Raw genomic sequence first — 57671 nt, 5'->3', positions numbered from 1 at the left:
TTGTATTTGTACATCGTCGCAATATCTTCAATGCCGCGAGCGAGTTCTGCATAAAAAATGTTTGAAATATCCGGAATAATGACTCCGACGGTCGTTGTTTTTTTACTTGCCAGACCACGGGCAACCGCATTCGGACGGTATCCTAGACGTTCAATGACATCGTTTACTTTCTTTCTAGTTGCAGGTTTAACATTCGGGTTTCCGTTTACTACGCGGGATACCGTTGCCATTGATACGTTTGCTTCTCGCGCTACATCATAAATGGTAATATTCATGTGGCTTTCGCTCCTTTTTGTCTCTTTCTCTCTATATTAACGAAAAAAGACTCCTGTGCAAACACAGGAGTCTAAAAATTATGCTTTTACCGCAACTGATTTGATAATTTCATCATAAAATTCATCAAATTGTTGCAAATTCATTTGTTGCGCTGAGTCTGAAAGCGCTACTGCTGGATCCGGGTGAACTTCTGCCATGATGCCGTCTGCACCAATGGCAAGACCTGCTTTTGCCGCTGGAAGAAGAAGATCCCGGCGTCCCGTTGAGTGAGTTACGTCTACAAAGACTGGAAGGTGCGTTTCCTGCTTCAGTATTGGTACAGCCGTAATGTCAAGTGTGTTACGTGTTGCACGCTCGTATGTGCGGATGCCCCGTTCACAAAGAATCACTTGATCATTGCCTTGTGCAAGAATGTATTCTGCTGCATTGATGAACTCATCAATTGTTGCAGCCAATCCGCGTTTTAAAAGAACAGGCTTTTTCACAGAACCTGCAGCTTTTAACAGCTCGAAATTTTGCATGTTCCGTGCGCCAATTTGGATAACATCAATGTATTCACAGGCTGTTTCAATGTCAGCCGGGTTAACAATTTCACTGACTACTGCCAGATCAAATTCATCAGCGACACGCTTCAATATTTTCAAGCCTTCTACGCCTAGACCCTGGAAGTCATATGGTGATGTGCGTGGCTTATATGCCCCGCCCCGGATCATTTTTAATCCTTTGCCTTTAATGGACTTCGCCACTTCTGCAACCTGCTCGTAAGATTCAACCGCACATGGACCAAATACAAATGTTACATTGCCGTCACCGACTTGATGGCCGCGAACCGTTACAATTGTATCTTCTTTTTTCTTTTTGCGGGAAACTAGAAGTGCTTTGCGGTGATCATCTTCCTGCAATTCAAGACTTGCTTTGAAAATTTCTTTGAAAATGTGTTCAACTGTTGACCGTTCAAAGGGCCCGTCATTCTTATCTAAAAGATTATTAAGCATTGAACGCTCGCGAACTGGATCATAGCGATTCACGCCCTGTTTTTCTTTAACGCGGCCAATTTCCTGGACAAGTTCCGCGCGTTCGTTGATAAGTTTTAAAAGTTGGGCGTTCATCTCATCCACTCTATTTCTGAGCTGTTCCAGTTCCTGGTTACTCACTTTCCTCATCCTTCCACTTGTTTTAATTCTAAATATTCCCGCAATTAATTGCATGAGCTTACATCAAGCCATTTACTGCCATGCGGTATTACAATTATTATAAATCATCCACTTCAAAATGTCACGAAAAAACGCTTTATTTCTTAAACGCTTTTAAGCGTTAAAGCGTGTGCGTGAAAAAGTCCGGACAACTAGTGTCCAGACAACATTCCTTATTGAATTGATGATAAATTGTCTTTAGTAATTTTCCAATGAGATTCGTTCCATTCAGGTTTTCCATCTTTAAAAAAGATCACTTGCGGTGATTCATGACGAATTTTTGACGCTTCCGCAATATAATTTGAGAGTTCACGGGAATCTTGAACAGCAAGATATACGCCTTTTTGACTTGTTCCTGCAGCATTTAAAAATGCTGCATACTCATCAAATGCTGCTGCACTTATTGGACATGTCGTGCTATGTTTTAATAAAAAAAATGGTTCTTTTGCTTCGAGCAGTTGTTCAAACTCAGTAATGTCATTAATTTTTTCCATCATGAATCTCCTTTACTCAAAAAGAAAGCCGGACAATCCCCGGCTCTTTTTTTATTTATTATTTAATTTATTATTATTTTTACTGTTGCTATTATTTTTATTATTGCTGCTTCTGCTTGAAGTCGTATTCGTGTTGTTTAAACCGCCATTCGGCTTCTTTTCATCAATTCCTTTACCAGCAGGATCGCTCCATCCTTCTGACTTTGGCTTTTGAGAAGTATCAGTGTCAGCAGATGATGGACTTGTTGACTTTTCTGCTTCATCAAATGCTTTTTTTGTTTCATCCAGTTTCGTTTTAGCTGCTTCAGCAGTTGAGTCTACTTTATCTTTTAATGTTTTTGCCGCATTATCGACAAATGATCCGTCTTCCGAAGCTGCTGAACTTGCTGTATCTTCGCTTGGCTTCATTGATTTTACTTTGTCAACGAGGGCCGTAGACTGCTCCTGAACTGTTTTTGTCAAAGATGAAGTCCTGTCTTTTGCTGTATCTGTCAATGCGGTTGCCCGCTCTTTCAAAGAACCTGCCTGCACGTTCAAATTATCGCGCAGTTCGCGACCTGATTTAGGTGCCATCATAAGTGCCGCACCAGCTCCGATAAATGCGCCAAACAATGCACCGATCATGAAATCTTTCGTGTTCATTGTGTCATCAGAGTAATTGTAACGGTCAGCATTTAAATCAAAATTATCATATTGAGTTTGTTTTTGAGTATTGATGCCATTTTTTTTATTTGAAAATTGATCGTATGTGTTTTTATTCCTCATAAATAACAATCTCCTTTTATATTATTGATTATGTTGCTGGTTCGTGCTAATCGGCAATGCTTCTTGGCGCATCGGGGAAGTCTTCGTTGTGCTGCTCTGGTCTCTTTCTGCTTTAAATTTATCAACCATTTGCTTCACGACGTTTCCCCATTGAACAGCTTGAGAAATTTTATACTGATTTTTTTCCATTTGAGAAGCAACTGTCGTGGTTACCTTTTTCAGTGAATGATTTAAATTATGCACAGAGGATCCAACATCCTTTACTGCATATACGACTGTGTTTAATTGCTCTGTTTTATGCTGGATATCTTCTGCCAATGCATTGGTTTTATGTAACAGTTCAGCCGTTTCCGCTGTCACATCTTTTAATTGTCCTTCAAGACGATCTACTGTCCTGGACAGTGTATCAAGTGTATTGTCGACTGATTTTAATGTTTTGGACAAATTAATGACCAAAATAAGAAACGCGATTGCCGCTACGGCTGCGCTTAAGTAAAGAATAATTTCCAATCCGGGACACCTCCTGCGTGTTATATTAAATAAAATTACCCAGTGCCGCTAAATCTAAACACTAATTATTTTATTTCTTGTTAAGACCTCTTTTTTCCTTCTTTTTGCACAAATTTCGCAGGCATCGTAAAATAAATAAGACAAAAAGGAGGCAATTTTGATGAAGGATCCAAGAATTCAAAAGCTTGCGGCAAACTTAATTAACTACTCTTGCCAGATTCAACCAGGCGAAAAAGTACTGATTGAAAATTTCGGCCTGCAGCGTGAACTTGTAACGGCATTAGTTGAAGAAACATATCAAGCAGGAGGGTGGCCTTTCGTTTTACTAAAGGAACACCGTGTAGACCGTTCGCTTTTAATGGGGGCAGTTGAAGGGCAATATGAGTTAATGGCTGATTTTGAAGCGCATGTTATGAAGCAAATGGACGCTTATATCGGACTTCGCGCAGGTGACAACATTAATGAACAAGCCGATGTTCCCGCCGAAAAAATGAAGATTCACGGCAATACCATCGGCAAAAAAGTACACCGGGATATCCGGGTTCCGAAAACGAAATGGGTTGTGCTTCGTTATCCTACTCCTTCCATGGCCCAGCTTGCAAAAATGAGCACAGATGCGTTTGAGGATTTTTATTTTGACGTATGCAACTTAGATTACGGCAAAATGGATGCCGCGATGGATCCGCTTGTCGACTTGATGAACAAGACAGATCAAGTACAGATTAAAGGACCCGGAACAGATCTAACTTTTTCGATAAAAGGCATTCCTGCGGTTAAATGTGCCGGCCGCTTAAACATTCCCGATGGTGAAGTGTATACGGCGCCGGTCCGCGATTCAGTAAATGGCGTCATTTCTTTTAATACTCCCTCTCCTTACAACGGATTTACGTTTGAAAATGTCAAATTGCGTTTTGAAAACGGAAAGATTGTTGATGCTCATGCAAATGATGAAAAACGGATTAATGCAATTTTTGATACCGATGAAGGCGCTCGTTTTGTCGGCGAATTTGCGATAGGCGTCAATCCGCACATTTTAAATCCAATGCAGGATATTTTATTTGATGAAAAAATCGCTGGCAGCTTTCACTTTACGCCAGGTGAGTGTTACGAAGAAGCATACAACGGCAATCATTCAAATATCCATTGGGACATGGTTAACATTCAACGCCCTGAATACGGAGGCGGTGAAATTTGGTTTGACGGTGTACGCATTCGAAAAGACGGGCTATTTGTTGTACCTGAACTGGACGGACTAAACCCGGATAATTTGAAATGAGACTGATTCTCTAGAGGATTTATTACAGAAAAGCGCCTTCGCCAAAACTGGCGAAGGCGCTTTTCCATTTACATAATATGTTTTTCATAAGATGCCTGGAATTTTTGTATATCTCCCGCACCCATGAATAGTAGAACGCTGTCTTTATGATCCTTTAAGACTTCCGTGGCGTCTTCTTTTATCAACTGAGCACCAGGGATTTTCTCCTGCAGATCCTCAATCGTTAATTTGCCATGATTTTCACGGGCAGAGCCGAAAATATCGCACAAGTAAACAGCATCTGCTTTGTTTAAGCTGTCTGCGAATTCTTCAAGGAATGTTTGCGTCCGCGAAAATGTATGAGGCTGGAAGACAGCAACAATTTCACGGTTCGGATATTTTTGCCGGGCTGCATTAATCGTAGCACGAATTTCTGTCGGATGATGGGCGTAGTCATCAATCAATACTTGATCCCCAGCTTTCTTTTCAGAAAAACGGCGTTTTACTCCCGAAAAGGTAAGTAACCTTTCTTTTACGGTATCCGTATCAATTTCTTCATAATGACAGAGTCCGATGACAGAGAGCGCATTTAAAATGTTATGATCGCCGTATCCTGGTATACGGAACGTTGCATAAAATTCATTACGTACGAATACGTCAAACATTGTACCATTTTCATCAAATGTTGCATTTCGGGCTTGAAAATCATTTTCTTCACCGAATCCATAAAAGACAACAGGTACGTTCGCTTGAATTCCCTGTAAGTATTCATCATCACCGCAAGCAAAAATCCCTTTTTTCACTTGCTTTGCCATTTCTTGAAAAGCAGAAAACACATCATCAACATCGGCAAAATAGTCTGGATGGTCAAAATCAATATTTGTCATGACTGCATAATCTGGTGAATAGGACAAAAAGTGGCGGCGGTATTCACATGCTTCAAACACAAAATACTTGGCCTCTTTCGCCCCGCTCCCTGTTCCATCTCCGATTAAAAAGGATGTTGGTGCGGCTCCACTCACAACGTGCGCCATTAACCCGGTCGTCGATGTCTTTCCATGAGCACCCGTTATCGCTACACTCGTAAAGTTTTGAATAAAATCACCTAAAAATTTGTGGTAGCGAACAACAGGCACACCTATTTCTTCTGCCTTTTTTATTTCTTCATGGTCATCACTGAACGCATTACCGGCAATAACCGTCATGCCTTCTTGAATATTGTCTGCATTAAAAGGCAATATAACAATGCCTGCTTCTTCAAGCGCTTTTTGTGTAAAAAATGTTTTTTCGATATCAGAACCCTGAACGTTATATCCTTTATCATGAAGAATATGTGCGAGGGCGCTCATTCCCGAGCCTTTTATTCCAACAAAATGATATGTTGTCATCATTAAACCTCCAACATTCTCTAGCCTGCTACATATAGTATATGTATCGTCCAATGTTTTGAAACGAAGACAGGCCAATCACTGCATTTGTTCATTATAGCACTTTTTTCAAAACGTGACTATTCCGCTTGAAAAACCGATGCATTTTGCACCGGTTTGCTAAATCGTTCTTTCATTTGTCTCGTCTAAAAGAGCAAATAACTCTTCCTCGGAAACAAGCACTTCACGAGGACGGCCGGCTCGCTGACCTGAGATGAGCCCTTGTTCTTCCATCATTTCAATTAACCGGGCAGCACGATTATAGCCGACTTTTAATTTCCGCTGCAGCATAGATGTTGAGGCACCACCCTGTCTGACAACAAATTCGCATGCTTCTTGGAACAGTTCATCTTCTTCATCCTGAACCGTTGCTTTTTGCAGCAGTTCTTCCTGTTTAAATAAATAATCCGGTTTTTGCTGTTCACTGACAAAGCGGACAACTTCATCAATTTCTTCGTTCGTGACAAATGTCCCCTGTAGTCTGACTGCTTCGCTTGCTCCATTATCTAAAAACAGCATATCGCCTTTGCCAAGTAATTTCTCCGCACCGACTTTGTCTAATATGGTCCGAGAATCTATTTGAGATGAGACAGAAAAAGCAATTCTTGTCGGAATATTTGCTTTAATAAGTCCCGTGATGACATCAACCGATGGACGCTGCGTAGCAACAATTAAGTGAATGCCGCATGCTCGCGCTTTTTGAGCAATCCGGCAAATGGCTTCTTCTACTTCACCTGGTGCCATCATCATTAAATCGGCTAGTTCATCAATAATAATGACAAGGTACGGTAAATGGGGCTCGTTATATTCTGACTCCTTTACCTTTGCATTGTAGGAAGCAACGTCCCGCACCCCGGCGTGGACAAACAGCTGATACCGCCGTTCCATTTCTTCAACTGCCCATTTTAATGCAGCTGTGGCCGCTTTGACGTCAGTAATAACCGGACTGGCAAGATGTGGAATTCCGTTGTAAGGTGTCAGCTCGACCATTTTCGGATCAATTAACAGCAATTTTAATTCATGTGGTGCCGCTTTATACAGTAAGCTTACTAATATTGAGTTAATGCAAACACTTTTTCCAGATCCTGTTGCACCGGCAATAAGTCCGTGCGGCATTTTTTGCAAGTCAAGCACAACCGGTTCACCTGCAATGTCAAGACCGAGTGCGGAAGTTAAAGGTGATCGGGCCATCTGAAATTCACTGTGGCTGATGATTTCACTAATAAAAACCGGCCGGCTTTTTTCGTTCGGCAATTCAATGCCTACTACTTCTGTGCCTGGAATTGGCGATTCTATCCGAAGTGTTCTGGCTGCCAGACTTCGCTTTATGTCGTCTATTAAACTGGAAATTTTACTTACCTTTACTCCGATAGACGGTGTTACTTCGAAACGAGTAATCGACGGTCCAGTCGTTACCCCAGTTACTTTTGCATCGATGTTGAAGCTCTTAAACGTATCGTTTAACCGTTCCGTTTTTTCACGTATCCATGAATCATCGACAGTTTTTTTAGCAGGCGGCGTTAAAAAGGAGAGCGGCGGGCGGTTCATCGCTTCTTTTATAACCACTGGCGGCTCTTTTTTCACTTCCATTGGTACCGGTGTCTGCGCCTTTAAAGCCGGGGCTGCTGTCAGTTTTTCACGATCTTTTTTTAGCATGACAACATTAAACGGAGAATGGCGTCTCTCTTTTGAACGTGCCCGCCGCTCAGCTGGCGGCAATTTTCCTTCTTCGTTATTATACGGAGCCTTTTTTACATCTCCTTCAACCGGTCTTTCTTCCTTTAAAACTTCACTAGGCTCTGTTTTTTTGATTTTCATCGGCTTATTTATATGTTCATTTGTTAATAAAAGAAGCGGCTCCTTTTGTTTTTCCCGCTCTTCACCCCGGACAGTTTGCAATTCTCCTTTCACTGGACGCTCATGAAAGCCATAAATAGGAGACGGAATTTCTGTCGGCCGGAAGGAGCGCGGTTGAACACGATCCTCCAGTGATCGATTTTCATGCTCGTAATGCTGCACCGGCTTAACCACTTCTGTATCTGCGCGGCTCTTTCTCATACGCGGTTGAACATTATTATTGCTCCGCTTTACTGTTGGGTAACGGTATGCAACACGGGTTGAAATTTGATGTGCAGGCTCCAACGAACTGTTTAACGGAACACGCCGCTCCGGCTTACTTTCCGTATTCTGTTTTATATGAGAACCATGATGTTCAATGGCTTCTTCCTGTTTTTTTTGCTCAGTTTTCGATGGTTCAATTTCTTCTTCATCAATGATGTAAATTTCTTCTCTAAAATAGGAGAGAATTTTTTTAAATATGCTCATCCTTATCCACTCTTTCTAGTTGATGTCTTTTTATTGTAACAGCAAAGTGAGATTTGTTAACAGAAAAACGGAATTTTGGGAAAATAGATAGGGGGAACAAAAGACCGCCCGCAAAGGAAGTCAGCCTTTTTGCGGACGGTTTTTCGCCATAATGAAGACCGGCTCCAGGTGACCGTCCTCATATATAAATGAAAGTGCGGTAATGGGGACGCGGCCTGCGGCAAAAAAGCTCATCGCCATTTGGGCAAGTATATCATAGCCTGTTTCGTTCCGAATATCGCCGATAATAAGCACGTCGCCATGCGGTACAGAAACCGTCATATCACCCTCGACTCTCTCGCTCATTTCTTTTAAAAACCGATCATTTAAAATACGGCTTGAATCATATCCATCATTAGAATTTAAAAAATAAAAAATATTTCCAGCCACCGTATCCTGCTTCATTTCAAGCGGAAGAGAACGAAGATTAAAGCGGGCAATTTCACGGATTTGCTCCGCAGTCCAATTTTCCTTCTGCATGAACTTTTTATCGATTAGCCGGTATGTTGAACCTAGATCCACCGCATAATAAATACGTGTTTCTGCAGTATGATCATCATAAAACAAAGGAACGCCTTCTTCTGCTTCTACAGGGAAAGATGCCGCACGAATTACAGGAAAAAATCGCTTTTCTTCTTCCTTTCCTCCACTTCCATCAAACGCATTTAACGCTTCATTTATATAATAAATCGTTTCTTCTGCTGCTTTATCAACATTTCCTTCGAATTTTGCTAGTATACCGCCAAGTGCGACAGTTACTCCTTTTTTCGTATTGCTATTTTCAACGCGCATTTCTTCTTTTTCGCGGTCAAAAGCAATCGTCCGGTTCTCTTTTTTTAAAGCTTCCTCAAGTTTTTTTTTGAGTTTCATTATAGACATAAAACGTTATACCTTCTTTCAACTATTTTTAATTGTATTTACGGTTGTCTCATCAAGGGATGTCACAAGTTTGACAAGCAATGCTTTTGCCGCATCGTAATCATCTGTATGAATAATCGACGAATGGGTATGAATGTAACGAGAACAAATACCGATGACCGCGCTCGGCACGCCGTTTCCAGTTGTATGAACACGTCCTGCATCCGTCCCGCCCGGCGAAACGAAATACTGATATGGGATGTTGTTTGATTCTGCGGTATCAAGAATAAATTCTCTCATCCCTCTATGTGTGACCATCGTGCGGTCAAAAATACGCAGCAACACGCCTTTGCCGAGTTGTCCAAATTCTTTTTTGTCTCCAGAGGCATCATTCGCTGGACTAGCATCAAGAGCAAAAAATAAGTCTGGATTAATTAAATTTGCAGCTGTTTGTGCACCGCGCAGTCCAACTTCTTCCTGGACAGTTGCACCGGAGTATAACATGTTCGGCAATGTTTTTCCATGAAGCTCTTTTAACAGTTCAATTGCCAGACCGCATCCGTACCGGTTGTCCCAAGCTTTCGCCATGATTTTTTTTGGATTGGCAAGCGGTGTAAACGTTGATACCGGCAAAATGGACTGCCCTGGTTTAATTCCGATCTCTTCAGCATCTGCCTTGTCATCTGCGCCTATATCAATTTGCATGTTTTTAATTTGCATTGGTTTGTTTCGCTGATCTTCCGTCAATAAATGAGGAGGTGTCGATGAAATAACACCTTCTACCGGGCCTTTTTTCGTCAGAATTTGCACACGTTGGGCAAGCATCGTTTGATTCCACCAGCCCCCAAGTGTCTGAAAGCGAATCATTCCATTTTCAGTAATGGCCGTCACCATAAACGCTACTTCATCCATATGTCCAGCAACCATTATGCGCGGTCCGCTGTCAACTCCTCTTTTCACACCAAACAAACTGCCTAGGCCATCTTGAATGATTGAGTCTACAAACGGCTCCATTTCTCTTTTCATAAATGCACGGACCGCATGTTCATTTCCAGGTGCGCCTGGCAGCTCTGTTAATGTTTTAAACATGGCTTTTGTTTCTTGATTCATGATAAGTCCCCTCTCGTTCTTTCATTTTCCTCATTATAACGGAAATAGACCGGAGTTTGGAATGAAGCGCATTATTGTTTTCTGAACGGATGATTTCCTGTATACTTGAATGAAAATAACTTGAGAAACAGGGGGATGAAATTATGAAAAAGTGCGATCGTACAGCTTTTTTGATCGGTGCAGCCGCTGGAGCAGCAGCAGCCTTTCTTATTCAAAAGCAAACTTCCGAATCGATGAACGTGCCGCCTGAAAAAGTATTAAAGCAAATAAAAGAAACCTTTAAACAAAATGGACCTGTGGACGGCTCCTGGATTCAAATGAAACCCGAAGAGTATGAAAATAACGGATTTCGTGTATTAGTATATAAAGGCGGAATTTCCCGTCCTGGCGATACAGGAAATGAACAATTTGAATTTGCGGCGGACGCCAAAACAGGTACGCTTTTAAACGTACAGTCTGTCAATTTATAAAAAAAGCTCAAACGGTTAACCGTTTGAGCTTTTTATGTGTGCAGGTTTGAATCTCGCTTCCGACCGGTAAATGCGCTGTCCTTTTAAAGAAAATTTTTCTTCGTATTCTGTCATTACGTTGCCTTCAAAAGCGCTCTTATGAAGATCAAGGCTGACAAACGTAAGCAGCATGCCGTATTCCGAAAAGCTTTTTAATGAGTATTCAAAAAGCCCCTGGTTGTCTGTTTTAAAATGAACTTCGCCGCCTTCCGGCATAATCGTTTCATACAAATTCAAAAATGACTTATACGTTAAACGGCGCTTTGCGTGCCGCGTTTTCGGCCACGGGTCTGAAAAGTTCAAGTAAACTCGTCCTACTTCACCTTTTTCAAAATAATCGAGAAGATCGGATCCATCTACATTTAAAAGCTTAACATTTGGCAAATCTGCTTCAATTAAACGATCAAGCGCGGTGATGATAACACTCTCATACAGCTCAATACCGATATAGTTAACATCAGGATTTTGTTTCGCCATACCTGCAACAAATTGCCCTTTTCCGCTTCCCACTTCAATATGAATTGGGTTGTCGTTGCCAAACACTTCTTGCCAGCGTCCTTTTACTTTGGACGGTTCAGGGATAATAAATTGTGGATGAGCATTAATTTTTTCACGTGCCCACGGTTTATTTCTTAAACGCATCGTGCTTTGTCTCTCCATTTCCAAATAAATTCTTATCATCAATCATCAACCGGTGCAGTGCAGCAATGATTCTATTCATGTCATGAAAGCGGCTTTTTTCCCGGTTCCATTCAATCCATAAAAGCATCTGCGCAGCTGCGTACCATTTCATCCGTCTATAAAAAGACGGTGTCAATTCAATACCATATTCATAAAGCCAGTCAGACCATTTCTCCCGTTCAACGTAGCCAAACAGAAGTGTGCCAATATCCATCGCCGGGTCGGCAATCATTGCACCGTCCCAGTCAATTAAAAAAAGCTCGTCTTCGTCAGATAAAAGCCAGTTATGGTGATTAACATCCCCATGGCAAACGACAAACTGTGTTTCCGGCACAGATGGCAGCTGCGTTTCGAGAAACCTTACTGCCGCTGCTATATCCGGATGCGTATATAAAACATCGACACGTGAATGAATTTCATGAAGCATCATCGATGGCAAAAAGGGCTTTTTTCCAAGCCGCTTTAGCATGGATAACAGGGGATTCGATGAATGGATTTTCCCCATTAATCTTGCGACCCTTCCAGACTCCATTTCATCCGGAGCCAGTTCACGCCCATTCATCCAATGCTGTGCGGAAATGACATCACCATTTTCAAGGCGCTTCGTCCAGACAAGTTTCGGAACGATTCCTTCTGCTGAAAGCATAGCAAGAAAAGGCGAAGAGTTCCGTTTTAAAAACAGCTCTTTTCCCCCATGTCTAGCAAAAAATGCTTTGCCGGTTACGCCTCCTGCCGGCGTGATCTCCCAGTCTCTGCCAAGAAAATGTTCCACAATGTCTCACCTTTTCATAAAAAAAAGACAGCAGCCGCTTCGAAAAACAATCGCTGTCTTTTTACGTTCCTGTTATCGTATGAAGTATTGTACCATGAAAAAGAGGTTTCTGCCAGCTCAATTCGACAAGAAACTACCGGACAAAAACAGCACAGCTAAATCCATCCACATGTCCGGTTGACAGTTCTGTTTCAAATGGCGTAACTTCTGCTTTTGAACCGGACACAATTTGACTCCATAGTTCACCATCAGGAAGCGAAAAACTTGATACCGATGCGCCAGCATTAAATGAAAGAAGAAGGTCATGCCACTCACCGTACGCGCCAACATCCTTTAACCATATGGAAAGCGTATCCGCATTAGATGGCCATTTAACAATGTGATAGCAGATTGCTTCTTCTGAACGAAGCCGGAATGCGCCATGTTTTTTTCGTAAAGCGATTAATCGTTTCACGTAGTCAACATTGTCGATAAACTCACCCCGGCGCCGCCAGTCAATCTGGTTAATGATATCCGAACTCGTAAAGCTGTTTTCAACACCATGTTTCGTGCGGCAAAATTCCTGCCCCGCATGCAAAAACGGAATGCCCTGTGACAATAAAACAAATGCTGTAGCGAGACGGTGCTTTCGTTTATTTTGTAGCAAATCACCAGGGAAACACGCTTCAAGTTTATCCCAGAGCGTATAATTATCGTGACACTCTACATAGTTTACAGATTGCACCGGTGAATGAAATAGACGGTCGCCCCCGGCACAGCCTGCATTTGCAGTAAAAGCGGCAAATGCTCGATCCATCAATTGGTTATTGCCAAACGCAAACCCCGTTTCAAATAACTGAAATGTGCTTCCTTTAATGGAGTCACGAAAACGATCGTTAAAAAACGCTGCTTCCGGTAGCTGCTGCTCATTCTGAATTGTTGCTTTTTTCTCTGATGGAAGAGCTGTGTTTAAATCCCAGCCTTCTCCTAATATAATGGCTCCCTGTTTATGTTCACGAACTTGTTTCACTACTTCCTGCATCGTTTCCACATCCAACAGTCCCATTAAGTCAAAGCGAAAGCCGTCCAGATTATACGCTGTAAGCCAATACTGAAGAGACTCCAATATGAATTTCCGAGCCATTTTCCGCTCAGAAGCAAAATCATTGCCGCAGCCTGAACCATTCGATGGCATCCCGTCTGATCCATGACGAAAAAAGTAACCCGGTACAAGACGTTCAAATGAAGAAGTTTCCCGGACAAAAACATGATTATACACTACATCCATAATGACGCGAATCCCTTTTTTATGAAACGCTTCAATCATTTTTTTTAATTCAAGGGACCGAGCGTATAAATCGGACGGATCCGTACTAAAACTGCCTTCAGGTACATTAAAAAAAAGCGGGTTGTAGCCCCAGTTATAGTTCGCAGATGAATCAATATCCGATACTCCGAAAAAATCAAAAAATGGCAAAAATTGAATGTGTGTGATCCCGAGTGATGCCACATAATCCAATCCTGTTGGCTGTCCATCTGGGCTTTGGGTTCCTTCTTCCGCCAACCCTGCATACATTCCCCGTCTTTTAATACCGCTTTCGGGCTGAACGGACAAGTCCCGGATTGACGCTTCATAAATCACCGCATCCAGCGGTGAAGAAAACGGCGGCAATGAATGCTTTGGAACATCCATATTTTCTAGATTGACAACTCTCGCCCACTCACTGTGTACAGACACCATTTTTGCGTATGGATCGACAGCTTCATGCCACACGTTATTAATACGGACCTGGTAGTGATAAAAATACCCTTCCGTATCTTCGTTAAGCACAGCCTCAAATGTGCCTGACGCACCTCGTTCCATCGGAATATAGCGAAGCGGGCTGTCCGCTTTTTCTTTAAATTTCACAAATGCTTCCGTTGCAGTTGGCGCCCAAACACGAAAGGTTGTTTGTTCATTCGAGTATATCGCACCGAGTTCTCCGTCGTAGTAAAATAATTGATCAAACTCTTCCGTACGAATGACCGCACCCATCTGAAGGTCTGTCCGCATCAATCGTTCATCAAGAATGACATGCTCTCTACCGAAATCCGGTATTTCTTGGGATCGGCAGACGTATTTTACCGTTGTATCAAGTTCCTGCTTTTCAACAATTGTCATTCTCGTTACAACATGCCCGCTCTCAAGATAAAAAGAAGCAGATTGTCCATTATAATAATGCTTTGGCAAAAGAATGGTCACTTCATTTAATTTGTCCAAATATGCATGAAATGGACGGGTGTTAATCATTGGGATTCCTCCTCTTCCCATTCTGGGCGGCGGATGCTGATTGTGTCTGCGTGGTCTAGTAATGCTTTTGCTGCTTTCAGCTGATTCGTTTTAAGCGGTGATGACATGGTCCGCATGTGTTGAAACCAGCTGTCGAATGTACGTTTATCAATATATTCAATATCGGCCGGCGCACCGGGATAATCAATATAGCCATTTCGCGATAATATTGCTTTTCGAACAGGGATCTCAATTTTTTCATGGTGCAAAAGTTTCTTAACTAGCGTTTCCGTTCGGGAAAGCGGTACGATTGGGCTTAGGATCCTCGTTTCCTTATTGCTGAATCGTTTCGTCCAAAATCGTTCCGGCGCACCTGCAAAGACAGCGTTATTTTGATCTTCTAAAAAGGTAATACACCATACTTCTACCGGAGTAATGATGACAACATCCAGTTCAACAACCGCCTTTTGCAAACGAAAAACCGGCTCGTACAAAACAAGAAATGTATCAGGCAGCCTTTTCAGCAAAAATTTCAACCGTTCATCGACAAAATATTTATGATCAAGCGGCGACTTATGGAGAAGTGTAGAACTCGCCCATTTCACTTGGAAGTGATACATTTTTTCTACAAACAGCTTCTTTGCATCATCTTCTGTGTACAACATTTTTGATTCTGTTTCGTTAATCGAAAACATGGTTTCTTCTTCTGTCTCCTGGACTGTCATCTCCTCTTCTGGAATCGAACGTTCTTTTTTAGAAAACAACGATCGAAACAAACCGACTTTTTCTTTTTCCGGTTCAATCATCCAGTTGTCTTCCAATTGTGCAGGTTCGGAAAAAGGTTCTCTTTTTTGACGTTCCCAGTTCGCGTAAAACTTTTCCCATTCCTGTTTTTTCAAACGGACGTAGCGCGCTGGATAATGGAAGAGATCGTTTTCATATCGTGATATGTAATTTTGTAGTTTAATTAATTGCGCCATGCATTATTCCTCTTTCCTCAAGTTTAAGAAATGCGACCATTTTTTTGTATATCGCGGTTCATTCATACTGTTCGTTTCATACAAGGCAACTTCATTTATCTGAAAAGACGGCCACTCCGGTTCGGAACCAGGTTTATACGGACCCTCTCCAATCCACTTTCTTGCTGTAGTCACATGAGGACGGAATGGTTTTTTATCAAGTATGAAGCCTGCTTTACGACACGCGTCCGCCACGTGTGACTGAAGACGGTAAAGTGCTTCAGATTCATCCATTCCCACCCAGAAAATGCGGGGAGATAACGGGGTGCCAAACGTATGAAATGATGACAGCGTTACTTGAAAAGGCCGTTCATTTAGTAACTTTTGTTTAATAAGTGTGCAAGCTTCCAGAAGAGCATTTTCTTCTGCTGCCCCGATAAATGACAGTGTAATATGATAATCATCGGGGTGAGTAAAACGCTTAAATGGAAATTGACGCCGTTTCATCTCGTGATAAATGGTTTTTTTCACATCATCAGGTATGACAACAGCAAAAAAATAATGAGGTTTCGACTTCATTTTCTCCACTCCTTATTTCGTCCAAATTCTTTCTTTTGTTTAACAAAAATAATGTAGAACAGAATGATCATGATATTTTTAATCTGTGTATATTCATTGGATTTATAAGAGTGATATGGTTTAATATAAAGAAATAGAAAGGGTGACATAAGTGAAAGTAGTAAATAATATAGCCAATTTGATCGGCGATACACCTGTCGTCAAATTACAGCGTCTGTCACCTGAAGATGGAGCAGACGTCTATGTGAAATTGGAATTTTATAATCCAAGCAAAAGCGTAAAAGACCGCGCTGCTTATAATATGATCGTTGAAGCAGAAAAATCAGGGAAACTGAAACCGGGTGCAACAATTATTGAACCAACGAGCGGAAATACCGGCATCGGCATCGCCATGAATGCTGCCGCGCGCGGATACAAATCGATTCTTGTCATGCCCGATACAATGACAAAAGAACGGATCAACATTTTAAGAGCATACGGTGCTGAAGTCGTGTTAACTCCAGGGGATGAAAAAATGCCCGGCTCTATCAAAAAAGCGATTGAACTCGCCGAAGAAATACCTGGAAGTTTTATCCCGATGCAATTTGACAACCCGGCAAATCCGGATGCCCACCGTGAAACAACTGCGGCTGAAATTATTGACGCAGTTAATCAAATTGGCAAAAATTTCGCCTCATTTATCGCGAGTGCGGGTACAGGCGGAACAATTACCGGTACAGGCGAAGAATTAAAAAAACAGTATCCAGATTTAACTGTTCACGTCGTTGAGCCAGCTGGATCACCTGTTTTATCTGGCGGCAAGCCCGGTAAGCATAAGCTTGTCGGCACAAGTCCCGGCTTTGTACCAAAAACGCTCAACACAGAGGTATACAACTCGATCTTTAAAATTGAAGATGACGATGCATATAATATTACACGCAGGTTAGCTGCTGAAGAAGGCATTTTAATCGGTCCTTCAGGCGGTGCTACTTGTTTTGCGGCCATTGAAGTGGCAAAAACATTGACGAAAGACGATATCGTGATCTGTATTGCGCCAGATACCGGTGAACGATACTTGTCAACTGACGTCTTTCAATATGAATAAGCTATACTGTAATCCCGCCTATAAAACGAAGAGGCGGGAATTTTTTTTATAAAGTCTATTCACGTTTATTTCCCTGCTAGTTCCACAATCGTACGGGCATAAATGGAGGCGGCTTGTAACAGATCTCCTAAAAAGGCGTATTCGTCTTTTTGATGAGCCACGTCCGGTCTGCCAGGGAACAGTGCACCAAATGCGACACCTCTTTTAAGAGCCCTTGCATACGTTCCTCCCCCGATCGACAGCAGTTCAGATTTTTTCCCTGTTTCCTCCTCATACACACGTTTCAGTGTTTCGATAAACGGATCATTCGGGTTCACGTAATGAGGTTCACTATTTGAAACAATTTGTATGGAGGCCCATTCTTTTTCGATTCGTTCCTTTAGCGATATCATTTCATTATCAAATGGGAATGAAACTGGATATCGGATATTAACACCGATTTGAGCCAATTTCTCTTTTTCATAGCGAAAAATGGCTGCGTTCACTGTTACATCGCCCATTTCCTCGTCTGTTGCAGCTATACCTAGCGCCCGGCCGCGTGTATCACCTTCAAAATAACGCAGTATAAATTGTATATATGCGGCCGAAGCCCTATCAAGATGCTGCCTGCTTAAAAATGCCGCTAAAGACAACGCAGCATTTTGGCCGAGATCGGGCTCCATTGCATGGGCAGATCGGCCGTTTATTTCAAGCACAACAACACCGCTGTCAATGTGATAACTGCCATTCAAATTGTTCTCTTCTATATATTCTGTGTAACTTTGCAAGAATAGTGTATGATTTTGATCAATTACTAAAGAGGCACGGGCAAAATCGGGCACCATATTATACCTGCGTCCTGAATCAAATAACGTCATGACTACATCCGCTAAACCCGGCGGCGGCACCTGCATATCAATTTGTACATCAGCAATCCCTTTTTCCGCAAAAATAATTGGAAAATCAGCATCTGGAGCAAAGCCGACATCCGGCATTTCTTCCGTTTTAAAATAGCGATCAACGCAAAGCCAGTCGCTTTCTTCATCAGTACCGACAATCATCCGAACCCGCTTTTCAAGTGGAATGCCGAGTTCCTTCACCATTTTCATTGCATAATAAGCAGCCATCGTCGGTCCTTTATCATCAATCGCCCCACGGCCGAATATTTTCCCTGATTCTAGTTCACCACCGAACGGTTCACGCGTCCAGCCGTCTCCTTCGGGGACAACATCGACATGGCATAAGATACCGATTAATTCATCCCCTTCTCCCATTTCTATATGGCCTGCGACATTATCTATATTTTTTACTTGAAACCCATCTTTTTCCGCGAGTGTTATCATATAATCGAGCGCTTCTTTTACCTGCTTCCCGAATGGTGCTTCTTTCTCATTTTTTTCCTCTTCACTTTTAACACTCGGAATTTGAATGAGTTTTTGAAGATCCGCTGTAAAATCATCACGTCGTTTAAGTATTTCGTCCATCCAGTTCATTTTGTTCATGTGACTCCCCCCATATTTATAGTTTACAATGGATCTGTTTTACAAACCAATTTTGACGCTGAAAGAATGATTGTGAATTTTCTGTATATATTTTATAAATGATGTTTTTTTCCGGTTTAAGGGATAAGATCATGAAAAAAAGGTAAATATATTGTAAATTCAGCTTTTTTTCTAGCAAAATATGAATAAATACAGTACACTTTAATTGTCAGACACTTTACACTATATTGCAAAGGAGATGTCTGAGACACTTCATTCATTTGATAAGTTTTTGTTGCTGCCGACTGCTGTTGTTATGCCTCAGGGAAAAAAGATGAGGGAGTGGTTTTTTGAAACCGACTACAAATCGGATGCTAAATCGAATCAAATCCGTCTACATGTTTATTAAAGAAAATGGCACTGTGACCACACAGGATCTTGTAGATGAGTTTGGCATCACCCCACGCACCATTCAACGCGACTTAAATGTACTAGCTTATAATGAGCTCGTCGTTAGTCCCACACGCGGAAAATGGACGACAACAGAAAAAAAAGTACGAATGACTTCCTAAAATTCTTATATAAAAACGGCTGTCCCATTAGTGGACAGCCGTTTTTTCAGTTTCCTTTTAATAACTCTATTTCTTCAACCGTTAATTCCCGATATTCTCCAAGTTCTAATGATTCATCCAGCCCGAGCGGTCCCATCGATAAGCGTTTTAAATATTGTACCTCTTTTCCAACTGCTAAAAACATCCGCTTTACTTGATGAAACTTTCCTTCTGTAATCGTCAGTTCAATTTCAGATTCCTCGCCGCTCGATAGAATAACGAGGTCAGCCGGCTTTGTTGCATATCCATCTTCCAGTGTCACGCCATTCGCGAATGCTTCAATATCTTCTTCTGTCACCCGGCCTTTAACACGGGCAAAATACGTTTTTGGCACATGGCGTTTTGGAGACAGCAGGCTATGGGATAATTGCCCGTCATTTGTTAACAGCAGCATGCCTTCAGTATCTTTATCGAGCCTGCCTACCGGATGAGGGTCAAAATGGCGATGAATCTCATCAAGCAAATCAATCACTGTTTCATCACGGCTATCCTCCGTTGCCGAAATAACCCCATCTGGTTTATTCATCATTAAATAGACGAATTCGCGATACTCAACAGGTTCGTCAAAAAGGTGCACCTGATCCATTTCCGGATCAACATGTGTTTTCGCATCTTTCACCATTTTTCCATTAACCGTGACGCCTCCGCTTTTCAAAAGCTTTTTCACTTCTTTCCGGGACCCCATCCCGGAATTTGCCAGCATTTTATCAAGACGCATATTGTTCCTCTTTTCCTTTATGCTTTTTTCAAGCGAAGTTTTCGTTTTATCCCATCAAGCCGTGAGCCGAAAAGCGCCTCAAGCAGACCAGCTTTGCTGCTGAGCGCGAAATATACGATAGCACCTGCAACAGCACAGATCATCACATTCAGCAATGCTGTCCATAAGTATTCAGGGGAAAGCAATAGTGAAAGAACACCATTTAACCCGAGCACAACAACCGCCATCGCACCATTAAACAAGACAATCAAAGCAATTTTTTTTGCAATGGGACGAAGTGAGTAGCCCGCGTAATGACGGATCACGAACAAATTCATTGCAATGGACGTGAGATATCCAAGCGCTGTTGCGTAAACCGCTCCTTCTGTTTCGAATAATTTAATGAGCGGCATATTTAACGTTAATTTCACTAAAATCCCTGTCAGCAAACTGAGCACCGTAAAGCGCTGTTCATTAATTCCCTGTAAAATGGCCGCTGTGACCGAGAACATGGCGAATAAAATAGCTACTGGCGCATACACGCGCAGTACATCTGTACCGAGTTCACTATGTTCATAAAAAACCGTATAAAGCGGTTCAGCCAACAGGGCAATGCCGACTGCTGCCGGGATCGTTAAATAAAGGAGAACTTCAAATGTTTGATTAAGCTGCCGTTTCACAACTCCGTGGTCTCCTGAGACGAAAGACTTTGTCACAAGAGGTACGAGCGTCATCGCAAAAGCCGTCGCCAGTGAAACGGGAATAATGACAAGTTTCTGTGTGCTGAAATTTAAAATTCCAAATGCAGCATCCGCCTGACTTGCAAGACCAATTTCAGCCATCGCCCGGTTAAACGTCACTGTATCAATAAGCTGATAAAGCGGAATCGCTATGCCGACAAAGATAAAAGGAATCGCATAAAGGACAATTTCCGAGTACATGCCGGTAAGTGAAACGTCCGCCTGTCCCTTATTTTTTTTCAGCAACTCATCCAAATGTTTTTTTCGTTTGAAAAAATACCAGAATAAGACAAGCAGACCGAATATCGCACCAATAAAAGCGGCAAATGTCGCTACGCTGATTGCCATGACAACCGAACCGCCCATTATGTGAATGACTACATAAGCGCCTGTCAGCAAAAAGGCGATGCGGGCAATTTGCTCAACAACCGTAGAGACAGCTGATGGAGCCATTGACTGATGCCCCTGAAAAAAGCCGCGCATTAAACTCATAAACGGCACAATAATTAGCGCAAAACTTACTGCCCGAATAACGGTCGTCACTTGTTCAACCGTATAAACCTGCTCGCTGTCTGGAATAGACAGTTCCGCAAAAAACGGTGCAAACATGTACATAATAAGAAAAGCGGAAAATCCGGTAAGCGTCATTAGCAAGAGTCCGGACTTAAACAATTTTCGCCCGACAGCATATTCTTCGAGCGCATTATATTTTGCGATGTACTTTGATACCGCAAGCGGGACACCGGCCGTCGCAATGCTGATAAAAATAGTATATGGCACATAACCATAACTATACAATGCCGCCGCTTCTTCCCCGCCGATAATTTTATAAAACGGTATAACGTAAAAAAGGCCTAAAAACTTGGAGATAAACGTTCCGAGCGTTAAAATGAACGTTCCTCGTATTAAATTGGATGACATGTTTAATCCCTCATTTTTAAAATAGAACACCACTAAATAGTGTAACTCTTCCAATCGTTTCTGACAATTTATTTCCCGTCTGCTATAATGAACAAAGTTTAAATATGAGGTGACATGTATGTATGACGTAATCGTTGTAGGCGGAGGTCCTGCGGGGCTGATGGCCGCTATTGCATCAGGGCGGGCAGGAGCACGAACATTGTTAATTGATAAAGGGAAAAAACCTGGGAATAAACTGCAAATTTCCGGCGGCGGACGGTGCAATGTAACAAACCGGCTCCCGGTGGAAGAAATCATCCGTCACATCCCAGGAAATGGCCGGTTTTTATACAGCGCCTTCTCTGTTTTTAGCAATGAGGACATTATCCGATTTTTTGAAAGCCTCGGTGTTAAATTAAAAGAAGAAGACCATGGCCGGATGTTTCCTGTATCAAACCGGGCCCAGGACGTTGTTGAAGCCCTGCTCGGTGAACTGAAGCGGCTGCGCGTTGACATGCGTCTCGAGTCCCCCGTTCAAAAACTACTGATAAATGAGGAACGTGTAGTAGGAATCCGGTTTAAATCTGGCGAAGAAATTCGCGCCGGCGCTGTGGTGCTCGCAACAGGAGGCAAAGCCGTACCGCAAACCGGGTCAACAGGTGACGGATATCCGTGGGCAGAGCGCGCCGGCCATACGGTGACTGAGCTGTTCCCAACAGAAGTACCGATCACCTCGAAAGAACCGTTTATTGTGAATCGTTCCATGCAAGGACTTGCACTTCGTGACGTCGGATTATCCGTGCTGAATAAAAAAGGCAAACCGCTTGTAACACACCGGATGGATATGCTGTTTACCCATTTCGGTCTGTCTGGACCTGCTGCATTGCGATGCAGCCAGTATGTAGTCAAAGAATTGAAGAAAAATGGATCACCTGTTACGATGGTGATTGATGCATGGCCGGATGGCAACGAACATGATGCAGGTATGACCATACGCAAATGCTTGAAAGAAGAGCCAAAAAAAGCGGTAAAAAACAGTTTAAAAGGACTTTTGCCGGAGCGTTATTTACACTTTTTACTTGAAAGGGCAGGAATTGATTTAGATACACCAGGCAATCAAATTTCAGAAACTGCGATACGAGAACTTGCTTCATTGATGAAATCATTTAAAATTGCCGTAAACGGTACATTGCCGCTCGAAAAAGCATTCGTTACGGGAGGCGGCGTGTCAGTAAAAGAAATAGAGCCAAAAACGATGGCATCCAAAAAGAAACCGGGTCTTTTTTTCTGTGGTGAAATTATCGACATTCACGGCTACACCGGAGGGTACAATATTACTGCAGCTCTCATTACCGGACATATTGCCGGTACAAATGCAGCTATAAAATCCGATAACAAAACAACCTAGTCCTGAGAACAACGAAAAAGACTGTGCGATTTTCTCGCACAGTCTTTTTCTCATTTCGGCGCTGTTTCGCCAGTATAATCAAGCATGCCGCCTGTCATGTTTATTGCTTTGTAGCCATTTCCGATCAAGTAGCGTGCTACATTTTCTGAGCGCACACCTGAACGGCAAATAATAATGTAGTCTGTTTCTTTATCCAGACGATCTAAATTTTCTGGAATAGTACCCATTACAATATGTTCAGCCTGCGGAATCATCCCTTGAGCGACTTCGTCATCTTCACGCACATCGATCAACGAGATATTTTCGCCGTTTTCAATTTTTTGTCTTACTTCTTCTGCTGTAATTGTTGGAATCATCTTCATCATCCCTTCAAATTTAGTTAGCTACTACGTTCACAAGTTTCCCTGGAACAGCAATCACTTTGCGAACCGTTTTGCCGGCAAGCTCTTCTTTGAATATTTCATTTGCAAGGGCAATCTCTTCCATTTGTTCCCGAGTTGCGTCTTTTGAAACCATTAACTTTGCTTTCACTTTGCCGTTCAACTGAAGAACAATTTCCACTTCGTCATCGATAAGCTTTGATTCATCAAACGCAGGCCAAGCTTCGTATGTTACAGTTTCTTTATGGCCAAGCTTTTCCCACAATTCTTCTGCAAGATGCGGTGCAAGCGGCGACAATAGCTTGACAAAACCCTCGGCAAATTCAGCTGGAATTGTTTCTGCTTTGTTTGCTTCATTAACAAAGACCATCATCTGAGAAATAGCCGTATTAAACCGGAGTCCTTCATAGTCTTCCGTTACTTTTTTCACCGTTTGATGATACACTTTTTCAAGTTCTGAACCGTTTTCTGTTATTTTCGATGTTAAAGATCCATCGTCCGAAACAAGCAGGCGCCAGATGCGGTCAAGGAATCGGCGTGCACCGTCGAGACCGGTTGTGCTCCACGCAACAGAAGCTTCTAATGGCCCCATGAACATTTCATAAAGACGAAGAGTATCGGCACCATGACTTTCCACGATTTCATCAGGATTGACAACATTGCCTTTTGATTTACTCATTTTTTCATTGTTTTCACCAAGAATCATGCCCTGGTTAAATAATTTTTGGAACGGCTCTTTCGTGTGAACAACACCGATATCATATAATACCTTATGCCAGAAACGCGCATAAAGAAGATGCAGGACGGCATGTTCGGCGCCTCCAATGTAAATATCAACCGGCAGCCAGCGTTTCAGTTTTTCGGGATCTGCAAGTGCTTCAGAATTATCCGGATCAATAAAACGCAAGTAATACCAGCAGCTTCCTGCCCATTGCGGCATTGTATTAGTTTCGCGGCGGCCTTTCTTGCCTGTTTCAGGATCTACCACGTTTACCCAGTCTTCAATGATCGCAAGCGGTGATTCCCCTGTACCGGATGGACGAATTTCAGTCGTTTTAGGCAAGACAAGTGGAAGTTCAGATTCAGGTACTGCAGTTGTTGTCCCATCTTCCCAGTGAATAATTGGAATCGGCTCACCCCAATAACGCTGGCGGCTAAACAGCCAATCGCGGAGACGGTATGTTACTTTTTTCGTACCGACTCCTTCTTTCTCCAGCCACTCGATCATCTTTTTAATGCCTTCTTCTTTATTTAATCCGTCAACAAAGCCGGAATTTACATGAGGTCCGTCACCTGTGTATGCTTCTTTCTCTACATTTCCACCGGCAACGACTTCTTTAATCGTAATGTCGAATTTTTTTGCGAATTCATAGTCACGTTCATCATGTGCAGGAACTGCCATAATCGCACCTGTTCCGTATGTGATCAATACGTAGTCAGCAATCCAGATCGGCATTTTTTCGCCGTTAACCGGATTGATCGCGTATGCGCCTGTAAACACACCAGTTTTATCTTTTGCCAGATCGGTCCGTTCAAGGTCGCTTTTTGATTTCACTTGATTAATATATGCTTCAACAGCTGATTTTTGCCCCGCTGTCGTAATTTTATCAACAAAAGGATGTTCCGGAGCGAGCACTGCATATGTCGCGCCAAATAATGTGTCCGGACGTGTTGTGAATACGGTGAATGTTTCATCATAACCGTCAATCGCAAACGTAACTTCAGCTCCTTCTGAACGGCCGATCCAGTTGCGCTGCATTTCCTTAATGCTTTCAGGCCAGTCCAAGTCTTCTAAGTCCTCGATTAAGCGGTCTGCATATTTCGTAATTTTCAGCATCCACTGTCTCATTGGACGTCGTTCAACAGGATGGCCGCCGCGTTCTGATTTTCCGTCGATGACTTCTTCGTTCGCCAAAACGGTTCCGAGCGCCGGGCACCAGTTCACAGGTACTTCATCGACATAAGCAAGCCCTTTTTTATATAACTGAAGGAAAATCCACTGTGTCCATTTATAATAGTTCGGATCCGTCGTATTAATTTCACGGTCCCAGTCGTATGAGAAGCCAAGCGACTTAATTTGACGGCGGAAATTGTTAATATTCTGCTCGGTAAATTCAGCCGGATCGTTTCCTGTATCGAGCGCATATTGCTCCGCTGGAAGCCCAAATGCATCCCATCCCATTGGATGAAGCACATTGTATCCATTCATCCGTTTAAAGCGGCTTAAAATATCCGTCGCTGTATAGCCTTCCGGATGACCGACGTGAAGCCCGGCACCGGATGGATACGGGAACATATCCAGCGCATAAAATTTCGGTTTATCCGTCTCATCATTCATTTTAAACGTTTTATTTTCTTCCCAGTACTGCTGCCATTTTTGTTCAATTTGCTTATGATTGAAATTCATACGTTGAACCTGCCTTCCATCTTATGTAATCGACAAATGAAAAAACTCCCGCCCCAAATATGGGACAGGAGAGAACTGTCTCTTCCCGTGGTACCACCCAATTGTGAATGTACGCGGCGAGTCAACCGGCCTGCACCATCCACCGGCTCTCTTCATTATAAACCTTTAACACTCATTGTAAAAAAACTTCGCTTAATATGCAAGCGCATTTTACCCATGACCCTGTTCATGTTAAAATTTTAGTCGAGTATTAAAGGAGGAATTACGATGACTAATCCGTTTCCGTACGCAAGTGACGACAAACGGTATCATACGTGGAATTATCATCTGCGCAATCATTTTGGACATAAAGTTTTTAAAGTGGCACTTGATGCCGGTTTTGACTGTCCAAACCGAGACGGTACTGTTGCTTTTGGCGGCTGCACTTTTTGCAGTGCAGCCGGTTCCGGTGATTTTGCAGGTGATCGAGTCGATCCGTTAGAGAAACAGTTTCACGATATAAAAATGAAAATGCATAAAAAATGGAAAGATGGCAAATATATGGCCTACTTTCAAGCATATACAAATACGCACGCGCCGGTCGATGTACTTCGGGAAAAGTATGAGTCTGTCTTAAATCAGGATGACGTCGTGGCTTTATCGATTGCAACCCGCCCGGACTGCTTGCCAGATGACGTTGTCGAGTATCTGGCCGAGCTGAATGAACGAACCTATTTATGGGTTGAGCTTGGTTTGCAGACGGTGCATGAAAAAACAGCGCGCATTATTAACCGCGCCCATGATTTTCAGACATATGCAGAAGGTGTTAAAAAACTGCGCAATCACAACATTCGTATCTGCTCCCATCTCATTAACGGCCTGCCGCTCGAAACACCAGAAATGATGATGGAAACGGCACAGGCTATTGCGGACCTTGATGTACAGGGCATTAAAATTCATCTCCTTCATTTATTAAAAGGCACGCCCCTTGTAAAACAATATGAAAAAGGATTGCTGGAATTTTTATCATTCGATGATTATGTCAATCTTGTCTGCGACCAGCTTGAAATTTTGCCTCCTGAATTGATTGTCCAGCGCATTACCGGCGACGGTCCGATCGAATTAATGGTCGGCCCAATGTGGAGTGTCAACAAATGGGCAGTATTAAACGCTATTGATGCGGAACTCATCCGCCGCGTAAGCTGGCAGGGGAAGTTTTATAAAGGAGCGGTTGTAGAGTCATGACACTGGACGGTATTTTACCATTTGCCCGTTTGCTGCTGGAAAAGGCTGTTTCTCCAGGTTGTTTTGCAGTTGATGCTACAGCAGGAAATGGGCACGATACCCTATTTTTAGCAAATCTCATTGGTGAATCAGGACATGTTTTTGCTTTTGACGTACAAGAGCAGGCTTTGAAAAAAACGGGTGAACGTTTAAAGCAGGAAAATGTCGCAAACCGAGTCACCCTTTTTCAATCAGGACATGAAAAAGCGAAGAATTTAATACCAGCTGAGCATCACGGACAACTGACCGCTGCCGTTTTCAATCTCGGCTATTTACCAAAAAGCGATAAAACGATTGTTACGAAACCGGAAACAACCATTCAGGCTGTTCGTGATTTGTTTGACATGCTGCGGCCAGGCGGCTTGATTGTTCTTGTTATATACCACGGCCACGAAGAAGGAGCCTTAGAACGTGATGCCGTTGTTTCGTTTGCAGAATCACTGGATCAACAGCTGGCACATGTAATGAGGTATGAATTTATCAACCAGGCGAACAATCCGCCGTTTATTATTGCAATAGAAAAAAGATGATGGTTTTTAGACCGGAATATGCGGCATAGCAGCCGAAAACATTTTTTATGGGCCGGATTCTTTTTGCTAAAGACCGAAAAATTTGAAATTCGGCACGCAGCAAACAAAATACGGCCCAGCTTTAAATGTTCCGGCCGTAGAAATCAAACGCCCGCAGACTACAATGTCTGCGGGCGTCGTTTTATATCGTTTTTGCCACTTCGGCCAATAGTTCAAATGATCGTTTCTTTTTCTCAAAGTCATACATAATCGTCACAGCCATTATTTCGTCTGTTTTATATTCTCCCTTTAGTCGAATAAGTTCAGATTGAACGGTCTCCGGACCGCCGGCAATCATTCGCTTCCTATTTTCTTCGACATGTACTTGTTCATATTTATTGTACGAATAAGCAGCGGCCTTTTCAGGAGATGGCGTTCCGTTTGATTTCATGCCTTGTGCGGCCATCATAAGCGACAAATCAAGGCTGCCAGCCAAATAGTCAGCTTCTTCATCTGTTTCTGAACAAATAATAAATACAGCGACCATGCTTTTTGGCTTGTCTAAATGAACAGAAGGCTGGAACCGCTGACGGTATGCCTTTAGAAGATCCGGACCGCCTTCTCCGTTTATAAACCTTGCAAACGTATAGGGAAGCCCTTTTTCAGCTGCCAGCACTGCACTCGACAAATTCGACCCGAGCAGCCACAATTCAGGGGGTATTTGAACAATAGGAGTGGCCCGCACCCCGTTATATATATGGGGCACAGGGCGATCGTGCAGAAATGAAAGCAAATCATCAATTTGTTCAGGAAAGCGTTCCACTTCCCTCTTCCGTCCTTCCGAAAGTGCAAATGATGCCCGCGGCATACCGCCTGGCGCTCGGCCAATACCAAGGTCAATCCGGCCCGGTGCAAGTCCTGAAAGCAAACGGAAATTTTCAGCGACTTTATAGGCACTGTAATGCGTCAGCATTACACCTCCGGAACCGATCCGCATCGTATTTGTTTTTGCCGCTAAATAAGAAATCAATACTTCCGGGGATGAACCGGAAAGCGTCGTCGAATCATGATGCTCTGAAACCCAAAAACGGCCGTAACCGAGTTTTTCTGCGAACTGTGCAAGTTCGACGGTCTCCATTAATGATTCTTCCGCCGTTTTCCCTTCCGAAATCGGCGACTGGTCTAATATATTTATTTTCATGCCTTTCACCTCGTGTGTCCATTCTATTTCGGACCACGCGAAAAATCCATTAATGTGCCCGCCTGCGCAGCTTTCTGTACGTTTTATACGTGCGGCCGTTCCAATAAAAGAACATACTAGCCGGACCAGCTGTATGAACAAGCTTTCGGCAATAATGACGTACACTCTTATTTCCTGCTGCTTTTTCCTCGGACAAGTATACTGCGACAATCCCTTCGATTAAAAACGAATGAAATTTCGCATGCGGGAGCCGTTTTGTACCTTCTTTCGCATTCTTTAAAAAGTATAAAAATCGGTCCATCATAATCGATTCATCTTCATAGTACGTACAAAAATTCAGCTCGCCATCTTCAAGATCTTCTTCCTGATCAATATAATAATCCAGCAGTATATGAATGCCCTGGCCAAATGGGAAATAGCAGTCACGCACCATCTTCGCATATGTCGGGGTAAAGGCCGGCTGCATTGCACACGATAGTAAGCAATATACGCCAACGGTGGAACCAGTGCAAGCAGAAAATTCATACCATGACATTTCCGGCAAATCCGCCTTATAGCTTTCAAACCAGCGGATCAACCGCTCTTCACGTTCTTCTTCGCGGACGTGTTTATGAATTTGCAATTCACTGTAGTACCGGCTTAATTCCAAGACATATGGCTTTGCAGACGCAAACGAAGCGGTCTTTGCCACAATGCCCCTGCATCCATCAACCAGGGCGTTTAAGTAACCTCCATCGTCTTTCGTATCACGAAAACGGTAGTAATCGCTTTTTGGCTGATCTGGAAAAAAACAATCACGAAGCGCTTCATGCAAGGCTGCAAAATCATCCGGGTTAAACGACTTCGTCTGGTCGCATAAATTATCGAGATAATCACAAATAAGCTGATAAGGTACAATAAATGAGATTGCATCCGCTGATTTATCACCCGCAAGCATTGAAATCACTCCACCCGCTTCACAGTGAAAATACTTTTTATCATATACATCAATTGCCTGGCGGCGAAGTTCCGGGTCTGGAATTCTTTCCGTTAGCAATTTCCATTTACTCCATTCCGCTTTTACTGCCGGAAAAATGTCTTTATAAATTTTTCGCATTAATAAAAGCGAATTATTAGGGACAGTCATCAAGTTACCTCACTTTTCAATAATAAAACCGAGTCCACGTAATCGGTTGTGAACAAAATCAAGCGTATACCGAAACACAATTTCACGCTCTGGTTCGTTGAAAATTTCATGATACAACCCCGGCCATTCTTTATACTGCAGCTCGGACACATCAATTTTCTTCGCAAATGCCCGCACGGCACTGCCATCCGTTACTTTGTCATCACCGGCTTGCATAATAAGCAGCGGAATATCTGGTAATTCCCCGGGACCCGCTGCCGCAATTTTAATCGCCTGCACGATTTCACGATACCAGCGGACAGACACTTTTCGGACAAACAGCGGATCGTCCTGGTCGAGCGTCCGTACTTCTTCGTTGCGAGTTGACATCTCAACTGTGATGCCGGCATCAAATTTTAATGATGGTGTAACGGAATTGAGCCCGTGCGACACCATATGTAAATGTTTTGAGGGAGCATGTTTCATTTTAAAAAGTGGCGACGATAAGATAACACCTGCCAGCTCCGGTTTTTGCTCCTGTAAATAACGGGTGATAATTAAGCCGCCCATGCTGTGACCGAGCAAAAAGACCGGTAGATCAAATTGATAGGCTGCCCTCACCCACTCAGAAACTTCTTTTGTATATTCAGTAAAGGACGAAATATGCCCGCGCCTTGATCGCGATGTCATTCCCTGTCCTGGCAAATCCCCCATAACGACATGGAAACCACTTTGGCGCCACATTTCAATGAGCCAGCCATACCGTCCGTGATGCTCAAGCGCGCCGTGCACCATAACGATCACACCTTTGGGGTTTCCCTCACATTCCCATTTCCACATATGTATTCTCTCCTTCAAAAACGATCACCGTTTTTTCTATTATACAAATCTTTTCCCATCCGATAAAATAAAACGATAGATTCATAAAAAGAAAGGGGTTCCAAAATGATTTATCCGTATCAAGGCAAAGAACCGTGCATTGCAGAATCAGCATTCATAGCAGACTACGTAACAATTACAGGTGATGTGACAATTGGCGAGGAATCGACGATCTGGTACAACACTGTCATTCGTGGTGATGTGGCACCAACCTCCATTGGCAATCGTGTCAATGTGCAGGACAATTCCGTCTTACACCAAAGCCCAAACAATCCGCTTACACTGGAAGATAATGTTACCGTTGGCCATCAAGTCATTTTACATAGCTGCACAGTGAGAAAAGGAGCGCTGATCGGGATGGGATCGATTGTATTAGACAATGCCGAAATTGGTGAAGGCGCATTCATTGGTGCAGGCAGCCTTGTTCCACCCGGCAAAATTATCCCGCCGAACACAATGGCATTCGGCCGACCGGCAAAAGTAATTCGAGACATAACCGAAGAGGACCGGAAAGACATGGAGCGAATCGTACGGGAATATGCGGAAAAGGGACAGTTTTATAAATCAATTCAAAATAAAAGCTGATTCTTCCTTTCCATATCATTTATTCCGCCGCCGTGCATTCCATTCCTTTTTCACCATTGAGTTTTTCCACTAACGAAATAAAGACTGCCTGAACAAAGTTCAGGCAGTCTTTTTATCGATTACTTAGAAGCTGCTGCTTTCAAAAGTTCAGCTTTGTCAGTACGTTCCCATGGAAGATCTACATCTGTGCGTCCGAAGTGGCCATACGCTGCTGTCTGGCGGTAAATCGGGCGGCGAAGGTTGAGCATGTTAATAATGCCCGCTGGACGAAGGTCGAAGTTTTCGCGGATCACATCAACGAGCACTTCTTCAGACACTGTACCTGTTCCAAATGTATCAACAGAAATGGATACAGGCTGTGCTACACCGATCGCATATGCCAGCTGTACTTCACATTTGTCAGCAAGTCCTGCTGCGACGATGTTTTTCGCTACGTAACGTGCTGCATATGCGGCAGAACGGTCCACTTTTGTCGGATCTTTACCAGAGAATGCGCCACCGCCATGACGTGCATATCCACCGTACGTATCAACGATGATTTTACGGCCTGTTAAGCCGGCATCCCCTTGAGGTCCACCGATTACAAAGCGTCCAGTTGGATTAATAAAGAATTTCGTTTCGCTGTCGATTAACTCAGCTGGTACAACTTCATTAATAACTTGTTGACGAATTTCTTTTTGAATTTGCTCAAGTGTTATTTCAGGATGATGCTGTGTGGAAATAACAATTGTATCGACGCGAACCGGTTTGTTGTTTTCGTCATATTCAACTGTTACTTGCGTTTTACCGTCCGGACGCAGGTAATCAAGTACTTCTGTCTTACGCACTTCCGTTAAACGACGTGCAAGCTTATGAGCCAGTGAGATAGGAAGAGGCATTAACTCTTCTGTCTCGTTGCACGCAAATCCAAACATTAATCCCTGGTCACCTGCACCAATCTCATCGATTTCTTTATCTGTCATCTGCCCTTCACGTGCTTCAAGAGCTACGTTTACGCCGGCAGCGATATCAGGTGACTGCTCGTCAATCGAAGTCAATACACCTGCTGTTTCAGAGTCAAATCCGTATTTTGCACGAACATAACCAATTTCCTTTACCGTCTCACGAACGATTTTAGGAATATCCACATATGAAGAAGTGGTAATTTCCCCGGCAACGAGTACAAGCCCTGTTGTTACAGATGTTTCTGCTGCTACACGGGCATTCGGGTCTTTGTCAAGAATAGCATCAAGAATTGCATCGGAAATCTGATCACAGATTTTATCCGGATGTCCTTCCGTTACGGATTCTGATGTAAACAGGCGGCGCTGTTTTGTCATGAAAAAATTCCTCCTTTAAATCAGTATGTGTACGGTACTCATTTTCCCCCGATGATCCGAAAATAAAAAAACTCTCCCGGCATTGAGAGAGGAAAGGTTGTTTTTACTTGGTCCTTTCACTCTTATCGTCCAAGGCTGATCCTTGCTCAGGTTTAGCACCTTTTCGCGTTTCCGCGGCAGGTTGCTGGGTTTCACAGGGCCTGTCCCTCCACCGGCTCAGGATAAGAGTATCCGTTCAAGTGTCAATGTTACGAAAAATCACTGATCATGTCAACCGATAAATTCATCGAATGAGAAATCTGTAAAAATGCGGCATCTTTTATGCGATTCAATGTCACTATTTACTATTAATATAGTATACTTATTAAACATCATGTAAAATGGTAAGCGAATTCAAACAAAAAAAGTTTTTTAAATAGTATAGACTATTTGTTTTAATGTGTTATACTAATTTCAAGTTAATCACAAACATATAAAATTTTGATAAAGGATGGTCGTACAACTATGAACTCTTTAACTGTTTCCAGCGAAATCGTCGAGCTGCTGAAAGGCTCAAATATTATTCTTCAGCCTTCTGTGCCTGTGCTTGTAGAAAAGGTACTTAAACGCGGCGAAGGCATATTAACCGCGTCCGGTGCGGTTCGCGCCGAAACAGGCAAATATACGGGCCGCTCCCCGAAAGACAAATTTACCGTTGAAGAAGCGTCCGTAAAAGATAAAATCGACTGGGGAAGTGTAAACCAGCCGATCTCTGAAGAAAAGTTCAACAATTTGTACGAAAAGGTCGTCCGTCATTTAAAAGAAAAAGACGAATTATTCGTTTTCAAAGGGTTTGCCGGTGCTGATCAAAAACACCGTCTACCGATTCAAGTTATAAATGAATACGCGTGGCACAACTTGTTTGCCCACCAATTATTCATCCGCCCAACAGAAGAAGAATTAGCTTCTCATGAAGCCGGTTTCACTATTTTGTCAGCGCCAACATTCCAGGCCGATCCACTTGTTGACGGCACAAACTCTGAAACCTTCATTATTGTCTCATTTGAACAGCGGGTTATCTTAATTGGCGGCACAGAATATGCCGGAGAAATGAAAAAATCCATTTTCTCTGTCATGAACTACCTATTGCCAGAAAACGATATTTTATCAATGCACTGCTCGGCAAATGTCGGCTACGAAGGCGATGTCGCTTTATTCTTTGGCCTTTCCGGCACTGGAAAAACGACGCTCTCTGCTGATCCAAACCGCCGCTTAATCGGTGATGATGAGCATGGATGGTCAGCAAACGGCGTGTTTAATATTGAAGGCGGCTGCTACGCAAAAACAATCGGCTTAACACGTGAAAAAGAACCACAAATCTTCGATGCGATCCGCTTTGGTTCCGTCCTTGAAAATGTAGTTCTTGATCATGACACACGCATTCCAGACTACGATGACAATATCTTAACGGAAAATACACGTGCTGCGTACCCGCTTCAAGCGATCGATAACATTGTCGATCCTAGCATCGCCGGCCATCCAAATACAATTATTTTCTTAACAGCTGATGCATTCGGCGTCCTGCCTCCTATCAGCAAATTGTCTAAAGAACAGGCAATGTATCATTTCTTGAGCGGTTACACATCAAAACTTGCCGGTACTGAGCGCGGTATTACGAGTCCTCAAGCCACGTTCTCAACGTGCTTCGGTTCACCGTTCCTTCCGCTTCCGGCAACAGTATACGCTGAAATGCTCGGCAAAAAAATTGATGAACATAACGCGCAAGTCTTCCTTGTGAATACAGGCTGGACAGGCGGTGAATATGGAACCGGAGAGCGAATGAAGCTGTCTTACACACGCGCGATGGTCCAGGCTGCACTCGAGGGTGAATTAAACAATGTTGAAACATACAGAACGAAAGTGTTCGGCCTTGATATCCCAATTCACGTTCCTGGTGTGCCTGATGACGTGTTAATTCCACGCAAATCATGGGCAGATGAGGATGCATTTATGGAAAAAGCAAAAGAACTTTCTGCTAAATTCCATGAAAACTTCAAAAAGTTCAACGACGTCCCTTCCGAGATTGAAGAGCTCGGTGGACCGAAAATGTAATAACAAAAGGGCAGCTATGTGGCTGCCCTTTTATATTTTTAGATAGATTATATTCCGGTGATTCAAGAAAGCCGGTTAGTTTGTTGAATTCAATGACGCAAGTGTATACATAATCGTTGTCGAGTCATTTTGCCATTCTACTTTTGTAATGAACGCTGTGCCGCTGGGCTCGCTGTCTCTCGTTTTATGAACAGCTATTGGAATATCAATTGGATAGAGACGATAGCCGCTTTTCTGCAAAATAAATTGATTTTCTCCCACTCTTTTCTCATTCCCTTTTGTCACGATCATTGTGTTTAATTCCATTGGCATACCCATTATTCATGTCCCCTTCCGTTTTCTTTCATCCACGCTGCGACCTTCTGAACGATTTTTCGATTCACAGCTGGAGGTATGTAATGATCATAATCATCTAAATATAATGTGTCCGCATGATTGAGTTTCTTTTTAAGACGATATGCGTGTTCAACTGAAACATTATCATCCAGGCGGCCGTGAATAATGAACACAGGAGCCTGAATGTTTGATGCCTCTTTCAACGGCGTACGCCATTCGTACAGTTCTGGAACTTTCGAAGGACTTCCGCCAATTACACGCTTCATCATCCGCCGCATATCTTTCCGTTCTTCATACGTTAAAACCATATCAGATACACCACCCCATGTTACAAGGGAAGAAACCGGCTTATGAATTGCCGTCAAAAGCGCCATTACACCTCCGCGGGAAAAGCCGAATACGTGCACACGTCCATTTTTTACACGTTTATGCTGTTTTAATAAATCGAATGCAGAAAAGGCGTCTTCCCGGTCATTCCCCGCAAAATCTTCATTCCCTTCTCCGCCTCTGTTGCCCCTGTAAAATGGCGCAAAGACGATAAATCCTTCTGCGGCAAACTCAGCAATACGTGCAGGCCTGACCATGCCGACATTTTTTATGCCTCCGCGCAAATATAAAAAACCGTCGTACTGCATAGTGTCCGCCGGTTCCGCAAGAAATCCCTTTACACGCAAGCCGTCCGACTCGTACACGACTGAAAATAGGCGTACACGCGGGTTCGGAGATGGATATGGTGTACATTCAATCATAAAAATCCGCTCCTTTTCAACTTTTCAAATGAGCAGGCAATCACATCATCCTTCATTAAAAAAGAATATGAATCTTGAAAACGAACATGTAAAATATTATTTTTTTCAATGTACGGTCCATCCGTTTCAAAATAATCGACTTTCTTTTCTATATCCGTTACACGTGCGAAAAAAACCGTTTTCAGAAACGGTTGGTCCGGATCGTGTACACAATACTCGCCAATAAAATGTAAATCAGATACAGCAGCGCCTGTTTCTTCCCATATTTCTCTTCTTGCTGCTTCCTCTAGGGTTTCATCCTCTTCCATTTTACCGCCAGGAAATTCAAGACCTCTCTTTCTATGTTTCGTCAATAGCCAGCCCTCTTCGCAGCGGCAAATAATGAACACATGTGACGGTGTTTCCTGAAAAGCACCCTTTTCAAGGGAAATTTGTACCGTATATCCATTTTGGTCCGTAAACGTATGCATCCATACCCCTCATCTCAACATCATGTCTCTCTATTATACTTCAAAGCGCATTCTTTTTATATGTGAGCGTGCCTCGTCATCGCCAAGTTCATATATTTTATCATACACTGCCATCATCCGCCGGTCGTACTGGTCGTTATCTGCATCAAGATGATACGGGATGAATGGAAGGTGTGATCGCCAAAATGAACCGGAATCCGCTCCGTTCATCGCATTGAACATTTCACGCAAGTCATGTATTTCTTTGTCATTGGCAAAAATGCGAAAATTCCATGGGGCCACATCCGGTTTTGACTGAATTTCTCCATTTGCGATTTGTATATAATATGGATGTTTTTCCAATTCCATCACTCCTTTCAATTAGATTGCCCGGAAAAAATCTTTTCCATTCAGATAAAAACATTGGAATATGATACCGTTTTCATGTATAACTATATATATATTCTTAGAAGAAGGAGGGGCAGGTATGAAATTCGTGGATGAACTTTTTGAATTGTACCGAGGCAGGCTGCAGGGGACGGAAGACGATCTTGACATGATAACACTGACAGTGCTCGGAGAAATGTCTGAAGCGGATATATTGACAGTCATTCAGGATATGCCGGAAGAAGAACTAGCTTGGCTGTTTCGAGTTTATTTGTATGAAGGCCTGAAAGAAAAGTTCAATCAACATCAAATACCAGTACGAAAAAGCAGCCAGCTTCATTAATACATAATAAAAAGACGGGGATTATCCCGTCTTTTTTTCGTTATACAAAAACGTCCAAAGCCGCTCCTTTATAAGGGTGCGGTGCGCCTTGATCAGCCGTTGCAGGCATTTGCTGGATCATTGCTGTAACAAAAGCAGTCTGTGTGGCCACCTGGCTTTTTAGTAAATTTACATTTAACGTCCGACGCAAGTCAGCCAGCTGTCCTGACATGATAGAAGATAGTTCCATTTGCCTTCCCTCCCTTTTCCCGTTTATCTTGTCAGACGGAAATAAAAAAATCGAGCCTGATTCACGGCTCGATTGCATATTATTTTCCAAGGAATGATTTCAGCATCCAAACGTGTTTTTCAAGGCTTTGATGAATGGCAAGTAACATGTCTCCTGTTGTTTCATCACCCACTTCAGCTGCTAAGTCCATCGCTTCTTTCAATTCACCTGTTAACGTTGTGAAATCTTCAACAACTGATTTTACCATTTCTTCAGCAGATTCTTTTCCCTCCGCTTCATTGACACTTGCTTTTTCAAGTGATTCTTGAAGTGTAGCAATTGGTTTGCCGTCAAGAGCAAGAAGGCGTTCTGCCAGTTCATCAATGTGAAGACTTGCTTCTGTATAAAGCTCTTCAAATTTTGCATGAAGTGTAAAGAACTGCGGGCCTTTCACATACCAGTGATAATTATGCAGCTTTGTGTATAAAACCGTCCAGTTTGCGATTTGTTTGTTTACACTGTTAACTAATTTCTTTGACATAAAAAAAGTCCCTCCAATATGTAATTTATCTCATTACTATATTAATACCCGAAATGTGTAAAAGTAAACAAAATCATGGTAAACTAATCAAAAAAGGAGGTAGTTTTTTGACGACCATCATTATGATTTCCATCATGATTGTTCTTGTCGTACTCGTTCTATCCGTTCTGACAATTAACAAAGGATACGACTATAAACATACGATCGATCCGCCTGCTGAAAACGTGGCGGAAGAAAAAAGTGGTGAAAAGTGAAAAAATTATTTCTTAGTCTGATTCGCTTTTATCAAAAAGGCATCTCACCACTTACACCTCCAACATGCCGCTTTTACCCGACATGTTCTCATTATGGATATGAAGCCATCCAGAAACATGGAGCGTTTAAAGGTTCTATCATGACAATGATCCGCATTTTAAAATGCCATCCATTTCATCCAGGAGGTATAGACTACGTCCCTGAAAAATGGCCGAATAAAAAATCAAAAGAAATCTGATTTATTTTTCGGCAGACTGAGCTGTTCTTTTTTTTCAAACCCAAATAAGACAGCTGTCATATTTGTTGGAAAACGACTAATCACTTCATTCATCTGTCCGGCAAACTCATTATAATGCCTGCATGCATCTGGCATTTCTTTCATCATTTCGTCGGCTCTTTTATGAAGCTGGATATACATTTGAGATGTCCGGAGGCGCGGGCATCTGGCTGCTGACGCAGTCATTTGTTTATAAAAGGTATCAAGCACCCTGCAGAGCCGCAGTTTTTCTTCGGACGTCATCTCTTCAAAATGTTCACGAATAATCATCATTTCCGCTAGCATTCCCTGTTGATTTAAATCATATGCCGCTACAGTTTCCGACCACTTTGCATATAGATTCACGCGGTCTTCTATGAAACGTTCAACATCCTGAAAAGACCGCTCTGTTTTCCTATGCAGACTAACAAGTCTACTATACGTTCGAACAAACAGAAGAAGAGTGAGACAGGCTCCGGTACATATCATCCATAATCCACTTCCCAACGCCCCACCCTCCTTCACATTTTCTTTCTCTTATTTACTTCTTTTCCCCACAAAAGGTTTCAAAAAAACCAAAATTCAGACAAAATATGTATCGATTGTTACTTTGTCGAGACGATTCCGTTTAACTTCATAGCCGATCCCTGGTTTCTCAGACAATTGAATCCGTCCTTTTACTACGTTGATCCCCTCATCAATTATGTCTTCTTCCCAGTAATGATCGGACGATACGATATCTCCTGGAACCGTAAAACCCGGAAGTGCAGCCAGTGCCACATTATGAGCACGAGAAATACCAAACTCAATCATGCCGCCAGCCCATAGCCCAACACTATTCCTTAAACATTCATTATGAATCTTTACCGCTTCTGTCAGTCCGCCAACTCTGCTGAATTTCACATTAATGAATCGGCAAGCATCCATTTGCAGCGCGCATTTTGCATCATGTACAGACCGGATGCTTTCGTCCAGGCATACAGCCGTTTTGATTTCTTTTTGCAATTTTGAATGCTCCCATAAGTCTTCAACATGAAATGGCTGCTCGATCATTAGTAAATTAAATTCATCAAGGCTTTTTAACTGGTCTATATCATTCATGGAGTACGCTGAATTCGCATCAGCTAGGAGCTGTATAGTTGGAAATGCACGGCGTACTTCATCAAGCAATTTCCTATCTGTTTTTGGTTCAATTTTCACTTTAATCCGTTCGTATCCCGCTTCATAAAGCGTTTCAATGCGTGAAATCATATCCACTGCCGAGTTTCCTGCTGCAACCGCTCCGGCAGAAATGGATGTTCGCTTACTGCCGAGAAGGAGATGCAGGGGTTTATTTTTTTGTTTGGCATATAAATCCCAGATCGCGGATTCCACTCCTGCTTTTGCCATCCGATTTCCTCGAACAGGGGAAAACAACGAGTGGACATTATCTGGATGATTAATTTTTTTATCACGTAAAAGGGGAAACAATACTTCTTTTATGATATGCCATTCCGTCTTTACTGTTTCTTCTGTATACCATGGCGTTGAAAATGCGGAAGCTTCTCCCCACCCGACTGTACCATGTTCATCTTCTGCTTCAATAATAATTGACTGACGGACCGATACCGTTTCTAGATGCGTATAAAAATGCTGTTTTAGCGGCATTTCAATTAGACGCATCGTCAATTTTTTTATGTGCATGATCGTCTCTCCATTTTGCACCGAGTTCACGGCGCAGTAATTTATTTGACGCATTACGCGGGAGCTCCTCCACTTGAATAAAATAAGCCGGCACCTTATATCTCGCAAGTTTGCCCCTACAGAAAGCGGCAAGCTCATCTGAAGACAACGGCCGTTCTGTCACGTAAAACGCAGCAGGTACACTTCCCCATTTTTTATCCGGCACTCCGATCACGCCTGCTTCCTTCACTGCTTCATGTTCGGTAAGGACGGATTCAATTTCTGCCGGATAGATGTTTTCCCCACCTGAAATGATTAAATCAGAACGTCGGTCAAGAACGTATAAAAAGCCGGCTTCATCAATCCGTCCGATGTCACCTGTATGGAACCAGCCGTTTTGAAAGGCTTGTTCATTTGCTTCGGGGCGATGCAAATAGCCCGGTGTCACGTTCGGACCACTCACTAATATTTCTCCTTCGTTTTCACCATCAATCTTTATTGTACATGGAAAAAGCGGCTTCCCTGCAGAACCAAGCTTCGTTAGTGCATACTCAGGCGATAGAGTGACGATTTGCGAGGATGTTTCCGTCATACCGTACGTCTGAAAAACAGGGATATCATTCTTTCTGCATTCTTCAAGAAGAGGTGCTGGTGCGGGTCCTCCCCCGAGAAGCATGCATCGAAAGCGCGGGCTATACTTTCCAGTGAGTTCGTTTACCATAACGGAAAGCATTGCAGTCACAACAGACATAATCGTGACATCTCCTGATTTAAGTGCTTTATTAACCCCTGCAACATCAAATTTTTCAAAGAGATGAATTTCCATTCCATAAATCACGCTTTTCATCAGGATCGAGTAACCGGAAATATGAAATAGTGGTACTGCGCACAACCACGAATCGTCCGAATGAATCCCTAAATTAAATGCTGATCCCGTTGCACTTGCATAATGGTTTCCATACGTTTGAATAACCCCTTTTGGCCGACCCGTTGTACCAGATGTGTACATGATTGAACATGTCTCATCAAGTGAGTAGATATCGCGTGGGTTAAATAAACGATCAACGGTATTTTCCACGATTGATAACGAGGGAACACTTGAAATAGCTGCTGCTTTTTGTTCATGATGTGCGTCGAATAATAAATGAGATGCACCAGCATCATGAAGCTGCCATTCGATTTCATCTGCGGTAAGACGGCTGTTTAACAGGATGGCAACAGCACCGATTTGCTGAAGTGCATAAATGGTGAAGATCGTCTCTGGACGATTGCCTGCTAGAATACCACAAAAACCACCCTTTTGAATCCCAGACCCCCTTAAGGCTGAAGCAGTTTTCAGGGTTTCGTTATATAGTTCTGCAAATGTCCATGATGTTTGTTCAAAAACAAGCGCCGTTCGTTCTGGTGTTAAAAACGCTCGCTGTTTTAACCAGTTTGGTATATTCATCTTTCATTCATCCTTTCAACGGAAAAAGGGTGCCCCATTAAAAATGGACACCCTTTTATATTTATTTACGGAAATCTTGGGAACTGGCCAAAATCCGGCTTGCGTTTTTCTTTAAATGAATCGCGTCCTTCTTTTGCTTCGTCCGTTGTGTAATAAAGAAGTGTCGCATCACCTGCAAATTGTTGCAGGCCTGCAAGACCGTCTGTATCCGCATTCATCGCCGCTTTAATGAATCGAAGGGCTGTAGGGCTCTTCTCAAGCATTTCTTCTGCCCACTTTACTGTTTCTTCTTCCAATTTTTCAAGTGGCACGACAGTATTTACGAGACCCATGTCAAGTGCCTCTTGTGCGTTGTATTGACGGCAAAGGAACCAGATTTCCCGTGCTTTTTTATGGCCGACGATCCGGGCAAGGTAACCTGAACCATATCCAGCATCAAATGAACCGACTTTTGGACCTGTTTGTCCAAAAATGGCATTGTCTGCAGCAATTGTTAAGTCACACACGACATGAAGTACGTGTCCGCCTCCAATTGCATATCCTGATACCATTGCGATAACCGGTTTTGGAATCACACGGATTAAACGCTGCAAGTCTAAAACATTCAAGCGTGGAATTTGGTCGTCACCTACATATCCCCCGTGGCCGCGTACGGATTGATCGCCGCCCGAGCAGAACGCTTTACCGCCAGCACCTGCAAGGATTATAACACCAATTTTTGAATCATCACGTGCATATGCAAACGCGTCAATCATTTCCATTACCGTTTTCGGACGAAAAGCGTTATGTACTTCCGGACGGTTGATCGTTACTTTCGCGATACCGTTATACGTTTCATATACGATGTCTTCATATTCACGTTCTTTTACCCAATTAAAAGCCATCTAAATTGCCTCCTTTAATTTCTAACAAAAATGTCTTTACTATTGTACCAAATTTTTCGTGCTGCTCCACATGAATTGCATGACCTGCTCCATCAATTTTCATCCATTGGCAGTTTGGAATTCTTTTTTTCATGAGGCGGGCAATGTTTGTGAATTTATGATCCAGCGACCCTGTAATTAAAAGAACAGGCATTGTCAGCTCATGTATACGATTCCAGTATGATTTTTGCGCTCCAGTTCCCATTCCTCGAAGCGAGGAAGCAAGCCCCGTTTCCGTTTGATTTTGCCGTTCCCGCCGTACCGATTCACGAATCGATTCAGGCAGCCATTTTTGTGTTTCGAACATCGGGATGTTTTCCCAGAAATCCACGAACCATTCGATACCTTTGTTTTCGATTTTAGAAGCAAGTTCTTCATCTGCCTTGCGTCGTTCCTCCCGCTCTGCTTCTGTTTCAAGCCCAGGCGAAGCGCTTTCAAGCACTAGTGAGCGGACAGCTTCCGGGTACATTAAACCCATTGCAAGTGCCAGGCGCCCCCCCATTGAATAGCCGACAACATGGAATGAGAAGAAACCCCTATCGTTCATCGCCCTTTTTATCGATTCTGCTTCTGTTTCAAGATCGGTGCATACCGCCTTTGTCCTTCCGTGTCCGGCAAGATCCGGCATGAATGTTTCACAAGGAATGAGAGGCGCAATAGTGCGCCATGTACTCCCTGATCCGGTAAAACCATGTAAAAAAACTACAGGCGCTCCTTTGCCAACCCTGTTGATATGATAAAAAGAGTGATCGCCTATTTGAATTACATTTTTCATATCGGGTTCCTCAAAACTTTTTTTGCCTGTTCTACTGCCTGTTTCCAAAGCGATCGATGGATAGATGTATTTGCAGCTCTATTTGTGAACGCTTCTAGAATCGTTACACCTTCACGTGATTCATTCAATTCCTTTGCCAGCTGCTCTCTGCTGCTGATCCGAACATAATGACAGCCATACAAAGCAGCGGCATGTTCAAATTGCAGCCCGGCAGGTGTTCCAAACAGCCGCTCATAATGCTTTTCTTCTCCCGACTGAGGCAAATAAGAAAAAATCCCGCCGCCGTTATTGTTCATTACAAGAACAGTCATTGACAACCCGTTCATTTTCGCTCCAAGTAATCCATTAACATCGTGGAAAAATGATAAATCTCCCATAACAGCATAAACCTTTTCACCACTTGCTGCAATTCCGAGCGCTGTTGAAACAAGCCCGTCAATACCGTTTGCCCCCCGGTTTCCATGAAGTTTGAATCGCTGCTCTCCTGCAAATAAAAAAGAGTCAAGGTCGCGGATCGGCATACTGTTGCCAGTAAATATCGAGGCTCCTTCGGGGACACTTTGTAAAAAACGCCCAAATAAGGCTCCTTCGTCCATTCCATCCGCCGTTTTCATGATAGATCTGGAAGCTTCATTAACTTCTCTCCAAAGTGAAGCCCATTCGGATGATTGTTCCGGAAGAGCGGCGGTCATTTCATTACAAAACACCGCTTCATTTACACACACCATATGCGTGGCGATATGAGACGGGTCACGCCAAGCACCATCCTCATCAACAATGATATGTGGAACATCGTTGTGACGCTTCATATAGAGCATTAATGATTTTGAGACAGGCAGTGCCCCAAACCGAATAATCGCTTCTGGTTTTAATGAATCTTTTATGTCATCATCACGCAAAAACGCATCATAGCTGTCAATTACATCAGTGCTTGATCGGAGCTGAGACAGCGGATCGGCAATAATTGGCCAGCCTATTTTTTCCGAAAGGGCGAGAATAGACGGCAGCACCGCTATATTGACAATTTCACCGGCGACAATAACTCCTTTTTTTCCATGAATCACTTTTGCGACATCATCTATTAGACCGCTGTCTGGTATTTTTTTTCCGGAATTAAATTGAACTGGGGACGGTATCTGTATACGTTCATAAATACCGTCATAATCCGGTAATAAAGGTTCCCGGTATGGGAAATTGAGATGAACTGGTCCTTTAGGAGCTGCCATTGATTCAAAAACAGCACGAGCGCCCTGTGTTCTTACGTATCTTAGTGCTGTATCGTTTGATTCCGGGAGAGCCATTTCCGCAAACCATTTTGCTGTATGTCCATATAAATGAATTTGGTCTATCGTCTGAGGTGCGCCGACATCTCGCAATTCAGGCGGACGATCTGATGTTAAAACAACGAGCGGCACACGAGATATGTCAGCTTCAGCAACAGCAGGCATGTAATTTGCTGCGGCCGTACCGGACGTACAAAGAAGGGCTACCGGTTGCTGCTGTGATTTCGCCAGTCCCAATGCAAAAAAACCGGCAGACCGCTCGTCCACTTGAATGTATGTCGTTAAATCCGGATGTTCTTCCATTAATAGAGCCATCGGTGTTGACCGAGACCCTGGGCTTATTACGGCATTCTTCAAGCCGGAACGAACAAGGCTATCAATGAAATGAGCATTATACAGCGTCATATTTTCCTGATGATTATTCATTGTATCCCCCAATCGCCCGCAGCATCGGCCGGAGTTTCATCTTTGTTTCTTCCAGTTCTGTTTCTGGATTTGATTCTGGAACAACACCGCATCCTGCGTATAAAAAAGCTTCGTTTTGCACTAGTAAACCAGAACGGATCGCAACGGCAAACTCACCGTTTTTCCGATAATCCATCCAGCCAACCGGAGCTGCATAAAAACCACGGTCCATCGGTTCAAGTTCACGAATGACGCGCATAGCAGTTTTCGCCGGCAATCCCCCGAGTGCTGGTGTTGGATGAAATCGTTCAGCAAAGCGTAAAATTGAATCGTGCTGGTCAACAATTCCCGTCACGGGTGTGTACAAATGTTGAATATCACGCACTTTCATAATGATTGGTCTTTCAGGGACCGTAACATCTGCACACATTGATTGCATTTCACTGCGAATCATTTGGACGACATAATCGTGTTCTAACCGATTTTTCTCATCGTGTAACAACGATTCTGCCAATTTACTGTCTTCTTCTTCACTCGCACCACGAGCTGTTGATCCGGCAAGGCATGTCGTCAGCAATGTACGATCTCGTTTTTTCACGAGACGTTCCGGAGAGGCCCCGAGAAAGCAACTGTCCATTGCTTCAATTGAAAAAATAAAGCTGTCCGGCTGCCCTTCATCAAGACAGCGCAGTACATAATCCGGGGTAATTGTTTTGTCGAATACAGCCGTCACTTTTCTCGCCAGTACTACTTTCTTCAATTCATCATCCAATTTGATGGATTGAATCGCTGATTGGATCGATTTCTTCCATTCATCTGTGTCCCCGCCACGAAGATCCAAAAGTACCGCTTCTTCCTTCATTGGCTGGTCATTCTGTTCTAACAGCCTTTTTTTCCTTTTCTCTATACGGTCAAACAAAGGCGCAGAATCTACCCCATCACATAATACGTTAACCGTAATATACGTTTCCCCGCCATAAACGGTCAACATCAATTCCGGCACATAAAAAAAAGACGGCGCGAAGCGGGACCATTCTTCTCCTTTTTCCTGCTCAGGATCAAATGAAAAACCGCCGAATGCAACTGGACCCGTACCGTATACATCATATGGGTTATGAATTTGTGCTCGTTTTATCAACGCATCCCAGTCCGATTCTACTTGAACGAAACGATTTTGTGCACTTTGTATCGTATGTACGCTGCCAAGACCCGCTAACGTCATTTCGTCATCACGGTCTTTAAAATAAAATCGCTCGCCTTTGTACAATTCACTTCCGTTTTCATAGAAACGAATCGGATCAATTGATTCAATTTTTTCGACGTAACTGAACAGTGTCGATCCATTTATTTCTTGTATAAAATCAATAAAGGCTCCTTTCAGTGGATGCCCTTTTATCATAGCCAATGAAATCCCTCCATTGTGCCGACCTTAAGAGGTCAAACTTCTTATAAGATACACCTCTTTTCAAGAAGGTGTCAACGATTGGTATTCTTCTTTCCTTATTATATACCACATATCTATGATTTTCATTTCTGAAACATAATGTTCGATTTTTCGAAAAACGATGGGGAATCGTTTAAATTATGAAAAAAGATTGACACTTTTCAATCCGTTTTCTACACTTGTTAAAGAACTTTTGTTTAATTGTTCACAATGATCGATTGGGAGAGACTTAATAATGAACCAAACCCCTTCAGCAGATACCGGCTTTCAAATCTGGTGGCAGCTTATGCGTCCCCACACGTTGACAGCTGCGTTCGTTCCTGTTTTTCTGGGAACAGCGCTTGCACTTGAGCATACAAAATTACATGTATTATTATTCTTAGCCATGATGATCGCATCACTGTTAATTCAAGCAGCAACCAATATGTTCAACGAATATTTTGATTACAAACGAGGGCTTGATACAGAAGAATCGATTGGAATCGGCGGCGCCATTGTACGAAACGGTGTAAAACCAAAAACAGTATTAAATATGGCTTTTGCATTTTTCGGCATCGCCTTGCTTCTCGGACTATATATTTGCTCGATTACAACGTGGTGGATCGCGTTGATCGGTCTCATCTGTATGGCAGTCGGGTATTTTTATACAGGAGGCCCGCTTCCGATCGCTTACACACCATTTGGAGAACTAGCCTCTGGCTTTTTCATGGGTGGCATCATCATTTATATTTCGTTTTATATTCAAACTGGATTCGTTACAAATGGTGCTATTTTATTTTCAATACCCGTTATTATTTTAATTGGTGCGATTATGCTGTCCAATAACATACGTGATCGTGTCGGCGATCAGGAAGCCGGAAGAAAGACGATTGCCATTTTAATCGGACATGATCCAGCGGTGACGCTTCTTGCAACGATGTTTATTGTATCTTATTTATGGGTGATTATTCTTGTTTTAGGCGTTTACGGTTCATTGTGGCTGTTTTTAACGTATTTAAGCATTCCGAAAGCGATCCAAGCGGTGAATGGCTTTAAAGGAAAAAACAATCCTCTTGAGATGATGCCCGCGATGAAATCAACAGCGCAGACGAATACGCTATATGGCTTTTTATTATCAATTGGCTTATGTCTCACCTATATTTTTTAACCTGCTCATGCCCGAGCAGGTTTTTTTGTGTTCAAAAACGGTTAAAGAAAAACAAACGAAAGGATGGGAACAGATGCTGACTATTGAACAGAAGGCTGAGTTAAAGAAAGAACTGCTGCGCCAAAAAGAACAATTGACGAAACATATTGATCATAATGAAGAAATTGGGGACAATGGGGAGCTCTCGTTATACGACAATCATCCCGCGGATATAGGAACAGAGTTGTACGAGCGCGAACGAGATTTGGCACTCGATGAACATTGCAGAGAACAATTGGAGAAGATCGATGCCGCACTTCAGGCGATGAAAAATGGTACATACGGTATTTGCAAAAAAAGTGGAGAGGAGATTCCATTTGAGCGGCTTCAGGCGGTCCCAACAGCGTTATACAACGTCGAACATTCACCGAATCAAAAGCCGCAAGACGGTAGTAGAGTAGTGGATGAACGCCTTACACATCCTGATGATGGTATTGACAGCTTCCGTGATGCCGCCGTCTACGGAACATCTGAAACACCATCGGATTTTGTGAAGGATCACAATTATAACGAGTTGTACAGCGATGAAGATGATAACTAAAAAAACCGGCGGAACGGCCCGCCGGCATGCTTTTTAAATTTTCCAAATTTCGCTGGCGTACTCTTTAATCGTACGATCACTTGAAAAAATACCGGAACCGCTAATGTTTTTTACCATCATTTTGCGCCATTGCTGAGGATTCTTTTCATAAATACGACCCGCTGCTTCTTGTGCAGAGCGATATGCTTCAAAGTCTTTCAATACAAAGTATTGATCATTTTCTGACAAAAGGGATTCATAAATAACACCAAACAATCCTTTATCGTCAAGAGTGCCATCGACCAACTGATCAAGCGTGCGGCGGATAAGCGGATCGTGGTGATAGTAATCCATTGAACGATAGCCTCCGTCTCTATCAAACGCCATTACTTCCTCTGCTTTCAACCCGAATATAAAGATATTATCAGGTCCTGTCTGTTCTAAAATTTCTACGTTCGCTCCATCCAGTGTGCCAACTGTCACAGCACCATTCATCATAAATTTCATATTCCCTGTTCCGGATGCTTCTTTACTTGCTGTGGAAATTTGCTCGCTAATATCCGCAGCTGGAATAATATATTCCGCAAGGGACACACGGTAATTTTCCATAAAGACGACCGTGATTAATCCTTTCGTTTCCGGGTCATTATTCACAAGCTCTGCAACTGAATCAATCAATTTAATAATACGTTTTGCATAAAAATAACCAGGGGATGCTTTTGCGCCAAAAATAAATGTGCGCGGCGGCATATGGAAAGATGGTTCGTGTTTCACTTTATTGTACAACGCCAAAATATGAAGTACATTCAACAATTGGCGCTTGTATGCATGAAGCCGTTTTACTTGCACATCAAATATGGAGGTCGGATCGACTTTAATGCCGTTTCTCTCATAAATAAGTTTAGTTAAAATATCTTTTCGTTTCCGTTTCACTCTCGACAGTTTTTCTAAGAAGGCTGGATCTTCTACGTACAATGCCAGTTTTGAAAGCTCGGTGGCATCTGTTTTAAATCCTTCACCAATCGTCTCACTCAAAAGAGATGTCAATTCAGGATTTGCTTTTAGTAGCCAGCGTCGATGCGTAATACCATTTGTTTTATTGTTAAATTTAGCCGGTTGAAACTGATAAAATTCATTCATTTCACGATTTTTCAAAATTTCCGTATGGAGGCGGGCCACTCCATTTACACTATGACTGCCGGCAATAGCAAGATGCGCCATCCGAACTTCATCCTTCGCAATGATCGCCATTCTTTCAATACGATCCCAATCTCCTGGATATTGATCCCAAAGACTTTTACAGAAGCGCTCGTTTATTTCTTGAATAATCATATAGATTCTTGGCAGTAATGGCCTGAAAATACGTATTGGCCAGCGTTCAAGTGCTTCTGACAAAGTGGTATGATTTGTATAGGCAAATGTGTTTTCTGTCACATGCCAGGCGTCATCCCAGGATAATTGATAATCATCCATCAACACACGCATCAGCTCAGGAATTGCCAGCACCGGATGTGTGTCATTAATATGAATGGCTATTCGCTCATGCAAACTACGCAGTTCCCCTCCGTTGCTTAAATGTCGTTGTATAATGGAGCGTATGCTGGCAGAGACAAGAAAATACTGCTGTTTCAAGCGTAGTATTTTTCCTTCGTCATTAGAATCATCAGGATATAAAAATTCCGAAATAGCCTCTGTGTCTTTTTTATATTTCAGCACGTCTTGGTTTAAAGAGAAGCTTGATGTTTCAGCACTCCATAGACGAAGCGTGTTGACCGTTTTGCCTCCGTAACCGACAACCGGCATATCATACGGGACTGCTTTTACATATTCAGCATCAACATGCCGAAACTTCACTCCATCTTCTCGTTCAACAACATCCACACTACCCCAAAAAGGCACTTCTACAGTTAGATCAGACTTCCGTACCTCCCAAACATACCCATAGCGCAGCCAATTTTCCGGCAGCTCCATCTGGAAGCCGTTCACCATTTTCTGCTCAAACAAACCGTGTTTATAACGAATCCCGCAACCGTGTCCAGGCAGCCCCATCGACGCGAGTGAATCAAGAAAACAGGCTGCCAGACGACCAAGTCCACCGTTGCCGAGACCGGCATCCGGCTCTATATCTTCCAGCTCCTCAAGAGGAATGTCAATATCATCCAGCCATGATTGGATCGTTTCGTATAAGCCTAAATTAATTAAATTTTGCCCAAGCAAACGACCGAGTAAAAATTCGATGGATAAATAATATGTTTGCTTTTTTTCCTGACGCTGCCTTTCATTCGTTTCAATCCATTCACTGCTTATATGCTCACGTACCATTTGACTCAACGTCACAAATTGCTGGGCACGAGTTGAATCATCAAAGCTGATACTATATGATTGCTCAAGCCGCTTTTTAAACGTCTCCTGAAACGACTTTTGGTCAGAAAACATGACTTTCCCTCCTTATGGATACATCTTCATATAAACGAATATAATCCTTTGCAGACTGGGACCAGCTGTAATCTTCTTTCATCGCTTCTTCGACAATTTTCGCCCACACGTCTGGTTGATCCTTGTAAAAAGATACGGCGCGGCGGATTGTATGTAACAGATCATGTGCATTAAAGTTTTTGAATGAAAAGCCATTGCCGATTCCAGTTTCTTCGTTATATGAGCGTACGGTGTCATTTAAACCACCCGTTTCCCGAACGATCGGCAAAGCCCCATACTTCATCGCAATCAATTGGCCAAGACCGCATGGTTCAAATTGAGATGGCATTAAAAACAAGTCTGATCCAGCGTAGACCTGATGGGCAAGATTTTCATTAAATCCAATGTAAGAGCGCACCTTTTCTGGATAAGACCATTCCATTTCTTTGAAAAAGTTTTCAAACTCAACATCGCCGCTTCCAAGTAATACAAACTGAACATCATCCGAGATCATTTCATGAAATATGTGCGTTAAAAGATCAAGCCCTTTTTGTTTTGTCAAACGAGAAACCAAACCGAACACCGGCACATTTTCCCGTACCGGCAAATGGAAAAATTCCTGCAATCGGCGCTTATTTATCGCCTTCCCTGCCATATCACCTGCTTGATAAGGTATTACCACATCGTTCGTTTCAGGACTGTAAATAGAGTAATCAACCCCATTTAAAATGCCCGTTAAATCCCCCTGGCGCTCCCTCAAAACACCTTCAAGCTGCTTTCCGAAATATGGATGTAAAATTTCATTTCGGTACGTCGGGCTCACAGTCGTTATCACATCAGATGAAATAAGCGCCCCTTTCATGAAATTCGTGTTCCCGTTAAATTCAAGCTGGCCTGTTTGAAAGTGCTGGCTATGTAAATTCAGCAAATCCGTCACAGCCTCTGGCGGAAAAATCCCCTGAAACATTAAATTATGAATCGTAAACACCGTCTTTATTTTTTCATATCCTGGACGATGCTGATGCTCAACTTTGAGCATAAAAGGGACCATTCCCGTATGCCAATCATGACAGTGCAATATATCCGGATAAAAATCGAGGTGATAAAGCGCGTCAAGAATCGCTCGCGTAAAGTAAGAAAAACGCTCACCATCATCATAATGACCATACAGACCATCCCGGTTAAAATAGTACAAATTATCAATAAAATAATAAGTTACTCCTTCATGCAAAAGCTCAAAAATAGCACAATATTGATTGCGCCATCCGACAGGAACAATAAACTCAGCCACTTTTTTCATATCATCCCGATACTTCTCCGGGATCATGCTATAATTCGGCATGATGACCCGGACGTCTGCACCAAGTTTTACAAGTTCTTTCGGCAGGGCCCCCGCTACATCAGCAAGTCCTCCTGATTTCACAAATGGTGCACATTCTGACACAGCAAACATCACGTTCACGAGCTTGCCACCACACTCTCAACCGACCCTTTTTTTACAACTAGCGGCTGTTCTGGAGTCCCACGTAATACCGCTCCGTCTTCTACTATGACATCTTTATCAAAAATAACATGCTCAAGAACACAATTACTGCCGATTTTCGTTTTCTGCATCACAATGCAATTTTGCACAGTTGATCCTTTTCCAATGTGTACCGCCCGGAAAACGATGCTATGATTAACTTCGCCTTCAATATTGCATCCGTTTGCAATCATCGAATTGGTCACGCTAGAATTACTAGTATATTTAGTCGGCGGTTCATCTTTTACTTTTGTGAAAATTGGCTGGAATTCATTAAAAAGCTGACTCCATTTATCTTTTTCAAGCAGCTCCATGCTCGTTTTATAATAGTCTTTGATCGATCGAATCCTTTGTAAAAATCCGTTGTATTCATACTGGCAAATGGTAAATGAGGAGTGTTGATCATTAACAGCATCTTGCACAGAGGTATAACCAGTTTCATTGCGATTTTTTATAAGATCCATTAACAAATGCAGCGATAAAATGTACGTGCATGTTGATTCGCCTTTATGAGTGATTTCAAGTAAATCACATTTCTGATTGATAAAACGTTCAAGAGCGGGCACAAAATCGATGTTTGCAACAGTCGTACAGCTTGAAATAAGCACAAATTTTTGTTCACTTCGTTCAAAATAATCAATATTTTCTGCCATGCGGCTTAATTGATCTTCCTTTATCTGTGCAGGAAAGAAGAACAATCCGTCACGCTTCCTGTTTAAATCCCAGTCTTTCCCTGAACCGAGGTGATCGATTAAAGATCGATAGGGTGAACAAGGGAAAATGGCAACGCTTTGAATGCCGGAATTCACCATATTCGATAACACAAAATCTACAAGTCGGTACCGTCCTGCAAAAGGGATAGCTGCCGGAGAACGATGAATAGCAAGCTCTCCCATTTCACCAGGCAGCATCGTCGCGTCAATTACACCGAGCATTGATTTCTTCATTATGCCTCCTCCATTTTTGTCCGTTCTTGTGTGTATTCCGCTAAGAAAGCTTCTGTAATAAGTAATATTTCATCTGAATCATTGTGAATGACTGTATGGTCTGGTACTTCGAGATCCCCCATAATGATTACCCGTTCAAGGGAAGAACCCCGTCCAATACGTGCATTTGGCATAACGACACAATCTTTTACGACAGCATTTGGGCCCACTTCTACACCCTGGAACATAACAGAGTGATTAATTTCACCGTCAATAACACAGCCTTCGTTCACTAGTGAATGTTTCACAATTGCTTCGGTGCCAAGAATTTGGGGCGGTTGATTCGGGTTAACAGAATAAATCCGCCAAGAGTGTTCAAACATATTTAAATCCTGTTCCTGATCAAGCAAATCCATATTTGCTTCCCATAAACTTTTTACTGTCCCTACATCTTTCCAGTATCCTTGAAACGGATATGCAACCAGCTTCAGCTCATCCGCCAGCATCGCCGGGATAACATCTTTTCCAAAATCGTTTGATGAATCAGGATTGTTTTCATCCATCTCTAAATAATCACGCAGTACAGACCATTTGAAAATATAAATTCCCATAGAAGCGAGGTTGCTTTCGGGTTTTTCAGGTTTTTCATCAAATCGCGTCACGTTATAATGTTCATCTGTATTCATAATGCCAAAACGGCTGGCCTCATCCCAAGGGACTTCAATAACAGAAATCGTGACATCTGCCTGCTTTTCAATATGAAAGTCAAGCATCGTATCATAATTCATTTTATAAATGTGATCCCCTGACAAGATGAGTACATACTCAGGATCGTACTGCGAAATGTAGTTCAAGTTTTGGTAGATCGCACTAGCCGTTCCGGAATACCATTTAACTTCAGAGGATTCACTGTATGGCGGCAGCACAGTTACGCCACCAGTTCTCCGATCCAGATCCCAAGCACTGCCTATGCCAATATATGAGTTCAAGACGAGCGGCTGATACTGTGTCAATACACCTACCGTGTGAATACCTGAATTTGCACAATTAGAAAGTGGAAAATCAATGATACGGTATTTTCCGCCAAATGGTACAGCAGGTTTTGCCAGCTTTTCCGTCAATTCTTTTAGGCGGCTCCCTTTCCCTCCAGCAAGAAGCATTGCCACACATTTTTGTTTCGCCATGTTAGTTCCTCCCTTTATCTTTCACACACCGTAAGTAAATTGCTCCAAATGGTGGTACATTTATGTCGACATAAGCAGGCTGTCCGTGAAACACCTTCGCAACTGATTTAATCTTCTTTTTGTTCACCATATTTGATCCGCCATAAACCGCCTCGTCACTATTCAAAAATTCTTCATACATCCCTGATTGTGGAACACCAACTTTATAATTACTGTAACCGCAGTTTCCAAAATTACATACGATAATGACAGCATTTCCTTCAATATCGTTTCGAATAAATGAAAAGATACTTTGTTCGTGATTGTGAACATCTATCCATTGGAATCCGTCTGGACTATGGTCAAGTTCATAAAGGGACGGCACTGTTTTATACAGATGCATTAACTGTTTAAAGTACTCATTAAAGCTTCTGTGCATATCGTAATCCAACAAGTGCCAGTCCACTTCCTCGAGGTCTTTCCATTCAGAAAAAGGGGCCAATTCTGTACCCATAAATAAAAGTTTTTTTCCAGGGTGCGCCATCATAAACATGAGTAATAGTCGCAGCTGTGCAAACTTTTGCCAGTAATCTCCCGGCATTTTGTCAAGAAGTGATTTTTTCCCGTGAACAACTTCATCATGTGAAAAGGGTAAAATATAATTTTCAGCATAAGCATACATAAGTGAAAATGTCATTTGATGATGCTTCTGTGAACGATAATCCCAATGTGTCTCCATATAATCGAGAACATCATTCATCCACCCCATATTCCACTTATAGTTAAATCCAATACCGCCCTGGTCCACGGGTGCGGTCACCTGAGGCCAATCACTTGAATCTTCTGCAATCATCAATGCATCAGGTTTAAACGCAAAAACCGCTTTGTTTAATTTCTGTAAAAAGGACACGCCGTGCGGGTTTGCTTCCAAGCCATCACGATTAGGCCAGTAAAAAATGTTTGACACCGCATCAACCCTGAAACCGTCTATATGGTAATAATCTATCCAAAAAAGTGCGTTTGAAATTAAAAAGCTTTGCACTTCCTTCTTGCTTAAATCAAAGTTTGCTGTACCCCATACATAATTTTCCCGATCCCAACTGTTTTCATATTCATAGCTGAATCCCCCATCGAAATTATGGAGTCCATGTGCATCTTTACAAAAATGACCTGGAACCCAGTCGAGAATTACCCCCAATCCGTGTTGATGACACTCATCGACGAAATACATAAAGTCTTCAGGAGTACCATACCGTCTCGTGGCAGCAAAATAGCCAGTACTTTGATAGCCCCAAGAACGGTCAAACGGGTGCTCCGTCACTGGCATCACTTCAATATGCGTAAACCCCTGTTCTTTCACATAAGGAATTAACATATCAGCAAGTTCACGGTATGTATAAAGATCGTTTTCACCTTTCCCCTTTTTCTTCCACGTACCCAGGTGCATTTCATAAATAGCGATCGGATCTTTATATAGAAGAGAAGACCGCCGATTTTTACTGCGCCAATTTTCATCACGCCACTTATAGCCATCAAGCGTATAAATAACCCCGGCCGTTTGTGGACGCAGTTCTGTCATAAATGCAAACGGGTCAGTTTTATGAATAACTCTTCCGCTTTTCGATACAATTTCAAACTTATAAAGAGAGCCTTCCAGGTTTTGCGGCAGCTCTAGAAACCAAACTCCTTCGTTCGTTACCTGTTCCATTTCTGCACCGCGACCCGTCCAATTATTAAAATCACCCATTACACTTACCTTTTCAGCATTTGGCGCCCATAAAGCAAAAAATGTTTTTTCATTTCGAACATGTGACCCAAAGAGGTTGTAAGCTTTGAACAAGTTTCCTTCATGAAACAAATGAAGATCAAAATCGCTTGGATAAAATGAATTTGAAGACACAGGCAACACCCTTTATATATGTATTCTGGTGAAGTGAAAAGAAGAAAATACGGAAATTTCCGTATTTGTCTAATAATCCTAATATTCTTTGTGGAAGGATATTTTCCTGCTTTGCCTTTATTAAATATTTATTAATATATTCCCTAACTCGTATAAAAATAACTACTTTAAGTGTATATTTTTTATAAAAAAAAAACGTTTCAAGGAAATTAAAAATAATTCCTTGAAACGTTTTTTAAGTGATGACCCCTACGGGATTCGAACCCGTGTTACCGCCGTGAAAGGGCGGTGTCTTAACCGCTTGACCAAGGGGCCGACTGGCGGAGAAGGAGGGATTTGAACCCTCGCGCCGGTTACCCGACCTACACCCTTAGCAGGGGCGCCTCTTCAGCCTCTTGAGTACTTCCCCAATTAAATGGCTCCGCAGGCAAGATTCGAACTTGCGACCGATCGGTTAACAGCCGATAGCTCTACCACTGAGCTACTGCGGAACGAAATGGGCCTGAATGGACTCGAACCATCGACCTCACGCTTATCAGGCGTGCGCTCTAACCAGCTGAGCTACAGGCCCATTGTTAAAAATGGAGCGGGTGATGGGAATCGAACCCACGACATCAGCTTGGAAGGCTGAGGTTTTACCATTAAACTACACCCGCGAAAATGATAAAAAATCAGATGGGGCGACTAATGGGAATCGAACCCACGAATGTCGGAGCCACAATCCGATGCGTTAACCACTTCGCCATAGCCGCCATAATTCAAATGGTGGCTCAGGACGGAATCGAACCGCCGACACAAGGATTTTCAGTCCTTTGCTCTACCAACTGAGCTACTGAGCCTAAAATGGCGGTCCGGACGGGACTCGAACCCGCGACCTCCTGCGTGACAGGCAGGCATTCTAACCAGCTGAACTACCGGACCAACGATTGCGGGGGCAGGATTTGAACCTGCGACCTTCGGGTTATGAGCCCGACGAGCTACCGAGCTGCTCCACCCCGCGATAATAAGATGAAAATGGAGGAGGAAAGGGGATTCGAACCCCTGCGCGGTTTGACCCGCCTGTCGGTTTTCAAGACCGATCCCTTCAGCCAGACTTGGGTATTCCTCCGAAATATATAATTGATTCAAGTGGTGGACCTTGCAGGACTCGAACCTGCGACCGGACGGTTATGAGCCGTCTGCTCTAACCAACTGAGCTAAAGGTCCTTTTAAGTAGCGGCGGAGGGGATCGAACCCCCGACCTCACGGGTATGAACCGTACGCTCTAGCCAGCTGAGCTACACCGCCCCTATATAAACAAAAAATGGTGGAGCCTAGCGGGATCGAACCGCTGACCTCCTGCGTGCAAAGCAGGCGCTCTCCCAGCTGAGCTAAGGCCCCATTTTATTGATAGGATATTAGAAGATCGGGAAGACAGGATTCGAACCTGCGACCCCTTGGTCCCAAACCAAGTGCTCTACCAAGCTGAGCTACTTCCCGTTTGCTTGAACAGGATGTTCTGGCTTCTGTGTTCTCACAGGACGTGAGCGCTCTTAGCAGATGTTCCTTTTTAAATAGGATACTGCTAAAGGTGATAGCCTTTCAACATAAGACTGTTCTAAACATATGTATGGCGCGCCCGAGAGGAGTCGAACCCCTAACCTTTTGATCCGTAGTCAAACGCTCTATCCAATTGAGCTACGGGCGCAGTTATTCGTTTTTCACATAATAAAATGGTGCCGAGGACCGGAATCGAACCGGTACGGTAGTCACCTACCGCAGGATTTTAAGTCCTGTGCGTCTGCCAGTTCCGCCACCCCGGCACATCATTCAATTACTGGAGCGGAAGACGGGATTCGAACCCGCGACCCCCACCTTGGCAAGGTGATGTTCTACCACTGAACTACTTCCGCAAAGTGCGGGTGAAGGGACTTGAACCCCCACGCCTTGCGGCGCCA

Annotated in this window: 54 protein-coding genes, 17 tRNA genes, 1 pseudogene and 1 riboswitch (1 of these 73 running past the window's edge); of the genes and pseudogenes, 14 read left to right on the top strand and 58 right to left on the bottom strand. The window is 42.9% G+C overall.

Annotated features, from left to right (window positions below; all coding sequences use genetic code 11):
- The 5 genes from ccpA to BTO28_RS05645 all read right to left on the bottom strand — a co-directional run.
- Positions 1-275, bottom strand: the 5' end (the start) of a protein-coding gene (gene ccpA / locus BTO28_RS05665; protein WP_076764566.1) for a catabolite control protein A. The gene continues 724 nt to the left of window position 1, outside the view; 275 of the gene's 999 nt are visible here — the first part of the coding sequence; it begins with the start codon at positions 273-275; the stop codon falls past the left edge of the window.
- A 78-nt stretch (positions 276-353) separates the two neighbouring features.
- On the bottom strand, positions 354-1430 hold the full coding sequence (locus tag BTO28_RS05660; RefSeq protein ID WP_076764565.1) for a bifunctional 3-deoxy-7-phosphoheptulonate synthase/chorismate mutase: 1077 nt from the start codon (positions 1428-1430) through the stop codon (positions 354-356).
- A 212-nt stretch (positions 1431-1642) separates the two neighbouring features.
- The gene (gene ytxJ / locus BTO28_RS05655) at positions 1643-1963 is read right to left on the bottom strand and encodes a bacillithiol system redox-active protein YtxJ (protein ID WP_076764564.1); all 321 of its coding nucleotides are present in this window, start codon (positions 1961-1963) and stop codon (positions 1643-1645) included.
- A 51-nt stretch (positions 1964-2014) separates the two neighbouring features.
- A complete protein-coding gene (locus BTO28_RS05650; protein ID WP_076764563.1) occupies positions 2015-2728 on the bottom strand; it encodes a YtxH domain-containing protein in 714 nt (237 codons plus the stop codon).
- Positions 2729-2749: 21 nt separating this feature from the next.
- Complete coding sequence (locus tag BTO28_RS05645; RefSeq protein ID WP_076764562.1) at positions 2750-3238, bottom strand: DUF948 domain-containing protein; 489 nt, start codon at positions 3236-3238, stop codon at positions 2750-2752.
- 160 nt (positions 3239-3398) lie between these two features.
- On the opposite strand from BTO28_RS05645, the gene BTO28_RS05640 reads away from it, so the two are divergent.
- Positions 3399-4514 (top strand): aminopeptidase, encoded by a 1116-nt coding sequence (locus BTO28_RS05640; protein ID WP_076764561.1) that lies wholly within the window; start codon positions 3399-3401, stop codon positions 4512-4514.
- A 68-nt stretch (positions 4515-4582) separates the two neighbouring features.
- Here the strand turns inward: BTO28_RS05640 and murC are convergent, their stop codons facing one another.
- The 4 genes from murC to BTO28_RS05620 form a co-directional block, all read right to left on the bottom strand.
- A complete protein-coding gene (gene murC / locus BTO28_RS05635) occupies positions 4583-5881 on the bottom strand; it encodes a UDP-N-acetylmuramate--L-alanine ligase (RefSeq protein WP_076764560.1) in 1299 nt (432 codons plus the stop codon).
- Between the two features lie 159 nt (positions 5882-6040).
- Positions 6041-8245, bottom strand: coding sequence for a DNA translocase FtsK (locus BTO28_RS05630; protein ID WP_076764559.1), 2205 nt, complete (start codon positions 8243-8245; stop codon positions 6041-6043).
- A 120-nt stretch (positions 8246-8365) separates the two neighbouring features.
- Entirely contained in the window at positions 8366-9163 is a 798-nt protein-coding gene (locus tag BTO28_RS05625) for a DUF1444 domain-containing protein (protein ID WP_076764558.1), read from the bottom strand.
- A gap of 18 nt (positions 9164-9181) precedes the next feature.
- Positions 9182-10252, bottom strand: a complete 1071-nt coding sequence (locus tag BTO28_RS05620; RefSeq protein ID WP_076764557.1) for a M42 family metallopeptidase — start codon at positions 10250-10252, stop codon at positions 9182-9184.
- A 143-nt stretch (positions 10253-10395) separates the two neighbouring features.
- Between BTO28_RS05620 and BTO28_RS05615 the strand changes: the two genes are divergently transcribed.
- Positions 10396-10722, top strand: coding sequence for a peptidase M4 (locus BTO28_RS05615; RefSeq protein WP_076764556.1), 327 nt, complete (start codon positions 10396-10398; stop codon positions 10720-10722).
- Between the two features lie 15 nt (positions 10723-10737).
- Here the strand turns inward: BTO28_RS05615 and trmB are convergent, their stop codons facing one another.
- The 5 genes from trmB to thpR form a co-directional block, all read right to left on the bottom strand.
- Positions 10738-11403: a tRNA (guanosine(46)-N7)-methyltransferase TrmB gene (trmB, locus tag BTO28_RS05610; protein WP_076764555.1), complete on the bottom strand. Its 666-nt coding sequence runs from the start codon at positions 11401-11403 to the stop codon at positions 10738-10740.
- Positions 11387-12214: a phosphotransferase family protein gene (locus tag BTO28_RS05605; RefSeq protein ID WP_076764554.1), complete on the bottom strand. Its 828-nt coding sequence runs from the start codon at positions 12212-12214 to the stop codon at positions 11387-11389. Before BTO28_RS05605 ends, trmB begins: the two co-directional genes overlap by 17 nt.
- Before the next feature lie 133 nt (positions 12215-12347).
- The gene (pulA, locus tag BTO28_RS05600) at positions 12348-14483 is read right to left on the bottom strand and encodes a type I pullulanase (protein ID WP_076764553.1); all 2136 of its coding nucleotides are present in this window, start codon (positions 14481-14483) and stop codon (positions 12348-12350) included.
- Positions 14480-15442, bottom strand: coding sequence for a nuclease-related domain-containing protein (locus BTO28_RS05595; RefSeq protein WP_076764552.1), 963 nt, complete (start codon positions 15440-15442; stop codon positions 14480-14482). Before BTO28_RS05595 ends, pulA begins: the two co-directional genes overlap by 4 nt.
- 3 nt (positions 15443-15445) lie before the next feature.
- Positions 15446-16000: an RNA 2',3'-cyclic phosphodiesterase gene (thpR, locus tag BTO28_RS05590; protein WP_076764551.1), complete on the bottom strand. Its 555-nt coding sequence runs from the start codon at positions 15998-16000 to the stop codon at positions 15446-15448.
- Positions 16001-16151: 151 nt separating this feature from the next.
- Between thpR and cysK the strand changes: the two genes are divergently transcribed.
- Positions 16152-17084 carry a cysteine synthase A gene (cysK, locus tag BTO28_RS05585; protein ID WP_076764550.1) on the top strand — a complete coding sequence of 311 codons (933 nt, stop codon included), beginning with the start codon at positions 16152-16154 and terminating at the stop codon, positions 17082-17084.
- Between the two features lie 65 nt (positions 17085-17149).
- Here cysK and pepV read toward each other — a convergent pair whose 3' ends face one another.
- Positions 17150-18565 (bottom strand): dipeptidase PepV, encoded by a 1416-nt coding sequence (pepV, locus tag BTO28_RS05580; RefSeq protein ID WP_076764549.1) that lies wholly within the window; start codon positions 18563-18565, stop codon positions 17150-17152.
- Positions 18566-18894: 329 nt separating this feature from the next.
- Here pepV and BTO28_RS05575 point away from each other — a divergent pair, with 329 nt between their 5' ends.
- Positions 18895-19116, top strand: a complete 222-nt coding sequence (locus BTO28_RS05575; RefSeq protein ID WP_076764548.1) for a DeoR family transcriptional regulator — start codon at positions 18895-18897, stop codon at positions 19114-19116.
- Between the two features lie 46 nt (positions 19117-19162).
- On the opposite strand, the gene BTO28_RS05570 is transcribed toward BTO28_RS05575, so the two are convergent.
- Positions 19163-19873: a pseudouridine synthase gene (locus BTO28_RS05570; protein ID WP_076764547.1), complete on the bottom strand. Its 711-nt coding sequence runs from the start codon at positions 19871-19873 to the stop codon at positions 19163-19165.
- Between the two features lie 17 nt (positions 19874-19890).
- Positions 19891-21513, bottom strand: coding sequence for a putative polysaccharide biosynthesis protein (locus BTO28_RS05565; protein ID WP_076764546.1), 1623 nt, complete (start codon positions 21511-21513; stop codon positions 19891-19893).
- Between the two features lie 118 nt (positions 21514-21631).
- On the opposite strand from BTO28_RS05565, the gene BTO28_RS05560 reads away from it, so the two are divergent.
- Positions 21632-22900 (top strand): BaiN/RdsA family NAD(P)/FAD-dependent oxidoreductase, encoded by a 1269-nt coding sequence (locus BTO28_RS05560; protein WP_076764545.1) that lies wholly within the window; start codon positions 21632-21634, stop codon positions 22898-22900.
- A 50-nt stretch (positions 22901-22950) separates the two neighbouring features.
- Here the strand turns inward: BTO28_RS05560 and BTO28_RS05555 are convergent, their stop codons facing one another.
- Entirely contained in the window at positions 22951-23262 is a 312-nt protein-coding gene (locus tag BTO28_RS05555; protein ID WP_076764544.1) for a rhodanese-like domain-containing protein, read from the bottom strand.
- 13 nt (positions 23263-23275) lie between these two features.
- Positions 23276-25687 (bottom strand): leucine--tRNA ligase, encoded by a 2412-nt coding sequence (gene leuS / locus BTO28_RS05550; protein WP_076764543.1) that lies wholly within the window; start codon positions 25685-25687, stop codon positions 23276-23278.
- A 267-nt stretch (positions 25688-25954) separates the two neighbouring features.
- Here leuS and BTO28_RS05545 point away from each other — a divergent pair, with 267 nt between their 5' ends.
- A complete protein-coding gene (locus BTO28_RS05545; protein WP_076764542.1) occupies positions 25955-26911 on the top strand; it encodes a TIGR01212 family radical SAM protein in 957 nt (318 codons plus the stop codon).
- Positions 26908-27480, top strand: a complete 573-nt coding sequence (locus tag BTO28_RS05540) for a class I SAM-dependent methyltransferase (RefSeq protein ID WP_076764541.1) — start codon at positions 26908-26910, stop codon at positions 27478-27480. Before BTO28_RS05545 ends, BTO28_RS05540 begins: the two co-directional genes overlap by 4 nt.
- A 181-nt stretch (positions 27481-27661) precedes the next feature.
- Here BTO28_RS05540 and BTO28_RS05535 read toward each other — a convergent pair whose 3' ends face one another.
- Genes BTO28_RS05535 through BTO28_RS05525 form a run of 3 tightly spaced genes read right to left on the bottom strand, consistent with a single transcriptional unit; the run spans position 27662 to position 30605 of the window.
- A complete protein-coding gene (locus BTO28_RS05535) occupies positions 27662-28660 on the bottom strand; it encodes an LLM class flavin-dependent oxidoreductase (protein ID WP_076764540.1) in 999 nt (332 codons plus the stop codon).
- 49 nt (positions 28661-28709) lie between these two features.
- Entirely contained in the window at positions 28710-29786 is a 1077-nt protein-coding gene (locus BTO28_RS05530; protein ID WP_076764539.1) for a tetraprenyl-beta-curcumene synthase family protein, read from the bottom strand.
- 9 nt (positions 29787-29795) lie between these two features.
- Complete coding sequence (locus tag BTO28_RS05525; RefSeq protein WP_076764538.1) at positions 29796-30605, bottom strand: alpha/beta hydrolase; 810 nt, start codon at positions 30603-30605, stop codon at positions 29796-29798.
- A 105-nt stretch (positions 30606-30710) separates the two neighbouring features.
- On the opposite strand from BTO28_RS05525, the gene BTO28_RS05520 reads away from it, so the two are divergent.
- Positions 30711-31229: a gamma carbonic anhydrase gene (locus tag BTO28_RS05520; RefSeq protein ID WP_076764537.1), complete on the top strand. Its 519-nt coding sequence runs from the start codon at positions 30711-30713 to the stop codon at positions 31227-31229.
- Positions 31230-31348: 119 nt separating this feature from the next.
- On the opposite strand, the gene metK is transcribed toward BTO28_RS05520, so the two are convergent.
- Entirely contained in the window at positions 31349-32548 is a 1200-nt protein-coding gene (gene metK / locus BTO28_RS05515) for a methionine adenosyltransferase (RefSeq protein WP_076764536.1), read from the bottom strand.
- 119 nt (positions 32549-32667) lie between these two features.
- Positions 32668-32776, bottom strand: a riboswitch (SAM riboswitch).
- Between the two features lie 276 nt (positions 32777-33052).
- On the opposite strand from metK, the gene pckA reads away from it, so the two are divergent.
- The gene (pckA, locus tag BTO28_RS05510) at positions 33053-34639 is read left to right on the top strand and encodes a phosphoenolpyruvate carboxykinase (ATP) (protein WP_076764535.1); all 1587 of its coding nucleotides are present in this window, start codon (positions 33053-33055) and stop codon (positions 34637-34639) included.
- A gap of 75 nt (positions 34640-34714) precedes the next feature.
- Here the strand turns inward: pckA and BTO28_RS05505 are convergent, their stop codons facing one another.
- From BTO28_RS05505 to BTO28_RS05490, 4 genes are read right to left on the bottom strand one after another with little or no spacing between them, the layout of a single operon-like run.
- Positions 34715-34957, bottom strand: a complete 243-nt coding sequence (locus tag BTO28_RS05505; protein ID WP_076764534.1) for a DUF2584 domain-containing protein — start codon at positions 34955-34957, stop codon at positions 34715-34717.
- Positions 34957-35724 carry an alpha/beta hydrolase family protein gene (locus BTO28_RS05500; protein ID WP_076764533.1) on the bottom strand — a complete coding sequence of 256 codons (768 nt, stop codon included), beginning with the start codon at positions 35722-35724 and terminating at the stop codon, positions 34957-34959. Before BTO28_RS05500 ends, BTO28_RS05505 begins: the two co-directional genes overlap by 1 nt.
- Positions 35721-36194: an RNA deprotection pyrophosphohydrolase gene (gene ytkD, locus BTO28_RS05495; RefSeq protein ID WP_076764532.1), complete on the bottom strand. Its 474-nt coding sequence runs from the start codon at positions 36192-36194 to the stop codon at positions 35721-35723. Before ytkD ends, BTO28_RS05500 begins: the two co-directional genes overlap by 4 nt.
- 33 nt (positions 36195-36227) lie before the next feature.
- A complete protein-coding gene (locus BTO28_RS05490; RefSeq protein ID WP_076764531.1) occupies positions 36228-36542 on the bottom strand; it encodes a hydrolase in 315 nt (104 codons plus the stop codon).
- A 118-nt stretch (positions 36543-36660) separates the two neighbouring features.
- On the opposite strand from BTO28_RS05490, the gene BTO28_RS05485 reads away from it, so the two are divergent.
- The gene (locus tag BTO28_RS05485) at positions 36661-36903 is read left to right on the top strand and encodes a DUF6154 family protein (RefSeq protein ID WP_076764530.1); all 243 of its coding nucleotides are present in this window, start codon (positions 36661-36663) and stop codon (positions 36901-36903) included.
- A gap of 40 nt (positions 36904-36943) precedes the next feature.
- Here BTO28_RS05485 and BTO28_RS05480 read toward each other — a convergent pair whose 3' ends face one another.
- Positions 36944-37132 carry a hypothetical protein gene (locus BTO28_RS05480; protein WP_076764529.1) on the bottom strand — a complete coding sequence of 63 codons (189 nt, stop codon included), beginning with the start codon at positions 37130-37132 and terminating at the stop codon, positions 36944-36946.
- A gap of 79 nt (positions 37133-37211) precedes the next feature.
- Positions 37212-37652 carry a Dps family protein gene (locus BTO28_RS05475; protein ID WP_076764528.1) on the bottom strand — a complete coding sequence of 147 codons (441 nt, stop codon included), beginning with the start codon at positions 37650-37652 and terminating at the stop codon, positions 37212-37214.
- A 107-nt stretch (positions 37653-37759) separates the two neighbouring features.
- On the opposite strand from BTO28_RS05475, the gene ytzI reads away from it, so the two are divergent.
- Positions 37760-37906: a YtzI protein gene (gene ytzI / locus BTO28_RS05470; protein WP_095532650.1), complete on the top strand. Its 147-nt coding sequence runs from the start codon at positions 37760-37762 to the stop codon at positions 37904-37906.
- Positions 37903-38145, top strand: coding sequence for a membrane protein insertion efficiency factor YidD (yidD, locus tag BTO28_RS05465; protein ID WP_076764527.1), 243 nt, complete (start codon positions 37903-37905; stop codon positions 38143-38145). Before ytzI ends, yidD begins: the two co-directional genes overlap by 4 nt.
- On the opposite strand, the gene BTO28_RS05460 is transcribed toward yidD, so the two are convergent.
- From BTO28_RS05460 to BTO28_RS05430, 7 genes are all read right to left on the bottom strand, one after another.
- The gene (locus BTO28_RS05460; RefSeq protein WP_076764526.1) at positions 38131-38670 is read right to left on the bottom strand and encodes a LemA family protein; all 540 of its coding nucleotides are present in this window, start codon (positions 38668-38670) and stop codon (positions 38131-38133) included. The two genes, yidD and BTO28_RS05460, sit on opposite strands and share 15 nt — an antisense overlap.
- 75 nt (positions 38671-38745) lie before the next feature.
- Entirely contained in the window at positions 38746-39846 is a 1101-nt protein-coding gene (gene menC, locus BTO28_RS05455; RefSeq protein ID WP_076764525.1) for an o-succinylbenzoate synthase, read from the bottom strand.
- Positions 39812-41272: an o-succinylbenzoate--CoA ligase gene (locus tag BTO28_RS05450; RefSeq protein ID WP_076764524.1), complete on the bottom strand. Its 1461-nt coding sequence runs from the start codon at positions 41270-41272 to the stop codon at positions 39812-39814. The genes menC and BTO28_RS05450 overlap by 35 nt, the downstream gene beginning before the upstream one ends.
- A gap of 65 nt (positions 41273-41337) precedes the next feature.
- Complete coding sequence (gene menB / locus BTO28_RS05445) at positions 41338-42156, bottom strand: 1,4-dihydroxy-2-naphthoyl-CoA synthase (RefSeq protein WP_076764523.1); 819 nt, start codon at positions 42154-42156, stop codon at positions 41338-41340.
- Positions 42146-42970 (bottom strand): 2-succinyl-6-hydroxy-2,4-cyclohexadiene-1-carboxylate synthase, encoded by an 825-nt coding sequence (gene menH, locus BTO28_RS05440; RefSeq protein WP_076764522.1) that lies wholly within the window; start codon positions 42968-42970, stop codon positions 42146-42148. The genes menB and menH overlap by 11 nt, the downstream gene beginning before the upstream one ends.
- Complete coding sequence (menD, locus tag BTO28_RS05435) at positions 42967-44679, bottom strand: 2-succinyl-5-enolpyruvyl-6-hydroxy-3-cyclohexene-1-carboxylic-acid synthase (protein ID WP_076764521.1); 1713 nt, start codon at positions 44677-44679, stop codon at positions 42967-42969. Before menD ends, menH begins: the two co-directional genes overlap by 4 nt.
- Complete coding sequence (locus tag BTO28_RS05430) at positions 44672-46057, bottom strand: isochorismate synthase (RefSeq protein ID WP_076764872.1); 1386 nt, start codon at positions 46055-46057, stop codon at positions 44672-44674. The genes menD and BTO28_RS05430 overlap by 8 nt, the downstream gene beginning before the upstream one ends.
- 280 nt (positions 46058-46337) lie before the next feature.
- Here BTO28_RS05430 and BTO28_RS05425 point away from each other — a divergent pair, with 280 nt between their 5' ends.
- Positions 46338-47249, top strand: coding sequence for a 1,4-dihydroxy-2-naphthoate polyprenyltransferase (locus tag BTO28_RS05425; protein ID WP_076764520.1), 912 nt, complete (start codon positions 46338-46340; stop codon positions 47247-47249).
- A 73-nt stretch (positions 47250-47322) separates the two neighbouring features.
- A complete protein-coding gene (locus BTO28_RS05420; protein ID WP_158068784.1) occupies positions 47323-47829 on the top strand; it encodes a TraR/DksA C4-type zinc finger protein in 507 nt (168 codons plus the stop codon).
- A gap of 33 nt (positions 47830-47862) precedes the next feature.
- On the opposite strand, the gene BTO28_RS05415 is transcribed toward BTO28_RS05420, so the two are convergent.
- The 22 genes and pseudogenes from BTO28_RS05415 to BTO28_RS05310 form a co-directional block, all read right to left on the bottom strand.
- A complete protein-coding gene (locus tag BTO28_RS05415) occupies positions 47863-50244 on the bottom strand; it encodes a glycogen/starch/alpha-glucan phosphorylase (protein WP_076764518.1) in 2382 nt (793 codons plus the stop codon).
- Complete coding sequence (gene glgA, locus BTO28_RS05410; protein ID WP_269843859.1) at positions 50234-51676, bottom strand: glycogen synthase GlgA; 1443 nt, start codon at positions 51674-51676, stop codon at positions 50234-50236. Before glgA ends, BTO28_RS05415 begins: the two co-directional genes overlap by 11 nt.
- Before the next feature lie 5 nt (positions 51677-51681).
- Complete coding sequence (locus BTO28_RS05405; protein ID WP_076764516.1) at positions 51682-52692, bottom strand: GlgC family sugar phosphate nucleotidyltransferase; 1011 nt, start codon at positions 52690-52692, stop codon at positions 51682-51684.
- A complete protein-coding gene (locus BTO28_RS05400) occupies positions 52692-53855 on the bottom strand; it encodes a glucose-1-phosphate adenylyltransferase (protein WP_076764515.1) in 1164 nt (387 codons plus the stop codon). The genes BTO28_RS05405 and BTO28_RS05400 overlap by 1 nt, the downstream gene beginning before the upstream one ends.
- A 4-nt stretch (positions 53856-53859) precedes the next feature.
- Positions 53860-55734, bottom strand: a pseudogene (gene glgB / locus BTO28_RS05395) (1,4-alpha-glucan branching protein GlgB); the annotation flags it as partial.
- 243 nt (positions 55735-55977) lie between these two features.
- A tRNA-Glu gene (locus BTO28_RS05390) sits at positions 55978-56049 on the bottom strand.
- 3 nt (positions 56050-56052) lie between these two features.
- A tRNA-Ser gene (locus BTO28_RS05385) sits at positions 56053-56143 on the bottom strand.
- A gap of 7 nt (positions 56144-56150) precedes the next feature.
- A tRNA-Asn gene (locus BTO28_RS05380) sits at positions 56151-56225 on the bottom strand.
- 6 nt (positions 56226-56231) lie between these two features.
- Positions 56232-56305 (bottom strand) — tRNA-Ile (locus BTO28_RS05375).
- Between the two features lie 11 nt (positions 56306-56316).
- Positions 56317-56390 (bottom strand) — tRNA-Gly (locus tag BTO28_RS05370).
- A 20-nt stretch (positions 56391-56410) separates the two neighbouring features.
- Positions 56411-56486 (bottom strand) — tRNA-His (locus BTO28_RS05365).
- 11 nt (positions 56487-56497) lie between these two features.
- Positions 56498-56573: transfer RNA gene (locus BTO28_RS05360), tRNA-Phe, on the bottom strand.
- 5 nt (positions 56574-56578) lie between these two features.
- Positions 56579-56655: transfer RNA gene (locus tag BTO28_RS05355), tRNA-Asp, on the bottom strand.
- Positions 56656-56660: 5 nt separating this feature from the next.
- Positions 56661-56734: transfer RNA gene (locus BTO28_RS05350), tRNA-Met, on the bottom strand.
- Positions 56735-56749: 15 nt separating this feature from the next.
- Positions 56750-56842: transfer RNA gene (locus tag BTO28_RS05345), tRNA-Ser, on the bottom strand.
- A 21-nt stretch (positions 56843-56863) separates the two neighbouring features.
- Positions 56864-56940 (bottom strand) — tRNA-Ile (locus BTO28_RS05340).
- A gap of 7 nt (positions 56941-56947) precedes the next feature.
- Positions 56948-57021 (bottom strand) — tRNA-Met (locus tag BTO28_RS05335).
- Positions 57022-57038: 17 nt separating this feature from the next.
- A tRNA-Ala gene (locus tag BTO28_RS05330) sits at positions 57039-57114 on the bottom strand.
- 25 nt (positions 57115-57139) lie between these two features.
- A tRNA-Pro gene (locus tag BTO28_RS05325) sits at positions 57140-57213 on the bottom strand.
- A gap of 131 nt (positions 57214-57344) precedes the next feature.
- Positions 57345-57421: transfer RNA gene (locus BTO28_RS05320), tRNA-Arg, on the bottom strand.
- A 26-nt stretch (positions 57422-57447) separates the two neighbouring features.
- Positions 57448-57536: transfer RNA gene (locus BTO28_RS05315), tRNA-Leu, on the bottom strand.
- A gap of 15 nt (positions 57537-57551) precedes the next feature.
- A tRNA-Gly gene (locus BTO28_RS05310) sits at positions 57552-57626 on the bottom strand.
- Positions 57627-57671 lie beyond the last annotated feature (45 nt).

It is taken from the genome of Domibacillus epiphyticus, from assembly GCF_001975785.1.
Classification (GTDB): Bacteria; Bacillota; Bacilli; order Bacillales; family Domibacillaceae; genus Domibacillus; species Domibacillus epiphyticus.
The sequence above is the reverse complement of the archived record's forward strand: the minus strand, read 5'-3'. Positions and strand labels throughout refer to the sequence as shown.

Coding starts and splice junctions, on each gene's coding strand:
- ytxJ (WP_076764564.1), bottom strand. CDS start 1,963: ATGGAAAAAATTAATGACATTACTGAGTTTGAACAACTGCTCGAAGCA.
- BTO28_RS05650 (WP_076764563.1), bottom strand. CDS start 2,728: ATGAGGAATAAAAACACATACGATCAATTTTCAAATAAAAAAAATGGC.
- BTO28_RS05640 (WP_076764561.1), top strand. CDS start 3,399: ATGAAGGATCCAAGAATTCAAAAGCTTGCGGCAAACTTAATTAACTAC.
- murC (WP_076764560.1), bottom strand. CDS start 5,881: ATGACAACATATCATTTTGTTGGAATAAAAGGCTCGGGAATGAGCGCC.
- BTO28_RS05630 (WP_076764559.1), bottom strand. CDS start 8,245: ATGAGCATATTTAAAAAAATTCTCTCCTATTTTAGAGAAGAAATTTAC.
- BTO28_RS05625 (WP_076764558.1), bottom strand. CDS start 9,163: ATGTCTATAATGAAACTCAAAAAAAAACTTGAGGAAGCTTTAAAAAAA.
- BTO28_RS05620 (WP_076764557.1), bottom strand. CDS start 10,252: ATGAATCAAGAAACAAAAGCCATGTTTAAAACATTAACAGAGCTGCCA.
- BTO28_RS05615 (WP_076764556.1), top strand. CDS start 10,396: ATGAAAAAGTGCGATCGTACAGCTTTTTTGATCGGTGCAGCCGCTGGA.
- trmB (WP_076764555.1), bottom strand. CDS start 11,403: ATGCGTTTAAGAAATAAACCGTGGGCACGTGAAAAAATTAATGCTCAT.
- pulA (WP_076764553.1), bottom strand. CDS start 14,483: ATGATTAACACCCGTCCATTTCATGCATATTTGGACAAATTAAATGAA.
- BTO28_RS05595 (WP_076764552.1), bottom strand. CDS start 15,442: ATGGCGCAATTAATTAAACTACAAAATTACATATCACGATATGAAAAC.
- thpR (WP_076764551.1), bottom strand. CDS start 16,000: ATGAAGTCGAAACCTCATTATTTTTTTGCTGTTGTCATACCTGATGAT.
- pepV (WP_076764549.1), bottom strand. CDS start 18,565: ATGAACAAAATGAACTGGATGGACGAAATACTTAAACGACGTGATGAT.
- BTO28_RS05570 (WP_076764547.1), bottom strand. CDS start 19,873: ATGCGTCTTGATAAAATGCTGGCAAATTCCGGGATGGGGTCCCGGAAA.
- BTO28_RS05565 (WP_076764546.1), bottom strand. CDS start 21,513: ATGTCATCCAATTTAATACGAGGAACGTTCATTTTAACGCTCGGAACG.
- BTO28_RS05560 (WP_076764545.1), top strand. CDS start 21,632: ATGTATGACGTAATCGTTGTAGGCGGAGGTCCTGCGGGGCTGATGGCC.
- BTO28_RS05555 (WP_076764544.1), bottom strand. CDS start 23,262: ATGAAGATGATTCCAACAATTACAGCAGAAGAAGTAAGACAAAAAATT.
- leuS (WP_076764543.1), bottom strand. CDS start 25,687: ATGAATTTCAATCATAAGCAAATTGAACAAAAATGGCAGCAGTACTGG.
- BTO28_RS05545 (WP_076764542.1), top strand. CDS start 25,955: ATGACTAATCCGTTTCCGTACGCAAGTGACGACAAACGGTATCATACG.
- BTO28_RS05540 (WP_076764541.1), top strand. CDS start 26,908: ATGACACTGGACGGTATTTTACCATTTGCCCGTTTGCTGCTGGAAAAG.
- BTO28_RS05535 (WP_076764540.1), bottom strand. CDS start 28,660: ATGAAAATAAATATATTAGACCAGTCGCCGATTTCGGAAGGGAAAACG.
- BTO28_RS05530 (WP_076764539.1), bottom strand. CDS start 29,786: ATGACTGTCCCTAATAATTCGCTTTTATTAATGCGAAAAATTTATAAA.
- BTO28_RS05525 (WP_076764538.1), bottom strand. CDS start 30,605: ATGTGGAAATGGGAATGTGAGGGAAACCCCAAAGGTGTGATCGTTATG.
- BTO28_RS05520 (WP_076764537.1), top strand. CDS start 30,711: ATGATTTATCCGTATCAAGGCAAAGAACCGTGCATTGCAGAATCAGCA.
- metK (WP_076764536.1), bottom strand. CDS start 32,548: ATGACAAAACAGCGCCGCCTGTTTACATCAGAATCCGTAACGGAAGGA.
- pckA (WP_076764535.1), top strand. CDS start 33,053: ATGAACTCTTTAACTGTTTCCAGCGAAATCGTCGAGCTGCTGAAAGGC.
- BTO28_RS05505 (WP_076764534.1), bottom strand. CDS start 34,957: ATGGGTATGCCAATGGAATTAAACACAATGATCGTGACAAAAGGGAAT.
- BTO28_RS05500 (WP_076764533.1), bottom strand. CDS start 35,724: ATGATTGAATGTACACCATATCCATCTCCGAACCCGCGTGTACGCCTA.
- ytkD (WP_076764532.1), bottom strand. CDS start 36,194: ATGCATACGTTTACGGACCAAAATGGATATACGGTACAAATTTCCCTT.
- BTO28_RS05490 (WP_076764531.1), bottom strand. CDS start 36,542: ATGGAATTGGAAAAACATCCATATTATATACAAATCGCAAATGGAGAA.
- BTO28_RS05485 (WP_076764530.1), top strand. CDS start 36,661: ATGAAATTCGTGGATGAACTTTTTGAATTGTACCGAGGCAGGCTGCAG.
- BTO28_RS05480 (WP_076764529.1), bottom strand. CDS start 37,132: ATGGAACTATCTTCTATCATGTCAGGACAGCTGGCTGACTTGCGTCGG.
- BTO28_RS05475 (WP_076764528.1), bottom strand. CDS start 37,652: ATGTCAAAGAAATTAGTTAACAGTGTAAACAAACAAATCGCAAACTGG.
- menC (WP_076764525.1), bottom strand. CDS start 39,846: ATGCACATAAAAAAATTGACGATGCGTCTAATTGAAATGCCGCTAAAA.
- BTO28_RS05450 (WP_076764524.1), bottom strand. CDS start 41,272: ATGAATATACCAAACTGGTTAAAACAGCGAGCGTTTTTAACACCAGAA.
- menB (WP_076764523.1), bottom strand. CDS start 42,156: ATGGCTTTTAATTGGGTAAAAGAACGTGAATATGAAGACATCGTATAT.
- menH (WP_076764522.1), bottom strand. CDS start 42,970: ATGAAAAATGTAATTCAAATAGGCGATCACTCTTTTTATCATATCAAC.
- menD (WP_076764521.1), bottom strand. CDS start 44,679: ATGAATAATCATCAGGAAAATATGACGCTGTATAATGCTCATTTCATT.
- BTO28_RS05430 (WP_076764872.1), bottom strand. CDS start 46,057: ATGATAAAAGGGCATCCACTGAAAGGAGCCTTTATTGATTTTATACAA.
- BTO28_RS05425 (WP_076764520.1), top strand. CDS start 46,338: ATGAACCAAACCCCTTCAGCAGATACCGGCTTTCAAATCTGGTGGCAG.
- BTO28_RS05420 (WP_158068784.1), top strand. CDS start 47,323: ATGCTGACTATTGAACAGAAGGCTGAGTTAAAGAAAGAACTGCTGCGC.
- BTO28_RS05415 (WP_076764518.1), bottom strand. CDS start 50,244: ATGTTTTCTGACCAAAAGTCGTTTCAGGAGACGTTTAAAAAGCGGCTT.
- glgA (WP_269843859.1), bottom strand. CDS start 51,676: ATGTTTGCTGTGTCAGAATGTGCACCATTTGTGAAATCAGGAGGACTT.
- BTO28_RS05405 (WP_076764516.1), bottom strand. CDS start 52,692: ATGAAGAAATCAATGCTCGGTGTAATTGACGCGACGATGCTGCCTGGT.
- BTO28_RS05400 (WP_076764515.1), bottom strand. CDS start 53,855: ATGGCGAAACAAAAATGTGTGGCAATGCTTCTTGCTGGAGGGAAAGGG.